The organism is Priestia koreensis, assembly GCF_001274935.1.
Taxonomy (GTDB): Bacteria; Bacillota; Bacilli; order Bacillales; family Bacillaceae_H; genus Bacillus_AG; species Bacillus_AG koreensis.
Genome location: NZ_LILC01000019.1, coordinates 114,376 through 172,046, shown reverse-complemented (window position 1 = coordinate 172,046; position 57,671 = coordinate 114,376). Strand labels below are relative to the sequence as shown.

The following is a 57,671-nucleotide window of genomic DNA, read 5'->3' as shown; positions in this document are numbered from 1 at the left end:
TTTTGTTAACTTACTGTCTTTTGGAAATGCAATTGCAGATCCTGCTTCATCTTCTTTATCATCACTGATGACAATACCTGTTAAATCTTTTTCTTTATCTAAATAGCCCTTCGCTACTGTATCTTCAATAATCGCTGCGTCAAAACGATCTGACTTAATTTCTTGAATAATATCTGGAATACGGTTGCGGTTTTCAATTTTGAACTTCGTTGTTTTGTTTAACTCTTTTGCTTTGTCTTCTTGAATAGAAGAAGCTTGTACGCCAATGGTTTTTCCTTTTAAATCATCCACGGATTTAATTCCACTGTTTTTTGGTGTAATGATTACATCTTTTGCTGTGTAATAAACGTCTGTGAAATCAACGTTCTTTTTACGCTTTTCAGTTGGTGTCATTCCTGCCATAACAAAATCAACTTGATCTGCTTGAATAGCTGGAATTAATCCGCCGAAATCCATATCTTGCACTTCTACTTTATAGCCTAGCTTTTTCGCGATTGCATTCGCTAAATCAATATCAAATCCGATTGGATCTTCTCCATTTTTTGTATCAACGTATTCAAACGGCTTGTAATCTGCTGATGTCCCCATCGTTAGGACCTTTTTTCCGTCTCCTGACGTTTTTTCATCTTTTGTTCCACATGCTGCAAGAATTCCCACTACTAACATGCTCACTACTGCAAGCGATAACCACTTTTTCATTTTATGTCCCCCTCAATATTGTATAAACCTATTAATATACCAAAATATAGTCATCACGATGACACGTGACGAAAACGCAACGTAATCAGTCGGTCTATGTACACAAGAAGAATCCCTTCTTCTCCCGACTCTTGAACCTTCACGAGCCACCTTCCTTTGTCGGAAGTAGCAACGTGAATTTATATCTATTCAATAAAATGTATTTTAACAGATTTAAATAAATATGCAATATATTTTTTGAATATAAATTTATTGTTTTTTGTTATCATTTAATGTTATCTCAGAAAAACTTCTTTTAAATCACTGTTTAACAATGTTTTAATTACTATTTTAAAATTCTTTTTCTTCTTTAATCCTCTATTATTTTATACATATTCTTTGTATAAATAAGCATAAAAAAAGACGAGAGACATTAAAGCCTCTCGTCTTTTTTCTCTTTTTAATTACACTTCTTCACAGTGTGCGTCAAATGCAGACTGTAGTTTGGATACAACAGCCATTGGATCGTGTCCTTCAATTTCATGACGTTCAACCATCGTAATGATTTTCCCATCTTTTAATAGAGCAAAAGATGGTGAAGACGGTGGGTAGCCTTCAAAAAATTCACGCGCACGTGCTGTCGCTTCTTTATCCTGACCAGCAAATACCGTTACAAGCTGATCTGGACGTTTATCATAATGAATCGCGTGTGATGCTGCTGGACGAGCAATGCCTCCCGCACATCCGCACACAGAGTTCACCATTACAAGTGTTGTACCTTTTTGTGCAAACGCATCTTCTACATCTGTAGCCGTTGTTAGTTCTGTATATCCTGCTGCCGTAATTTCTTGGCGCGCTTGTTTAACTACATCATTCATGAACAAATTAAAATCTAAGTTAAAGCCCATGTTTTTTGCCTCCTTCTCATACCGTAGCTTAATGATACATTTGTTAGGTTTTCTTTTCAAATGAAAATGTTTAAAGGAAAATGCTTACGGTCATACTATCAATACATCTAGAACCATACCCCTAAACTCCCTAGATGGAAGGATTATGTGATCATAATCCTTCTTTTTTATATTTTAGCACAATATTCGCTTCGTACTGTCCTATCAAGTCTTCTAATGCCTCAGCCACCGTCACATTCCCTGCTGTTAGCTCCTTCTCTGTATGAGCGAGCGAAGCCTTAGAGACGGGATGCTGATAAAAGGAAGCAAGAAGCTGGTCATTAATCAGCGTGCGGACCCACTGTTTTAACTGCTCGCTTCGCTTTTGCTCAAAACGGCCGATGCTTTTCATATGCAACACGTACTGCTGAATCACGCTCCATACGTCTGCAACCTGCTCCTCGTAAAGAGCTGAGCATGTCATCACCTTCGTCGCCCATTCCTGATCATTCGGTGCTAACACGTGAAGAAGCGTTTCTAGTTCTCCCTTCGCAATTCTGGCCCGCTCCCGATTATCTCCGTCCGCTTTGTTAATGCAGATCAGCTGGACAAGCTCCATAATGCCTTTTTTCATTCCTTGAAGCTCGTCTCCTGCTCCTGTTAACGTAAGCAGGAAAAAGAAATCCACCATATCCTTCACTAAAAATTCGCTTTGACCGACTCCTACGGTTTCAATGATGATGACATCGTACCCGCCTGCTTCACATAGCAGCATCGTTTCCCGCGTTTTTCGGTGTACTCCTCCTAGCGTTCCTTGTGATGGAGACGGGCGTATAAATGCTCTCGGATGCTTTGATAACTCTTCCATCCTTGTCTTATCCCCTAAAATACTGCCTCCTGTCACAGAGCTACTCGGATCAATGGCCAGAACCGCTACTTTATATCCTTGCTCACATAGATACAAACCAAACTTTTCAATAAACGTGCTTTTCCCTGCTCCCGGGACTCCTGTAATCCCAACGCGAATAGCGGCACCTGTTGAGGAATAAAGCTCCTTTAACACTTCCTGGGCTTGATCCTTATGCTTTGCGGCATTGCTTTCAATCAGCGTAATGGTCTTTGCAAGCCAAGCACGACTTCCTTCCTTCACGCCTTCTACATACTGATTAGTCGAGTGGCGACGCTTCATCGTCTTGCTCCGTCTCGTCATTTAATCGTTTTTTTATTTCTTCTACTACCTTTTCTGCCGCATTCGGAATGACTGTTCCAGGACCAAATACCGCTGATGCACCGTTCTCATACAAAAACTCATAGTCTTTATGAGGAATAACGCCTCCTAAAATAACTACAATGTCCTCTCGTCCATGCTTTTTAAGCTCTTCAACAAGCTTTGGCAGGAGTGTTTTATGCCCAGCAGCTAGCGAGCTGAATCCTACGACGTGCACGTCATTTTCAACCGCTTGCAGTGCGGTCTCTTCCGGTGTTTGGAAAAGTGGACCGATATCAACGTCAAACCCCAAGTCGGCAAAAGCAGTCGCAATGACTTTAGCACCTCGGTCATGACCATCCTGACCCATTTTTGCAACTAGTATACGAGGTCGTCTTCCTTCTTCCTCTAAGAAATCTTCCGTAAGAGAGCGAACGTGCTCAATTTGCTCTTTTTGCGCGAACTCTTGGCTGTAGACGCCGCTAATGGAGCGAATTGTCGCTTTATGGCGTTTCGCCACTTTTTCGACCGCATCTGAAATTTCACCAAGTGAGGCACGGTATCTTGCCGCTTCAACCGCTAAAGCAAGTAGATTTCCTTCTCCTGTTTCCGTTGCTTTTGTAATGGCATCTAGCGCCCGCTGTACGTTCCCTTCATCGCGTGTACGACGAAGCTCTTCAAGACGCTCAATTTGCTTTAACCTTACGGACGTATTGTCAATGTCCAAAATCTCAAGTGGTTCAGTGGACTCCTGACGATATTTATTAACTCCGATAATGGTTTCCGCTCCAGAATCGATTTTTGCCTGACGTCTCGCCGCAGCTTCTTCGATTCGCATTTTCGGAAGACCTGTTTCAATCGCTTTTGCCATTCCACCAAGCTCTTCAATTTCCTTCAAATGCTCTTCTGCGCGCTCAATTAGCGATTGCGTGAGAGATTCCACGTAATACGATCCACCCCAAGGGTCAATCACGCTACAAATCCCCGTTTCATTTTGCAAATAGAGCTGTGTATTTCGCGCAATACGCGCTGAAAAGTCCGTCGGCAGTGCTATGGCTTCATCAAGTGCATTCGTATGAAGAGATTGCGTATGTCCCATCGTAGCAGCTAGTGCCTCTACGCACGTTCGAACGACGTTGTTATATGGATCTTGCTCCGTTAAGCTCCATCCCGATGTTTGTGAATGTGTACGAAGCGCCAGTGATTTTGAATTTTTAGGCCCGAACGGCTCGATCATTCGTGACCACAGTACTCGTGCCGCTCTCATTTTGGCGACTTCCATAAAATAATTCATGCCAATCGCCCAGAAAAACGAAAGCCTCGGCGCAAAGGAATCAATATCAATTCCCGCTTTTAACCCCGTTCGCACGTATTCCAATCCATCTGCAAGCGTATAAGCAAGCTCAAGATCAGCAGGTGCTCCCGCTTCTTGCATATGATAGCCAGAAATACTAATGCTATTAAATTTCGGCATGTGCTGAGACGTAAATGCAAAAATATCGGCAATGATACGCATGGACGTCTCAGGAGGATAAATATACGTATTACGAACCATGTATTCTTTTAAAATATCATTTTGAATCGTTCCTGATAGCTTCTCCAGTGAAACACCTTGTTCTTCCGCTGCAACGATATAAAAAGCCATAATCGGCAATACAGCCCCGTTCATCGTCATTGATACGGACATTTGATCAAGCGGAATACCGTCAAATAGTACGTTCATATCTAGAATAGAATCTACTGCTACTCCCGCCTTCCCAACGTCTCCAACGACACGCGGGTGATCAGAATCGTAGCCTCGGTGTGTAGCCAAATCAAATGCGATGGAAAGACCTTTTTGACCCGCTGCTAAATTACGACGGTAAAAGGCGTTGCTTTCTTCTGCTGTCGAATAGCCTGCGTATTGTCTGATCGTCCACGGTCGATTCACATACATCGTCGCATAGGGTCCTCGTAAAAACGGTGCAAGCCCTGGAAAAGAAGGAAGAAAATTCACATCCTGACAATCTTCTTTTGTATAGAAAGACTGAAGCGTAATGTTTTCGTTTGTCTGAAAAACAGCTTCCGCTTTTACAGGTGAAGATGGTGCTTTTGTAGAAGAAGCATTGCTTGAAAAAGTCGGTCGTTTATACATGTTTGGCCACCTCCAAAAGGGTGAATAGCTTTTGCAATTGCTCGAGCTGTTTCCCTCTAACGTTGATAAATGGACGTTCGTCCACTTCCTCTGTCTCTATTACAACACGCTGTGGGCTGCTTTCAAGAAGGCGCTGATTCAACGTTTTTTTAAGATCGTGTTCCCCACATAAAATGATCACAGCTTTATCATGCGTCTCCATCCATAGTAGAGCTTCTTCAACAGATAAACACAGCGGACTTACCGTAACAGGCAGACCCGTCATTTGCACGAAATTCTTTGTTCGATCTCCTTCTCTATACGCTTCCTTCGTATCTCCTAACACGATAACCGAGAACGAGACGTCCTCTAGACGTACAAATTGTGTTCGCAAATCTTCGAGTTCAGCGATCGGCTGGAACTTTGGTAGCGGAGCCACCCGTTCTCCCGTTTCAGTTGATTTCATCTGTTCCGTAATAAACGCTCCTGCCTTATACGCTTCTATCCATTCTGCTATTGATGCTGACGTATGCGTTTCTGTGGATGCGTAAGCGTTTAAGCGATTCTCTTGCTCCTCACCAAACTGCACAATGTCTGAATACGAAGCATCTTTTAAGCGATCCATCGTATTGACATAGTGAGTGACACCTACCGCGACTGGCGGTTTGGCACCTCTTTTTGCCACCGCTTCTTCGATTTGCTTGTGAATCAATCCGCTTTTAATGGATGACGTCATGCCTCCATTTTCCTCAATGGTTAAAAAGAGATTCCATGCTTCATCAATGAGTGATTGCGTCATGAATTCAACGTAATAAGATCCACCTGCAGGATCTGTTACTTTCGTTAAATAAGATTCCTGTTCTAAAATGAACAGCGTATTACGAGCCATTCGAAATGAAAAATCTGTTCCCTTTGAAAAGCGTTGATCAAATGGCAATATCGTTAGACCATCGACTCCACCAACGAGAGCAGAGAATGCCTCCGTTGTGACACGTAGCATATTGTTGTACGCATCATAGCTTGTTTTCGTCTGTGCAGACGTCTCTCCATGAAGATAAATGGCAGGTTCATAGTTTTCATCAAAGCTTGCCATCATTCTCGTAAACAAGGAGCGAAAAGCACGAAGCTTTGCCATTTCCATAAACGTCTCTGATCCAACTGAAAACGAACAGACAAGCTGCTTCCCAATTTGATCGAGGCTGATCCCTCTTGTTCTTCCTTCATGGACATAATCGGCAGCAGTTGCAAGCGCATAAGCGAGCTCTTGAACGATCGTTGCTCCTGCGGCGTGATAAGGCTGACTTCGAATCATCATCGTTTTTAGCTCAATTCCTGAAGCCTCCTGCCATTGAATGAGCTGATGCCATTGGTTATATATATCCGTCAAAGGTAAGGAACTTTCGCCCACCTCAACGAACGCACCGATTGGGTCCATTGCAATAATTCCCTTTAACTTCTTAAGATCATCGTTTTCTCGCTCACAGTAGGCTGCAATCAGATTAATAAGCGGTGTTGCTGATAGACCTGCATAAACGAAGAATGGTCGCTCGGATAAATCGATACCATGCAACAAGTTTGCCACGTCTTCTATTGAAAGAATGGACACCCCGTCTGTCAGATTTTCTTTTTCACTCTTACCTAACGTTACGAGGGAATGTGGCGTGAACGCAATGACATTTTGTCCCTGCTTGAGAAAGCTTCTTAACTGTTTGTTGCTCTCTACCGGGTTTGGGTGTGAAACAGGCTGACAGCAATCGACTTGCTTCGCTGATTGCAGACGGTAACCACGAACATTTTCTCCTTGTCCCGGATATTGATCGAGCGCTAGCTCATTTGTATCACTCTCAGAATAAAGCGTTTTCAAAATAATGTTCTCGACAGTGGATTGGTGAAGTGTATGCTCCTGTTTCCCCTTCAGCGTACGCTCTACTTCCTCTAGCCACTTTTCTCTCATCGACTGCTCGGAATGCTTGATCGTGCTCCCCTTATCGTTCATGTCTTTTCCCCTCTGTCAAAAAGAATTTTGTACCCCTTTGTAGTCTCTATTAAATTAAAATTCAGTCTTCTCTCTTTATCTTAATATATTCCACTTCTGGTATCAATTATATAAAAAGGACCGCCTACTACCGATTGGCAGCAGGCGGTGAACTTTTTAATAAACGGACGTATTATCCGCTGAAATGTTTTCAACAATTTCTTTTACACGAGCAAGGAAACGCCCGCATACAAGACCATCAAGTACGCGATGATCAAGCGATAAACATAGATTTACCATGTCACGTACGGCAATCATTCCATTGTCCATCACAACTGGACGCTTAACGATTGACTCTACTTGTAAAATCGCGGCTTGCGGATAGTTAATAATCCCCATTGATTGAACTGAGCCAAATGATCCCGTGTTGTTTACGGTAAACGTTCCGCCCTTCATTTCTTCTGCTGAAAGCTTACCTGTACGAACCTTAACGGCTAGCTCTGATACTTCGCGACCGATGCCTTTAATTGTTTTTTCATCCGCCTGCTTAATAACAGGAACAAATAGTGCATCATCAGTTGCAACGGCAATTGAGATATTAATATCTTTCTTTTGAATAATTTTATCTCCCGCCCACATTGAATTCATTTCCGGGAATTCTTTGAGCGCCTGAGCAACAGCTTTTACGAAGAACGCAAAATACGTTAAGTTAAAGCCTTCTTTTTGCTTAAATGAGGCTTTTAATTGATCGCGGTATGCCACTAAATTTGTTGCATCCACTTCAACCATCATCCATGCATGAGGTGCTTCATGCTTACTACGCAGCATGTTTGAAGCAATAGCTTTACGCACGCCTGTAACAGGAATCTCGACGTCGCCTGGTTGAAGGTCAACTGCCGGTGCTGCTGTTTCTTTCTTAGGAGCCACAGCTGGTGCTGATGAAGGTGCTGCTTTTGGTTCCGGTGCTTTTGGTGCTTCAGGTGCTGCTGATGCAGACGGAATGTTTCCACCTTCAATTAGCTTCAGAAGATCCTTGCGCGTAATACGTCCACCTGCTCCTGTTCCGTTCACTTGCTCAAGGTCAATATCATGCTCTTGAGACAAACGTAACACGGCTGGAGAGTAGCGTTTTTTGTTCGACTGATCGCCTGCTGGCGCCTCTGCTTGAACACGTTCTTCTTTTGGTGCTTCTTTAGAAGGTGCACTTTCGCCTGCACCTTCTACTTCAATTAAGCACACGACTTCACCAACTGGAATAGTATCGTCTTCGTTTGCTACAAGCTCTTTGATCACTCCTGTAAATGAAGAAGGTACTTCAGCATTTACTTTGTCAGTTGTCACTTCTGCAATCGGGTCGTACTTGTTGACTTTATCTCCAACAGATACAAACCACTTGCTGATCGTTCCTTCTGTCACGCTCTCACCTAATTGTGGCATCGTAATTTTTTCGATGGGCATTTGTTTGACCTCCCTTAAAATTCAGCTAGTTCTCGCATCGCTTTTTCTACTTTATCTGGATTCACCATAAAATGTTTTTCCATTGTTGGGGCATATGGCATAGCAGGTACGTCTGGACCTGCTAGACGTTTGATCGGTGCATCTAGATCAAATAAGCAGTTTTCACTGATGATGGCTGCTACTTCACCAATAATACTTCCTTCTTTGTTATCCTCTGTGATTAAAAGCACCTTGCCCGTTTTAGACGCTGCTTCGATAATCGCCTCTTTATCAAGTGGATATACCGTACGTAAATCTAAAATGTGAGCAGAAATACCGTCCGCTGCTAATTTTTCTGCTGCTTGTAGCGCAAAATGAACGCAAAGGCCGTATGTAATAACCGTAATGTCATCGCCTTCTCGTTTGACATCCGCTTTTCCAATTGGAAGCACATAGTCATCCTCTGGAACTTCTCCTTTGATTAAGCGATACGCACGCTTATGCTCAAAGAATAAGACCGGATCATCATCACGAATAGCCGCTTTTAACAACCCTTTTACATCGTAAGGAGTAGAAGGCATTACAATTTTTAATCCTGGTGTGTTGGCAAACATCGCTTCAACCGATTGTGAATGATACAACGCACCATGAACTCCACCGCCGTAAGGAGCACGAATCGTAATTGGACACGTCCAATCATTATTGGAACGATAGCGTGTTTTGGCTGCTTCAGATACGATTTGGTTGACCGCTGGCATGATGAAATCAGCAAACTGCATCTCAGCAATTGGACGCATTCCGTACATGGCCGCCCCAATACCTACCCCTGCAATTGCAGACTCTGCTAATGGTGTGTCAATGACACGTTCCTCACCGAACATTTCGTAAAGGCCGTTCGTTGCTTTGAACACGCCACCTTTTTTCCCAACGTCTTCTCCTAATACGAACACCTTCGGATCACGTTGCATTTCTTCTCTCATCGCCATTGTTACTGCATCAATATAAGAAATTACTGGCATAATTGTCCCTCCTTACTCAGCATATACATGCTTCATCGCATGTTCCGGATCAGCATATGGTGCACTTTCTGCATAATCTGTTGCTTCGTTTACTGTATTCATAATATCATCTAGCATTTCTTGTTCCTTCGCTTCATCTAGAAGTCCCACTTCTCGTAAATACGCGCCAAACGTCACGATTGGATCTTTCTTTTTCGCTTCGGATACTTCGTCCTGTTCACGATAGCTGCGATCGTCATCATCACTTGAATGTGGTGTTAAGCGATATGAAATTGTCTCAACAAGCGTTGGTCCTTTTCCTTCACGCGCACGGTCTGCCGCTTCTTTTACGACTTTGTATACTTCAAGTGGATCATTTCCGTCTACTGTGTAACCAGGCATTCCATAACCGATTGCACGATCAGACACGTTCTCACACGCTAATTGTTTTTCAATCGGTACAGAAATTGCGTATTTGTTGTTTTCACACATGAAGATGACAGGAAGTTTGTGTACACCTGCAAAGTTTGCTCCTTCATGAAAATCTCCTTGGTTTGATGATCCTTCACCAAACGTTACGAACGTAACAAGATCTTTTCCTTCCATTTTCCCTGCTAGAGCTACACCTACTGCGTGTGGTACTTGAGTCGTTACAGGTGAAGAACCAGTTACAATGCGGTTTTTCTTACTGCCGAAATGCCCTGGCATTTGACGGCCGCCTGAGTTTGGATCCTCTGCTTTCGCAAAGCCTGATAGCATCAAGTCTTGTGCTGTCATTCCAAATGTAAGCACCACGCCCATATCACGATAATACGGCAGTACGTAGTCCTTTTCATTATCAAGCGCAAAAGCCGCTCCAACCTGTGCTGCTTCTTGTCCTTGACAAGAGATAACAAACGGAATTTTACCCGCACGGTTTAGAAGCCACATACGCTCGTCAATTTTACGAGCTAAGAGCATCGTTTTATACATTTCCATTACCTTTTCATCACTTAAACCTAACGCTGCATGGCGGTTTTCAGTCATTAATACACCCTCCTAATCAATCATACCTTTTACTATTAAAAGTGAATGGCTTTTCCTTCTACGGCTAAGGCCGCCTCCCCAATTGCCTCTGACAAACTTGGATGCGGATGGATCGTATGCGCAATTTCCCAAGGCGTTGCATCTAACAGTTTCGCAAGACCTGCTTCTGAGATCATATTCGTTACGTCTGGACCAATCATGTGTACGCCAAGTAGATCATTCGTTTTCGCATCGGCAATAATTTTCACAAATCCGTCTGATTCGCCGTGAACAAGGGCCTTCCCAACCGCTTTGAACGGGAATTTGCCGATCTTCAATTCAAAACCTTTTTCCTTTGCCTGATCCTCTGTGAAGCCGACGCTTGCAATCTCGGGATGACTATAAATACACTTCGAGATTTGCGTGTAATCAATTTTTAATGGACGTTGGTCTGCAAGATGCTCGACCGCTACAATTCCTTCATGTGAAGCAACGTGAGCAAGCTGAAGACCGCCGATCACATCACCAATCGCATAAATATGTGATTCCTTCGTTTGATAATAATCATTTGTATCAATAAAGCCATTTTTCACTTCGATTGATGTGTTTTCAAGACCAATTCCTTCTACGTTCGCCTGTCTACCTACTGAAAGAAGTACTTTATCTGCTGTAAACTCTTCTACAGTATCGCCAACTTTCGCGCGGATACGAACCGTTTCCTCAATCTTTGTTTCTTCTCCAAGCACTTGTGCACTTGTGACGATTTTAATGCCTTTACTTTTTAAAATTTTCGTCATTTCTTTGGCAATTTCTTTGTCCTCTGTCGGAAGAATTTGCGCACTATATTCGACCACCGTTACATCTACTCCGAAATCTGCAAGCATGGACGCCCACTCGATTCCGATTACGCCACCGCCAATAATCATGATTGAAGATGGCAGTTCATTCATTTGTAACGCTTCGTCAGACGTAATGATGTGCGTTCCGTCTACCGTTAGCCCCGGAAGCGTTCGCGGACGTGATCCTGTGGCAACCACCACGTTTTTCGGGATGAGCATTTCGTTCTCAGACCCATCATTCTGTTCTACAGAAATCGTTCCTGGCATTGGAGAAAAAATAGATGGACCTAAAATACGGCCGATTCCTTCATAAACATCAACCTTGCCTTTTTTCATCAAATGCTGTACGCCTTGATATAGCTGATCGACGATCTTTTGCTTGCGCTCTTGCACTTTTAAAAAGTTCAAGTGAACGTTCTCAGTCGTAACGCCAAACTCTTCTGACTTTTTTGCCAAAGCAAATACTTCGGCACTACGAAGAAGGGCTTTACTTGGAATACAGCCTGCATGAAGGCACGTACCACCAAGCTTGTTCTTCTCTACCACGGCCACTTTTAACCCAAGCTGAGATGCACGAATAGCCGCTACATATCCCCCAGTTCCTCCGCCGAGTACTACTACATCATATTCTGTCGACATTTTACCTTCACACCTTTCTAATTAAGCACCTGGATAGTCTTTCGCTTTCTCTTCGCCACGTAACACGCGAAGAGCCCCTTCTGTTAACGCTTGAAGCTCGTTCTCGCCTGGATGGACAATCACATCAGCAATCCAATTGACCCGACTCATAATGAACTCGGTAAAACTTTGCGAGTATGCTAGACCACCGGTCAAAATAATACCATCTACTTTTCCAGATAAGACGCTGCTTGCTGCTCCAATCTCTTTCGATACTTGATAAGCCATCGCGTCAAAAACAAGCTTTGTTTGCTGATCGCCTTTTTCAATCATCTTCTGCACCTTCACCGCATCAGATGTACCGACATAACCAGCTAATCCACCTTTTCCAACGAGCATTTTCATAACTTCATCGCGGTAATAACGCCCTGAAAAACAGAGATTGATGAGGTCCCCCGCCGGTACCGTTCCTGCTCTCTCAGGACTAAACGGACCGTCTCCGTGCAGACCATTATTCACATCAATGACCTTGCCATGTTTGTGCACCCCAACGGTGATTCCACCGCCCATATGGACAACGATAAGATTGAGCTCTTCGTACGTACTCCCAAGCTCTTTCGCTACTCGTCTAGCGACCGCCTTTTGATTAAGCGCATGAAAAATACTTTTTCGTTCAATTAACGGGAATCCTGATACTCTCGCTATATCTTCTAATTCATCTACGACCACTGGATCTACGATAAACGCTGGGATGTTAAGCCCTGTCGCAATTTCATGAGCCAGTATTCCACCTAAATTTGAAGCATGTTGCCCTGCATATCCTTTACGTAAGTCAGCGAGCATCGCTTCATTTACTTTGTATGTACCGCCTTGAATAGGGCGTAGCAATCCACCTCTTCCACAGACAGCACTCATTTTCGATAAGTTAATCCCCTCTTCATGGAGAGATTCTAAAATAGATTGTCTGCGAAAAGCGTATTGATCACTAATCGTTTTATATTGATTGATTTCATCGACATCGTAGCGAATTGACTTTTCAAAAATAAGCGTTTCATTATGAAACACGCCGATTTTTGTGGAGGTAGACCCAGGGTTGATAACTAACACGCGATATTCTTGAGCTTGCAACGTTCCATCCTCCTACTTGATGTTTAAGATACAGATGGCTCAAAAAGGATTCATCCCCTTGAGCCATCTCTTCTGGTGTCTTGTATCATCGCGCTTTGATTAGCGACGACGACTTAAAATGTGATGTTCATTTTGTAAAAACTGACTGCGAGAATTTCTCATACGCTCAATGCGCTCTTCGGCTAAACGATCTGCCGCTGCATAAGTGGCAATGCGATCACGGTTTGCGATCTCAATAACACGCTCGATGTTTTGGTAGATGCCTTCTACTTTTTTCAGTGCACGCTCACGGTTGTAACCGTAAAGCTCATCTGCTACGTTGATTACTCCACCTGCATTGATTACATAGTCCGGTGCGTATACGATACCCATCTCGTGAATCATATCCCCGTGACGAGATTCTTTTAATTGGTTGTTAGCCGCTCCTGCGATAACTTTTGCTTTGATTTGTGGAATGGTTTGATCATTGATCGTTGCACCAAGGGCACAAGGAGCATAGATGTCACATTCAACTCCGTAAATTTCATCTGGCTCAACTGCTTTTGCACCAAATTCTTCAACCGCACGTTTCACAGATTCTTTGTTGATGTCCGTTACGATTAGCTGTGCCCCTTCTTCATGTAAGTGGCGGCATAAGTTATATGCTACGTTTCCGACACCTTGAACCGCAATAACTTTTCCTTCAAGTGAATCACTTCCGAACGCTGCCTTTGCTGCTGCTTTCATCCCTTGATACACACCGAATGCTGTTACAGGTGATGGGTTTCCTGAAGAACCAAATGCAGGAGAGATTCCTGTTACGTAGTCCGTTTCTTGGTAGATAAGATCCATGTCTTCTACTGTTGTACCAACATCCTCAGCTGTAATGTAGCGCCCGTTAAGACCTTGAATATAGCGTCCAAACGCACGGAATAGCTCTTCGCTTTTATGTTTTTTCGGATCGCCGATAATAACCGTTTTACCGCCGCCTAAGTTCAAACCAGCTGCAGCATTTTTATACGTCATTCCTTTTGCAAGGCGTAGCGCATCTTCAATAGCTGCTTCTTCTGATTCGTACGTCCACATTCTTGTACCGCCTAGCGCTGGCCCTAGCGTTGTATCATGAATCGCAATAATTGCTTTAAGACCTGATTGTTTGTCCTGACAGAATACTAATTGCTCATAGTCATATTGTTCCATATATTTAAAGATTTCCATTTTACGTTTCCTCCCAGAATTATTCGCCTCGTGCTACTAAAGCAGCTACAGCAAGCGAATGTAGTTTACTTTCGGCTGAATCTGCCCGAGATGTTAAAATGATTGGCGCAGTCGCACCCGCAATAACGGCGCCAACTTTTGCACCAGCAAAATACATCAATGATTTGTAAAGGGCATTTCCAACCTCAATTGTTGGTGTAACTAAAATATCTGCTTCTCCTGCGACATCGCTTTGTATGTTTTTATGCTTCGCCGCTTTTATTGAAATAGCGTTATCGAGCGCAAGCGGGCCGTCTACGACACACCCTGTAATCGTTCCTTCACGGTTTAAGGTCGCTAAAGCCGCCGCGTCGATCGTTGCCTGCATGTTAGGATTCACGGTTTCGATGGCTGCTAGTGCCGCCACCTTTGGGTACGTTACCCCCAATTTTTTCGCTACGCCTACCGCATTTTCAATAATTTGTGCTTTTTGCTCAAGTGAAGGGGCAATATTCATCGCTGCGTCTGTCAGATAGATCAGACGTTCATAGCCCGGCACCTCAAACAGCGCAACGTGTGAAAGCACGTTTCCTGTTCGTAAACCCCATTCTTTATTAAGGACAGCCTTTAAAATTGTAGAAGTAGGTAAATTACCTTTCATGACAATATTTGCTTCGCCTTGATGAACAGCTTTTACGGCCATCATGGCAGCTGTTTGTTCATTCCCGGCATTGATCACTTTTACTTCACTGGCTGATTTCAATGAATGGTCAACCATCATGCTTTTTATTTTGTCCTCATCCCCAAATAAAATAAATTGTGCTAGGTTTTTGGAGATGGCTAATCGCACGGATTCAATTACTTCTGGATCCTCTGCTACTGCAACAGCAACAGTTAAAGAGGGCATGTTTGCTGTTTTTTCAAGTACCTGCTCGAAATTCTTCATCTTATCTACCTCACTTTTCTGTCCGTTTTTATATCTTGCAAGAATCGTGCCAACTTTTATCATCCGCACAAAAAAACGTACTTCGTAAGGCGCAGACTACTTGTGGAAAACATGCACCCTCATAAATTATACATAAAAAATAGGTATATGCGCAATTATTTGCATAGTGCGCCATCTATTGCACGCTATTTTTTGCAAGATTATACTTTTCCATCTTGTAGTAAAGAGTCCGCACTGAAATTCCTAGCTGCTTTGCTGTTTTGGTTTTGTTGTAGTTGTATTTTTCAAGCACTTGTTTCATTACCTGCGCTTCGTAAACCTCCACAAGATCATTTAACGTTTCCTCATGATTACTGCCTACAACTGGAGCAAGAACCGTCTTTTTAGGCTCAGACACGGACTGTAGCTCTGGAATATGATGAACATCAATGAACTGCTCATTGTAGTGCATATAAATAACCGCACGCCCCAAAATATTCTCAAGTTCACGAACGTTTCCTGGCCATTCATACTGTTTCAAATAGACCAATGCCGCAGGCGTAAGTCCCTCCACGTTCCGCCCATAATCTTGATTGATTTTTTGAATTAAATGCTGTGAAAGCAATTCAATGTCTTCTTTTCGTTGTCTGAGAGGAGTAATGTGAATCGGAATTTTATTCAACCGGTAATACAAATCTTCTCGAATTTTTCCGTTTGCTATCCCTTTTTCCAAATGAACATTTGTTGCCGCAATTACTCGGACATTGATTGGAACAGCTTTTGTGCCTCCTACTCGCACAATTTCTTTTTCTTGGAGCACCCGAAGAAGCTTTGCCTGCATTTGAGCAGACAGTTCGCCAATTTCATCTAAAAAAATACTTCCGTTATTCGCTTCTTCAAACAATCCTCTTTTACCGCCTCGCTTTGCGCCTGAAAAAGCGCCCTCTTCATACCCGAACATTTCGCTTTCAAGAAGCGTTTCTGAGATTGCCGCACAGTTCACACGAATGAACTTGTTGTATTTTCGATCACTTGCATTATGGATGGCATGGGCAAAAAGTTCTTTTCCTGTCCCGGATTCACCGCGTAATAAAACGGTCGCAGGCGTTTTGGCCGCGAGCTTTGCTTGCTCAATCGCTAGCTTAAATTCTTCTGAACTGCCTATAATATCATCAAATGAATATTTAGCTTCTAAGGTGCGAATAATTTGCCTTGCACGATTTAATTCATTTGTTAGCTGCTTAATCTCGGACACGTCATGAATGACCCCAACGCTTCCTTTTAATTTGCCGTCGACAATAACAGGTGCTACGTTCACAAGCACATCTTTTTTATGAGCCCCAACCTTCATCCGTACGCTACGCACCGGACGTCTCGTTTGGAGCACTTTCATATGCATGCTTTCTCCTTCAGAAATATCAGCGGTAGCCGGCTTTCCAAGCACGTCCTCTTCTTTTAGTCCTGTCAGCCTCGTATAAGCTGGATTAATCAGCAACCCCGTTCCATCCTCATCTACGACTGAAATTGCTTCTTCCGATGATTGAATAATCGCCTCGAGCATCGTTTGAATTTCTTTTAAATTGGTTACTTCCTTCGCTAAATCGACAACTTCTGTAATGTCTTTAAAGAGCGCAAAAGCTCCAAACAGTTCCCCCTGATCATTTAAGATTGGAATACGCGTTGTGATGATTTTTTTTCCGTTCTCAAACGTAAACTCATGGTTTCGCTCTACTTTTTTCGTTTGCAGTATGTAAGGAAGATGACTGGCTGGAATAACCTCTAACACAGGATGACCTAGCACATCTTCTCGCTTAAATCCCGTAATTTTTTCTGCGCTTTTATTAAATAACGTAATTCGTTCCTCATTATCAATGACAATCATACCGTCATGAGCCGTATTAAAAATCAAATCATGCTTGTAGGATTCTGTTTTCCATTTGAATACAAGCTCTTCTTTTTCCTCCATTAGCTCTGATATGATATGCGCAACCGAACCTGGAATTACGACCGTATGACGATTTCGCCAAACATTTTTTAGCTCTTCATATACCTCTTCATCTCCTGTGGCATCAATAATAATATCAATGGAAGCATCCTTAAATTGTTCCCATGAGGAGGACGTCATCAGCCCTAATTTTTTTGCCTCCTCCATCCCCAATGCATTCTGGTTAATATCGACCATTCCAATTACTCGTAGCATGTCGCTTGCGATAACCATTTGTAAAATGGCTCGTCCACCTTTTCCCGCTCCAACAATTAATACGTTTTGCATACATCATCCACCTTGTATGTTCTTTATGTTCTTGTTTCATTATCCGCTAAAAAATGTGCAATTCTTTGCATACCTCTATAATAGCGTTTTCAAATCCCTCTTGACAATTTTCTGTATTTTTATATGATTCAGATAAGTAATCTTTTATGAGAGGATTTTTCCATGATACGTATCATTGCGTTACTTATTTTACTTATTCCTGGTTTTCTGGCGGGATACGGCATTAAATTAATGAGGGATATGTTCTTTGGCATCCTTCAGCCACCCTTTCATTCTTTATTCCTTCAGTTCTCAATGGGACTTGTTCTTTTTTTAGGTGGATTAGGATTCGTCGCTGGCTTTATCCTTCACCGTGACAGAAAAAGAAATAAAGTACAGCAGCGATTTCAAAAAAATAATCTCGATTCCAAATGAATAGACACGGAATCGAGATTATGATTTTTTTCAGATTGTGAAGCATCTTAAGAAAACAACGCCCTCATTTTTTCTGGGTAATCGGTGATGATCGCGTCACAGCCCATTTGAAACAGCTCCGTCGCTTTGTCCGCATTATTTACCGTATACGGGCGAACGGCGAGACGATCGTGCTGTGCCGCTGACACAATCACGTCATTTAGCGTGCGGAAATTAGGATGAAGCGCATCCGCTCCTACACTTTGCGCATACGTCCACGGCTCAAACAGCTGATATGAATACAAAATAGCCGTTGGAATCGTCGAGTCAAAGCTCTTCGCCCGCACAAGGCTATTATGATTGAACGAAGATAATATGACGCGATCTTTTAGCCCATAATGGTAAAGCATATTCAGAACGACAAGCTCCAAATTTCGATATTCAAACACATTGTTTTTCAATTCAATATTGACGAGAAGCGGTGTGGTTGCGATCCATTCAAGCACTTCGGCAAGAGACGGGATCGGACACGCTCCGTATTTCTTTTTAAATTTATAACTCGCATCTAATTTTCGGATTTGTGCGTACGTCATGTCTTTTATGTAGCCTTTCTGTCCCGTCGTGCGATCTACCTTTTCATCATGTATCACCATCAGTTCACCGTCCTTTGACATGTGAACATCTAACTCAATGCCAATTGCGCCTACACGCGCCGCTTCTTGAAACGAAATCATTGTATTTTCAGGATGTGTTCCTGCAGAACCTCGATGTCCATAAATCTCCATCTGTATCAACTCCTTTTATACACTATACCCAATTCTAAAATTCAATTCAAAAATGAGCGTAATTTTGCTATACTTACACATACATTTTACATAAAAAAGGAGCTGGTTATGAATGCGTCCGCTACAAATTTCACCTGAAACAGCTGTAAAGCTTGCCGAAAAGCTTAATATTCCGCTTGAACAGCTTATGCATATGCCACAGCACATTTTAATTCAAAAGCTTGCTGAATTAGATAAAGAAGAAAAGTAACAAAAAAAAGACACCTTCTTTTACTGGTAAATGATCTACCAATAAAAGAGGATGTCTTTTTTATCGAACATAAAAAAAGTTTGTCGGTCTAAAAAACATGTTTGTTGATAAACGTACATTGGGTAAATGTCAGTAAGCTAAACCCCTGTCGTATGAAGAGGTCTAACGGTCTCAGCTAACTTTGTGTTCAAGGCGTAGCTTATCTGCTACCATCGCAATGAATTCGCTGTTCGTTGGCTTCGCTTTGGTCATGCTGACGGTGTATCCGAATAGCGAAGAAATTGAATCAATGTTTCCTCTGCTCCAAGCTACTTCAATGGCATGACGAATAGCGCGCTCAACGCGGCTTGCTGTCGTGTTATATTTTTTTGCGATATCCGGATAAAGCACTTTCGTAATCGATCCTAATAATTCAATATCCTTGTAAACCATTGAAATGGCTTCACGTAAGTATAAATAACCTTTAATGTGCGCTGGCACTCCAATTTCATGAATAATACTCGTAATATTAGCATCTAAGTTATTTGAACGGTGATCTCGATTGTTTTTCAAGGATGAAGTGGGACGTTTTAACACGGCTGAGGACTTTCCACTAACTTGGCGAATGTGATTTACTAAGTTTTCCATATCAAATGGCTTTAGAATAAAATAAGATGCGCCTAAATCGACGGCTTTTTTCGTAACATCTTCTTGACCGAATGCCGTTAACATAATGACATTTGGATATGTTCCTTTGTTCATATCGCGCAACTGACTTAAAACAGCCAATCCATCTAGATGTGGCATAATGATATCTAGAATAAGTACGTCTGGGTCGTTTTCTTTCAGCATATGCAAACATTCCTGTCCGTTATATGCTACGCCAATGACTTCCATATCATCTTGCTCTGAAATATAGTCTTCCAATAGCCCAATTAATTCTCTGTTGTCATCGACCAAACATACTTTAATTTTTTTCACAACAGATTCCTCCTCAATCCCTTATAATCCTTAAACCCCATAAACGGTACAAAGCATTCCTATATTTATTCTAAATCATCAATTCGACAATGCAACAAGTTTTCCTTTATTTTTTGAAAAAAAAGCAAAAATAGTGGAGCTTTGCACCTATTATTGTTTAGATATGGAGTTTTTAGCGTAAAAAAGACGAACTATGATTAGCTCGCCTTTTTCTGAACGCCCTTATAAATATTAATTCCTGCCTCATTTAGCATCCACTCAATATGAACACCGTATCCAGAAGTCGGATCGTTTACGAATACATGTGTGACAGCACCAATAACCTTCCCGTTTTGAATAATTGGACTTCCACTCATTCCTTGGACGATACCGCCTGTTTTCTTTAAGAGGACAGGGTCTGTAATTTTAATGACCATTCCTTTTGTTGCGGGAAACTTTTGCGGAATGGTGCTAATGACTTCTACGTCAAACTCTTCCACTTTGTCATTGTCAATGACAGTTAAAATTTTAGCAGGTCCCTCTTTCACTTCGTTTGATAGAGCAATTGGGAGAGGTTTATCTGCGATGCCATTTTCAATCGAATCATGAAGTTTGCCAAAGATTCCAAAAGGACTATTTCGATTAATATTCCCCATGATATGGCGATCCTCAGAAAAGCGCGCTAATTTCTCACCCGGAACACCGTGTGCCCCTTTTTCGATAGACGTCACCGTTGATCGTACAATTTGTCCATCTTCAACCACGATCGGCTTTTTTGTATCCATGTCAGAAATAACATGACCAAGCGCTCCGTATTTTTTGGACTTCGGATCATAAAACGTCATCGTTCCAATTCCAGCCGCTGAATCACGAATATAAAGACCAATTCGATAAGCATAGTTGTTTTTATCTTTCACAGGAATAAGCTTTGTTTGAAAATGCTCTTTATCACGTAGCACTTCTAAATCAAGAGGTTTTCCTGTTTTACCAGCGGATTGAATAAACGGTGTAATATCACTCATTTTTTCAATCGTCGTACCGTTAATTTTCGTAATCATGTCTCCTACTTGAATACCTGCCTTTTCACCAGGAGATTTCTTTCCGTCTTTTGCCTCAATCTGGTGATATCCTACTACAAGCACACCACGTGCATTCAGCTTAACACCAATTGATTGACCGCCGGGAATAACCTTAAAATCTGAGAGCACCTTCACATCTACCTTCTTTACAGGAATCCCTGCTACGGCTAATGTTAGCGGTTCTTCACCAATTTCTTTCCCTTTGATAACGACTTCATGATGATCGGCCGTTTCACTTTTAAACACGTTTTGAGCAGTTGAAGTAGCTGGTAATGCTGTATGAATAGAAGCTTCTTGATGTTCAAAGACCGTTACTTGCGTTGGAATGTTGATATAATTACGTAGTTCCGGAAAAAATCCTAATCCTATCATCGCAACAAGGAGAATAGTTCCTATGAACTTTCTGTATTTAATTTTCACGCTGTCATTCACTCTCCTCGCTTCCGATGCCCACACCATTTTTTTAGTTGGCTACAGTTTTAATGTAGCCTTCTTGCGCCCCATTTATAACTGAACGGTCAATAAAAAACATCTTAATTTTCAAAAGAAACGTGTATAATGCTCTTTCTTAAACGTTCCGAATCATTCCTATGTCTAAAAGTAGTTTGCCACAGGTGAAAACGAAAAAAACATGGATCTCCAGTTCGAGATCCATGTTTTTTAATGTTTAAAACGATCTGCTAAATCAAGCAGCTCTTTTGCGTGCTCTTTTGTTAAATCCGTAATTTCAGCACCGGCAATCATTCGTCCGATTTCTTTTACTTTTTCAGACTGACTTAGCGGTTCTACAGCCGTAGATGTGCGGTTGTCTTTCACCTTTTTTGAAATAAATAAGTGGGTGTTTGCCATCGCCGCAACCTGTGGCAAATGGGAAATACACAGCACCTGTGAACCTGTCGAGATGCGGTAAATTTTCTCCCCAATCGCCTGGGCTACGCGCCCACTTACACCTGTATCCACTTCATCAAAGATAATCGACGTGACGCCCTGATGCTTTGAGAAAATGCTTTTTAACGCGATCATAATCCGGGACAGTTCTCCACCAGAAGCGATTTTCGCCAGCGGTTTCAGCGGCTCCCCTGGATTCGTTGATAAATAAAATTCGACGTGATCAATTCCACTTCTGGTGAATTTTACGTGCTCCCCGTCTAGTTCAATATCTTGAAGAGACGGCGTCACTTTCGTAAATTTCACTTCAAAGATGGTTTTGGCCATGTAGAGTTCCTTTAGCTCCTGATGAATACTCGATGTTAGCTTTTCACCTAGCTTGTGACGAAGAGCTGAGACATTTTTAGCTTCAACCAATAGATCCTTTGCGACCGCTTTAAGTTCTCCTTGAATGTTTGAGAGATGGGTGTCTCGATTTTCAATTTGATCCATTTCGTCTTCGATCGTAGCGGCGTATTCCAAAATTTCCGCTACGCTTTGACCATATTTACGCTTCAATTGATTAATCTCGCTAATGCGTGATTCAATATAATCTAAGCGTTTCGGATCGTACTCAAGCATGTCAAGCTGCTGACGAATTTTAAAAGACGCATCCTCAAGCTGATAAAAAGAACTCGATACGGCTTCAGAAATTTCCACATAGGCATCATCAAGCTCTTGGATATCCTCTGCATTTCCCATGGCAAGACCGACCCAGTCTAGTCCTCTTTGTTCTCCATGCAAAGCATTATAAGCATCATTCAGCGCATTATAAATCTTTTCGAAGTTTGAAATTTTCATTCGTTCTTCCATCAGATCATTGTCTTCGTTTGGCTGCAAGTTTGCTGATTTAATTTCCTCTAGCTGAAATTGAATTAAATCCAAGCGGTGGGCTCGTTTCTGCTCGTTTTCTGAGAGCTTGTTTAATTGCTTCTTCAAATCCATGTAGCGCTCGTATACCTGCTGATACTCTTCAAGCGCTTTGGTAATTTTCTCTCCTCCATATTGATCAAGCATAGCCAAATGACGATCTTGATTCATTAAATCCTGATGCTCGTGCTGACCATGTATATCAATAAGAGTTTGTCCAATTTCCCGTAAAATGCCTAACGTTACAAGCTTTCCGTTAATGCGGCAAATGCTTTTTCCGTTTGTCGTAATATCTCTACGAAGTACAAGCATATCATCCTGAACATCAATTCCAACCTCTGATGCCTTTTCATAGCACGGGTGATCTTCCCCAATTAGAAATAGTCCTTCAATTTCCGCTCGATTTGTTCCATGACGCACAAATTCTGAGGAACCTCTTCCGCCAACAAGAAGCTGAATGGCATCAATAATAATCGATTTCCCAGCACCTGTTTCTCCGGTCAAGACCGTCAGACCTTTTTCAAAGGAAGTCGTCAATGCATCGATAATCGCGAAATTTTTAATGGATAGCTCTGCTAACAAATTTACTCACACCTTTATCTCGATTGGCTAGAAGAACAAAGAAAGAGGGTTTTCTCCCTCTTCATCTCCTAAGCCTTATTCACGGACAACTGATATGACGTTCACTGTCCTGTCATTTAATCCAAAAATGACGTATTAAAGCATTTCTACTAAGCGATCTGCAATCACTTTTGTATCTTCCGGAGTACGACAAATGATTAAACACGTATCATCTCCACAAATCGTTCCTAAAATTTCTTCCCAATCTAAATGATCTAGCAGTACCCCTACTGCATTCCCATTACCCGGTAACGTTTTCATCACAAGCATATGACCAGCAGAATCGATTTTAACGAATGCATCCATGAGCGCACGCTTTAACTTTTGCAACGGATTAAAGCGTTGATCTGCAGGCAGACTGTATTTATATCGACCATCCATGAGCGGTACCTTCACTAAGTGTAGCTCTTTAATGTCACGTGAAACCGTTGCTTGTGTAACATTAAAACCTTGATTCTTTAAAATATCTACTAATTCATCTTGTGTTTCAATATCGTTCGTCGTAATAATTTCACGAATTTTAATATGACGTTGACCTTTATTCATTACGCACCTCGTCGTTAATCAGTAATTTACTTACATCGTAGTCGATTTTTATCGTTTTATGCAATCTTTTTTCACTTTATTTTTTAAAGTCATGAGGATTTTCAATCATTTTCTTCACGGGCGTGTCTATTTCTCCCAACCTCTTCCTCATCTGACAAATAAAAAGCTGACCCATGAGAGAACTCTCCTCTACGAGTCAGCTTTAATTATTGCCCTGTTCGTTTGTAAGGAGCTGTGAGAATACGCCAGCAGGCTTTATTGCTCTTTATCCTTTTTCTCTTTCAGCGTCGAGTGTGCTTCTGATACAAGCGTCTCTACGTCCATTTGAAGTTGGTTTTCTCCGTCTTCTTGTCCGTCTTCTTGTCCTTCTCCAGGCCATTTTAAATGAAGAAGAAATTCAATGTTGCCCTCTCCACCTGTAATAGGAGAATAAGATAAATCTGCAATCGTATAGCCTTGCTTTTGCGAAAACTCAATCATATGTTCCAGCACTTGCTGATGTACTTTCGGGTCTCGTACAATTCCTTTTTTACCCACTTGCTCTCTTCCTGCTTCAAACTGTGGCTTCACAAGCGCTACAACGTCACTGTTTGGTACAAGCAGTGTTTTTAAAACCGGCAAGATGAGCGTAAGCGAAATAAACGAAACATCAATAGATGCAAATTCTGGCATCCCTTCTTGCAAGTCAGCAGGCGTTACATAACGGAAATTCGTGCGTTCCATTACGACCACACGCTCATCCTGACGAATTTTCCATGCAAGCTGATTGTACCCTACATCAATTGCGTACGACATTTTTACGCCGTTTTGGAGCGCACAGTCCGTAAATCCGCCTGTGGAAGATCCAATGTCAATCATAATCTTGTCTTGGATTTCGAGCGCAAATTCCTTCAATGCTTTTTCAAGCTTTAAACCGCCTCGACTAACATAAGGGATGACGGCTCCCTTTACGATAAGAGGTAAGTCCCGGGAAATCTTCTCCCCGGGCTTATCTAGTCTTGTTTCATTCGAGTAGACGAGCCCTGCCATAACAGAGCGTTTTGCTTTTTCTCTTGTTTCTACTAAACCACGTTCTACGAGTAAGACATCTACTCTTTCTTTTTTTGTCAAAGCACCTCAAGCCCTTTTTTGTTAAATTGTAATAGTTTTTGAATGTTTTTCACGACTTCTTCCGTTGTTAAACCAATCTCCTCAAGCAATTTTGTTACGCTACCGTGCTCAACGAATTGATCTGGAATTCCCATGCGGTTAATTTTTGTTTGATAGTAGCCGTGATCAATTGCAAATTCTGCTACTGCACTACCAAATCCACCTTGCAGCATGGATTCCTCTAGCGTTAAAATTGGATGTTTTTCACCGAAAATGGAGTGAAGCATGTCTTCGTCCATTGGCTTAATAAAGCGGGCATTCACAACACGAACCGAAACATTTGCTTTTTCTAGCTGTGCTGCTGCTTCCATTGCCATTGGAATTGTTGTACCAAACGTTAAAATGGTCGCATCAGTTCCTTCTTTTAACACTTCCCATGAACCGATCGGAATTTCTTTCAGTTCATCATCCATCGAAACGCCCACACCGTTACCACGTGCATAGCGCATAGCGATCGGACCATCATTATATTTTAGCGCCGTATTAACAAGGTGCTGTCCTTCATTTTCATCCTTTGCCATCATTAGTACCATGTTTGGCATGTGACGCAGGAATGAAATATCAAATACGCCCTGGTGCGTCTCGCCGTCTGCCCCAACTAGCCCGGAACGGTCAATTCCAATGAACACATTCAGGTTTTGGCGACAAATATCGTGAAGCACTTGGTCATACGCACGCTGTAAGAATGTAGAATAAATTGCTAAGAACGGCTTCATCCCTTGCGTAGCAAGACCTGCTGCCATTGTTGTGGCGTGCTGCTCTGCAATCCCCACGTCGTACATGCGGTCTGGCAACTCCTTAGCAAATTGCTCAAGCTTTGAACCGACCGGCATTGCTGGTGTGATTGCAACAATTCGTTTGTCTTCATGAGCAAGTCTCAATACCGTATCACTCACGAGCTTGCTCCAGCCGATTGGCGGCGCTTTGTCTGGTTTGATGAACGCACCCGACTCAATTTTATAGGGACCTGTTCCGTGCCATGTGCCGACCGTGTCTTCTTCAGCTGGCAAGTAGCCTTTCCCTTTTTTTGTAATGACGTGAACAAGCACTGGACCTTTTGTTTTCTTTGCATAGCGAAGCGTTTCAAAAAGGTCATCAAAATCATGCCCGTCTACTGGTCCAAGGTACGTAAATCCTAAGTCCTCAAAGAACATTCCCGACACGACCATGTATTTTAGGCCATCTTTTACTCGTTCAACAGTCGATGCTAATTTTCCGCCTACTGCTGGAATTTTACGAAGGAGTACTTCCATTTCGTCCTTCACCCAGTTGTATTTACCAGCGGTGCGAAGCTTACCAAGCACGTTGTTAAGCGCCCCGACATTCGGAGCAATCGACATTTCATTGTCGTTCAGGATAACCGTCATATCAGTTTGTTCATGCCCAATGTGATTTAAAGCCTCAAGCGCCATTCCGCCTGTTAATGCTCCGTCTCCGATGATGGGAATGACGTGCGCTCCTGTTTTGTTTAGATCACGTGCCGCTGCCATTCCCATTGCGCCTGATAGAGAGGTTGAACTATGGCCTGTTTCCCATACGTCATGTTCACTTTCGTTTCGTTTCGGAAAACCGCACAGACCTTTGTATTGACGCAGTGTTTCAAACTCACATGCGCGTCCTGTCAAAATTTTGTGAACGTACGATTGATGCCCTACGTCCCATAGAAACTTATCTTTTGGGCTGTCATAAATCTTGTGAAGCGCGAGTGTTAGCTCCACTACCCCAAGATTCGGCCCGATGTGACCGCCAGTTGCAGACAGTTGCGTAATTAAAAACTTTCGTATTTCTTCGCTCAATTCAGTGAGCTGTTCTTTTGACATCTTTTTTAGAAATTGAGGATTCTTTATAGCTGTTAGATCCAATTTGGATCACTCACTTTCATACTTGTTATAAAATTACCTTAATACATTGTGAAATATTTTATACATGTTAGTCAAATTTTAGTAGTTTTTGTCTATCATTTTTTAGATAATTGTTTCTGCTTCACAGCTTGATTCATTACTCATTACCTGCGAGTAAGGTTCGCAAGTTAAAAGGTAATTGAACATACACACTATGTATGAACATGCCATTCCTTAATTCAAGTGGACTTATATACTATACCTTTGATTGCGAAAACTAAACGCTGATTCGATCAAGACGTATTTTATCCATCTTGTTTTTAATGAAAAAAGAGCCGCTAACACAGATGTGATAACGGCATTGAATATAAAAAACCTATGCACTAGATTTTTACATAACAGTAGCGTAATTATAACATATTTCTTTTGATCACTCAAACCTATTTTCTTAGGAACTGCTAATTTTGTCGTTTTCCGACGTATAAACAAAGTTCTTTTAACCGATCTGAATAAATTCCAGATGCTTCTAACGCTTGAAGCGCGTGATCGATATGGTCATCTAGCTTCTGTTTTGCCGCTTCCATACCTAAAAGAGATGGATAAGTTGTTTTATTATTATCCGTATCACTACCAATGGGCTTACCAAGCGTTGCTTCATCGCCCTCAATATCTAATATGTCATCCCGAATTTGGAAAGCAAGTCCTAAATTCGAACTGAATTCCTGTAGCTTTTCAATTTGAAAAGCGGTCGCACCTGCTAAAATAGCGCCTGCTGTGACACAAAAAGATAGTAGTTTCCCTGTTTTATGATGATGAATGTACTCAAGTTCTGAAAGTGTAAGAGGCTGTCCCTCGCCTTCCATATCAGCGACCTGTCCTCCTACCATTCCTTCTGCTCCTGCACACGTTGCCAGTGTCGAAACAAGCCTTACCTTCATCGCATCCGTCACGTCTGGATGAGTGGATGAGACGAGGACGTCGAAGCTGTTCGTTAGCAGGGCATCACCTGCTAAGATCGCCATTGCTTCACCAAATACTTTATGATTGGTTGGCTTTCCTCTGCGTAAATCATCGTTGTCCATACTTGGTAAATCATCGTGAATTAATGAATATGTATGAATCATCTCAACCGCACAGGCTGCTTCTATCCCCATCATCTTATCTTTTTCAAATGCTTCTAGCGTTGAAAAAATAAGCAATGGGCGAAGTCGCTTTCCACCTGCCGTTAACGAATACATCATGGAATCTTTAAGTGTTGCTGGAGATGCAAGCGGCTGAACAACAGTTGGTAGAAGTGCCTCGATTTGTACGCGTAGCTCTTTTAAGTAGGTATCAAAGTCTAGCTCTCTCACAATCATTCTTCCTCCTGCACCACAAACGCCTCTAGCTGACCATCTTCACGAAGAATTTGCTCCATTTGTTTTTCAATTTTCTGCAGTCGCTCATGACAAAACTTTGAAAGTTCCATTCCCTGTTGAAAGTGCTCAATGGCTTGTTCAAGAGGTACATCGCCTTCTTCAAGCTTCGTTACAATCGTTTCTAGATCTTCCATCGCTTCTTCAAATGTACGTTCTTCTTTTTTGCTCATATTATCGCTCCTCCACTTTTGCCACTTCACATTCGATTTGTCCATCGGTTAGACGGATGTTGACTTTGTCACCAGTCGTGATGTTTTTTGTGCTTTTTACTAGTTCCTTCTCTTCATTATAAACTAAGCTATAGCCACGCTCCATCGTCTTTAACGGACTTAGCGCATCAAGCTTAGATGCAAGGGAACCGAAAAGAAGTTGCTTTTGCTTTAGCAGGTTTTGCATTTCTTTTGATAGGCTTTTCGTTAGCATCTCTGTCTGTTCATGAGCCTGCTTGATTTTTTCTTGAGGATGATTTCGCTTAAGACGTTGTGTCAATGCCTCTTTGGCATCGATTTTTGCTTGAAGCGTTCTCCCCATTTCTTTATGTAAACGATCCATCATGCGATCTAAATCTTGTTCCTTCTGCTCTAACAGCCGCTGTGGGTAACGGAATGCGTATGACTTTTGGGCATTTTTTAATCGTTCTTTCGACGCGGTCATACGCTCACGAACGGCTCGCATCATTCGAATATTTCGCTGTTTGAGGCGTTCCATGACTTCAGTCAAATGAGGAACGGCAAGCTCTGCTGCCCCCGTTGGAGTAGGAGCTCGCAAATCAGCCACAAAGTCAGCAATGGTAAAATCCGTTTCATGGCCGACTGCTGAAATAACGGGAATGTGAGACTCAAAAATCGCTCTCGCCACCGCTTCTTCGTTAAACGCCCAGAGCTCTTCAATGGACCCGCCCCCGCGTCCAACGATTAGCGTATCAATCGTGTCCATCTCATTTGCCTTTTGAATAGCCTCAATGATAGAAGGTCCTGCTTTTACACCTTGAACAAGAGCAGGTATTAAGATAACTCGTGCGACCGGATAGCGCCTTCTGAGCGTCGTCATAATATCACGAACCGCGGCACCTGTTGGAGAGGTAATGACACCTATACAAGTCGGATAGGCAGGAATGCTTTTTTTATGCCTTGGACTAAATAGTCCTTCTTTCTCAAGACGTTCTTTTAGCTGCTCATACGCTAAATACAAGCTTCCAATTCCATCGGGCTGCATTTCTTTTATGTACACTTGATAATTTCCGCTTGGCTCGTAGACGGCTACCTCACCGCGAACCATAACCTTCATTCCTTCTTGTGGTTGAAAAGCTAGAGAACGATTATTCGCTGCAAACATAACCGACTGCATACGGGCACTCTCATCTTTTAACGTAAAATACATATGACCACGGCTGTGACGCTTGAAGTTAGAAATTTCCCCTTTAATCCATATATCACGAAGATGAGGATCTACATCGAACTTCCGTTTAATATACCGTGTTAGAGCGGTTACCGTTACATATTGAACTTCACTCACCTACATCTTCTCCTTTACCAAAAACACCTGTATAAACCTTTGAAAGGTTGCTTCACAAGGAATCGCAGCTGTTTGCACCCCTATAAAAAGCAACCTTTTTTTCATTTTCTTATGATAAAGACGTTAGCACTCTAGATAGTACACCGTTGATGAAACGGCTCGATTGTTCGTCACTAAAGTTTTTTGCTAATTCCAACGCTTCGTTCATTGTCACGTTTACAGGAATATCTTCTTTATATTTGATTTCGAATACGGCTAAGCGTAGAATTGCACGGTCTACGGCTGCTACACGCTCTAACGTCCATTTTTCTAAATTGTTGCGCAGTAGCTCATCAATTTCTTGCTGATTTTCCATCGTTCCTAATACGAGTAGCTCTAAAAATTCGTCTACTTTGTCTGTCTTAATTACGTTTTGAATAGCCTCCGCTGGCTCCATTTTCCCTAAATCACATTGAAACAAAGCTTGAAGCGCTTTTTCACGTGCTGTACGTCTTTTCATTCCATTTTTCTCCTTTATTTTACCTTATCAAAAATTCCATAACATGATAATAGCATAGTTTCTATTCATGAGTACACCTTGTCCGGCTTTAATGTAATATACAGACTATTTCGGCTTTTTTATTTCACCCGTTGTTTCATCATAACAGTCTCGTTCTTATTTTACGTTTCGACCGCCTTCATTTCAACAGGAACTCTTTTCTTTTCTTTTCTTCCCAAAGAAAAAAGACTGTCACTAACAGACAGTCTTTTTCTGTGCGCAAGCTAACGGTGCTTACGATTCTACGACTTCTTCTTGCTTTGAGGTTTCAAATTGAACGCCAACAATATGAATGTTCACTTCGTCTAAATTAATAGCGGTCATCGTTTGTAACGCTTGACGAACATTATCTTGCACTTTTTGAGCAACCACTGGAATGGATACGCCAAATTTCATTGAACAATATACATCGACTTTGATGCTTGCTTCATTCAATTCAACCTTTACACCTTTACCGTGATTTTTCTTTCCAAGTCGTTCAACCACACCGCTTGCAAAGTTACCACGCATTGATGTTACACCTTCTACCTCTGAAGCAGCGATGCCGGCAATAACCTCAATAACTTCGGGAGCAATTTCAACTCTCCCTAAAGATTGTTGGTTTTCTTCCATTTCTAAAACATGATTTTCGTTCATAAGAACACCTCCTATAATCTATACTATACTACGAATTCATCACGTCATGTAACTCAAGAAATTTCGTATTGAATTCTCCTGATACAAACTTTTCGTGATTAAGTAATTTTAAGTGGAATGGAATGGTTGTTGAAATTCCTTCTACCGCAAACTCACTTAGTGCACGCTTCATTTTTGCAATCGCCTCTTCACGCGTATCAGCATGAACGATTAGCTTCGCAATCATGGAATCGTAGAATGGTGGAATTGAATAGCCTGGGTATACAGCAGAATCGATCCGAACTCCATATCCACCTGGGGCTAGGTACATGTTAATCTTACCTGCTGATGGCATGAAATTCTTTTCTGGGTTTTCTGCGTTAATACGGCACTCAATCGCCCAACCAGAGAACGTAACATCTTCTTGCTTGTAGCTAAGCTTTTCGCCATTGGCTACTTTGATTTGTTCTTTGATTAAGTCAATTCCCGTTACCATTTCCGTTACCGGATGCTCTACTTGAATACGAGTATTCATTTCCATGAAGTAGAATTTCTTTTCACGATAATCATAGATAAACTCGACTGTTCCTGCACCCGTATAGTTTACAGCTTCTGCTGCTTTTACAGCAGCTGTTCCCATTTTCTCGCGCATGTCTGCATCAAGAGCTGGTGATGGAGATTCCTCAATCAGCTTTTGAAGACGACGCTGGATCGAACAATCACGTTCACCTAGGTGAATCGTATTACCAAATGAATCGGCTAATACTTGAATTTCGACGTGACGGAAGTCTTCAATGTACTTTTCAATGTAGACGCCAGGATTACCGAAAGCGGTAGCAGCTTCTTGCTGAGTGATCGAAATACCTTTGATCAACTCTTCTTCGCTTTTCGCTACGCGGATTCCTTTTCCTCCGCCCCCTGCTGTTGCTTTAATAATAACAGGATAGCCCATATCGTTTGCTAAAGATACACCGTCTTCTGGCGTTTCAATAATTCCCTTCGATCCAGGAACGACAGGAACACCAGCGTCACGCATTGTTTCTCTCGCTACGTCTTTTGTACCCATTTTATTAATTGCTTCAGGGCTTGGCCCAACAAAGGTAATGTTACACTCGCGGCATAATTCAGCAAAGTCTGCGTTCTCTGCTAGGAATCCATAGCCCGGGTGAATCGCGTCACAGCCCGTAAGCGTTGCAACGCTCATAATGTTTGTAAAATTTAAGTAACTATCTTTAGAGGCAGTTGGTCCGATACAGTAAGCTTCATCAGCTAACTGTACGTGTAGTGACTCACGATCTGCTTCAGAATAAACGGCAACAGCTTCAATTCCCAATTCTTTACACGCACGGATAATACGGACAGCAATTTCTCCACGATTGGCAACTAATAGCTTTTTAATCATAGCCATTCTCCTTTAGTCAGCTTTCACTAAGAAAAGTGGTTGTCCGTATTCTACAAGCTGTCCATTTTCTGCAAGAATCTCCACTATTTCTCCATTTACCTCTGCTTCGATCTCGTTAAACAATTTCATTGCTTCAACGATACATACTACGCTCTCTTTTTTCACTTTGTCGCCTACGGACACATATGCCCCTGATTCTGGTGAAGAAGACGCATAGAACGTTCCTACCATTGGTGACGTAATTTTATGTAGGTTTGCATCACTTGCTGGCGCTTTTGGCGCTTCCTCAGCAGGTTGAGCTGCTGGTGCAGCTGGAGCCGGTGCAGCAACTGCTTGTGGCTGAGCTACTTCTGGTGCTGGTGCTGATGCAACCACTACAGGCGCTTGCTTAGAAAGGATTGCATCCTTTTTCTTCATTTTAATTTTTGATCCTTCATGCTCGTACGTAAATTCCTCGATGGATGATTGATCAACTAATTTAATAATTTCACGAATTTCTTGAATCTTGAGCATATTTGACACTCCTATCTCTTCACTATTTCTTAGGTATCTCTCTTATCATACGATATATCGAACAATAAATTCAACGAAACACCTGCGGTTGTGATTTTATAGTTATTATCTAGTACTAATATAAGATTTTAAAACCTATTTCCAACCTTATTTTAGCACATCCCCCTTTTAGAATGAAGAGGTGTTTTCTCCTAAAGCGTTTGTTGCATAAAAAAAGCCGCCTGCCCCTCCTCTAGTGAGAGAGGTGCAGACGACCTTCTTCTTATTTGCTGCTTGCCGGTTGAAACTCTACAGATACGAGTTTATTTCCTAGCTCTTTTCCGACAAGCTGCATAATTTTATTCGCTTGCTCAGGCGATTTTTTCTTCGAGCTTACCGTTACTTTTACTTGCCCACCTTCTGTGCGAACTAGCGCATCTTTATAGCCATTTGACTTGATCATATCTTCTAAAAATCCTTCTTTCTCTGAAAGCTTCGCAAGCTCTTCAAGCTGGTCTTTTGCTTTGCTTTTTTCTTCTGGCGTGTAGTCACTTGACGCTACAACATCATTGTATTGCTCAATTAATTTGCTGCGCTCGTCTTCAATATTTAAGCGAAGAGCCGTAAACATGTCATTTGTGTCGACTGTTGATACTTCAGCCGTTGCTTTTTCTTTTTTATCAGACGCTTTTGCGGATTTTTCCTTCGCATTCTTTTGCTCTTCCTTCTTGTCGACAAATGCTACGTTGTCCTTTGGATTTTCTGGCGACGTAATGTAATAAACCGATAATACAACCACTAAACTCAGCATTGTTAATAACCAAACCGTTTGTTTTTTTAACAACATTTTTTAATCCCCCTTAGGTTTTTTCGGTAAAACTGCTACTCTATAGCTTGGTACATCAAGTACTCTTGTTACCGCATCAATAATCCATTTTTTCACTTCTATATTTTCAGCACCTCGGGCGACGACTAGTACGCCACGAACTTTTGGTTTTTCTGTTTTGATCATAACGGCTGCTTCCCCGTCTCCTTTGCGAAGAATGACGAGTTTTTCATCAGTTGTCGTTTCGCCAATGACTCGTTTTCCACCTTGTTCATCAGACTCTTCTGTTTTTTGGACTTTATTTGTATGGTTGGTCTTGAACACCTTTTCTCCTGTTCCGTCTAGGTTGATAACCACTTCTACATCATCTACGCCAAGAACGCTATCAAGGGCATCCTTGAGCTGGGTCTCGTAATGATCTTCGTAATCACTCACCTTGCTTTTTCCTTTACTTTGACCAAATACAGGCGTCTCTTTCACCGTACTACTGACTTCAGCTGCTTTTTCAGATGAAGGCTGCAGTGCTTTTTGAATATTTCCTACTAGCATAATGGCAATTCCTACTCCCAGAAGTAAAAGAATATAGAGCGATTTTGAAGATTTTTTTCCTGATGACCCTTTCATAAAGCTACCGAATATCTTCGCTAAAAAAGAGCGATCATTATTGGGTTCCTTGCTCATTCTCCTTTTGTTCCCCTCCCGTAACCACGATTTGACTTTTTTGTATGCCCCAATGAGTTGCTAAAAACGAAATAATTTGTTTTGTATGCTTAGTCTGCTTTTGATCTGGCTGCGACTTGGAGGTATCGATAGAGACGATTTCCACATTAGCGATTTCCTTTGAATTCGTACCGGCTTTTAAAGTCACTTGCACGGATTCAATATGCTTACCAATGGTTTCAATCGTTGGCTCTTCGGTGGTTTGTTTCGGTTGAATTTGAATGTGGTCTATCGCTACACCATACTGCTTCATCAACTCCTCTTTTACCTCTGTCTTCATTTGGACAGCCATTTGTTCTAAAATATATGCACGTTGTGATGCTTGTATTTCTTTTTTCTTAAAATCCACTAAATTTTCTACACTTTTTTGTTCTGTTAAGGAAGACAGCCGCATTGAAGACCACAGTTTGTCCACATCTACGTTTAAAAGTTTGAAAACAGGTGTCACGATGATCAAAATGAGTAAAAGGCCAACGACCATTTTTGTGTATTTTTGAAAGTTTGAGTTTGGTAACAGGAGGTCAATGATGGTCGCAAGCAGGATAAACAAGATAATATTCGTAATCCATTCCGTTAAAGCCGACACAGAGATCCTCCTTTCTTTACCTCACCATCATCGTGATATTACTTGCTGTAATAATGACGGTTAGCGCTAGGAAAAACATAAGAGATACAACAGCTAGAGCAGCGAAAATATAGATGACGCTTTTACTAATAACACTTAAACAAGTAATGACAGGCCCTCCCCCAATGGGTTGGAGAAGTGCGGCGGCTAATTTATAAATAATCGCGATGGATAGCACCTTCATCGCAGGAAACGCGACGATCATGAGTAAAATCCCTACCCCCGCAATGCCAATCGTATTTTTTAATAGTAGTGAAGCACCTAACACGGTGTCAGTAGCATCTGTGAAGACTCGTCCCACAACCGGAATAAAATTCCCCGTAATAAATTTAGCTGTTCGGATCGTAATGCCATCTGCCACAGCAGACGTTGTTCCTTGTACAGATATGACGCCTAGAAAGACGGTTAAAAAGATTCCGAGTAAGCCAATGCTGATGTTGCGAAGGAGCTGTGCAAGCTGTGTTACTTTGTATTGCTCGGATATAATGCTGACGATGCTGAGCAGTGCGGATAAAAAGAGCAGTGGCATGATGATGTATTGGATAAGCAATCCGCTTGTATTCATAAGGAAGATGATGACTGGGTGAAAGAACGCGGCTGAAATAATTCCTCCTGAAGTGGTCATAAGCGCAAGAAGAAGCGGAATGAGCGCTAAAATAAAGTGAATCATTGTATCGATGGCTTCTTTTGTATACGAAATGGCAATATGAAAGCTATTCAATGCAATAATGATGAGGACCATGTAGATAAGCGCATACGCGACTTTGCTTACGGCCTTTTGTTCAAAAGCATTTTGCAGGTTTTGGAGAAATACGCTAAAGATGGTGAGCATGATGAGCGTACCGAGCAATTTGCCGTTTGCGATGACTTCATGAAAGAAAAACTTTATGAACCCCGTCATCCACTCTTTAAACGAAAACTTCTTCTCCCCTTTTAAAAAATCCACGAGGCTGCCTTTTTGACTTTCAGGAAGGAAGCCTCCGTACTCCGTTAAAATATCGTCCCAATATTGTTTAATCTCGTTGACCCCTAAGCGATCGAGCTGTGTATTCACGATCTCTTGCTGGGGGTCAGCTGCTTGTACAGGTTCAGCGCTTATAAAAAAGAAAATACACGCCCCTATTACGATACTAAGGAGCCATTTCATAGAGTCACCCCTCATTGTGTTTCACCTTTCTTTAGGACGGGAGCATGGAGATGATCGTTTCAATGATGACGGTTAAAATTGGAATGGCCATGGAGAGAATTAGAATTTTTCCTCCAAGCTCAATTTTAGAAGCAATGGCTCCCTGCCCCGCGTCCTTCGTTACTTGTGCACCAAATTCTGCAATATAGGCGATGCCAATAATTTTTAGGATGGTTTCTACGTAAACCATATTGACATGTGCATTTGCAGACAGTCGTTCAATCATATGAATAATGTCGGAAATTTGATCAACTAAAAATAGAAAAATAACGCAGCCTACAAATACAACAAGCAGAAAAGCAATCGACGATTTATGCTCTTTTAAAATAATGGCCAAAAATGTTGTGACAAGGCCCAGCCCTACGATTTGAATCATATCCACCGTGATTCACCTACTTTAACCTTGAAATAGGAAGACAGCCTTAATTTTCTTAAACAAATCATCCACGATGGACGCCACCATAAATAAGATGTAAATAAATCCGATTAAGGTAACCCAATTTGCGTAATCCTTCTTCCCCATTTGCTCGAGGACCGTGACGAGAAACGCCACGACGATTCCCACCCCTGCAATTTGGAAAATTGTATTCATATCTACTCCCATGAACCCTTTCCTCCTGCCCTTTACATGAGTAAAATGATAAGTAATAACCCTGCTAAAAAGCCGACGCTCTTCATCATGCGTTCATAGCGGTTTTGCTGATCAACGGCATCTGCTTCTTCTCGCTCGAGGTGATTAAGCGCGAGTAAAATATGCTTTTGCTGGGAATAACGATCATGCTGTCCGAGCGTTTCCCCAAACTGCTTCAAAATTTCAATCTCCGGCTTTTTTAGTGCCGTTTTCCCCCACGACTCTTCAACACTTGCGAACCAAGCGCTTTTTACACTTACTTCCTCGTCTTCTAGCTTGTCAGCAAACAGCGTGAATAGCATGGAGAGGGGCTTTGGAATTTGTGCAGCAATTGTCGCAGAAGCTTCGCCTACCGAACGATGACTGTACATAATTTCAGCTTCTAGAGACCGAAGTGCTGCTTTTAGCTGACGGAGCTGACGCGTACGTTCGCTAAGCCGTTTGGCAAATTCGAACCCGACGAGCGTACAAGCAACAAGAACCATGACGGCACCAATAAGCTTCATCGTCTACCTCCTTCGAGAACCGAAAGTGGAAGAGACGTAAAATCATGGTCATATATTCCTTGAATCGTTCCGGCACCGTTTTTAGCCGTAAGAACGAGAAAACGCTCAAACACACCCGCCTTCATCAGCGAAGACAAAGAAGGTCGTTTTAACAAATCGTCTAGCTGTGTACCATGAACAGTCATAATAACTTTCACACCCGCGTTCATTGCCTCTAATACGGCCTCACAGTCTTCCATACGCCCGACTTCATCCACAACTAAGACGTCTGGACTCATAGACCGAATCATCATCATCATGCCTTCTGCTTTTGGGCATGCATCAAGCACATCTAGACGAGATCCAAAGGTGTGTTGCGGAACACCTTTTACACTTCCGGCAATTTCAGAACGTTCATCCACAATGCCTACCTTCATCGGTTCGATGTCGTCTATTCCTGTACTAATGACGCGCGCCAAATCCCGAATCATCGTCGTTTTTCCCGACTGTGGAGGACCAATGATCGCCGTATGTGCCCATGAGGAGCTTCCTTTCGCGTGCAAATGCGGCACCAATCGCTCCGCAATTCCGAGCTTTTCCTTCGCAATTCGAATATTAAATGACGTCACGTCTCGGATGACCTTCACGACCCCGTTCTCTGTCACTACTTTCCCCGCTAGCCCGACCCGATGTCCACCTTCAATGGTGACGTAGCCTTTCTTTAATTCCTCCTCAATCATATAGATGGAGAAATGACTCAGCTTATTTAAAATAAACCCCGCATCTTCCGTTGTTAAAAAATAAGGTTGAAAAATGGGCCTTCCTCGCACAATCAGCTCCAGCGGCCGATTTACCCGTAACCGTATTTCTTCTAAATAATCCGAGGCAAGGTGTGCCTCAATGATCCCTACAACGTGTTTTGGCAGCATTTTAGAGACGGATTCGATCACGTTTTACACATCCCTTTGCTTGTTCATTATTCATTTCAATGTATGCACGCTCGTACACAATATGCCTGACCGCGTGCTTTTCTTCTTCACTTAAATACACCGACTAAAATCATAATGACGCCTATCGCAATAAGTGCTATTTTTCCAAATGACAGCTGATCTGCAACAGCAACAAGTCCAATCGTGAACGAAGAGACCATGACGAGCGGTCCGACTAAAGCTAGTAAACTATTAATCATGAGCGCCTTTTTCACATCGTTACTCGTGAAGATTAAAATCGCTGCGACAAATTCAATAAATGAGGATACAAAGCGTAAACAAGCCATAGTTAGTACAGAACTATTCATTCCTGCTAGTAAATGTTTCATTCTTTCCTCCTAAACGATCTTTTAATAGACGACTGGATACTTTGTACAATTTATGCGGGAAGCCCGGTATGTATGATAGAGGATTTTATGTAGGGGCATAAAAAAAGAGAAAAATGATAGAGTTGCGAGAAATAAAAAAACAGCCCGATCTAGTGGGACTAGATCGGGCTGTTTGAATTAATTATGCACGAGAAACGTAGCTTGCATCTGTTGTGTTAATGATTAACACATCTTCTTGGTTAATGAAGAATGGAACTTGTACAGATAAACCTGTTTCAAGAATAGCTGGTTTTGTACCGCCTGAAGCTGTATCACCTTTAATTCCTGGTTCAGTTTCTGCTACTTTTAGTTCTACTGTGTTCGGAAGCTCAACACCTAGTGTTTCGCCTTGGAACATCATAATGTGAACAGACATGTTCGCAAGTAAGAATTTGAGTTCATACTCAATTTGGTTACCTGGTAATTCAAGTTGTTCATAAGATTCTGTATCCATGAATACGTGTTGATCACCGTTTGCATATAGGTACTGCATTTGACGGTTTTCAATTTGAGCTTTCGCTACTTTTTCACCAGCACGGAACGTTTTTTCTTGAATCGCTCCTGTACGAAGGTTACGAAGCTTTGAGCGAACAAACGCTGCCCCTTTACCCGGTTTTACATGTTGGAATTCAACTACGCGCCAAATTCCGTTGTCAACTTCAATTGTTAAGCCTGTACGAAAATCGTTTACTGAAATCATGAAGTAAATCCTCCTACACTATTATAAAATAATTAACTCTTTCGACGAATGAGTCAATGATTCATTACCAGTTTGTGTAACGATCGTATCATCTTCAATACGAACTCCACCAAGTTTCGGAATATAGATTCCTGGCTCTACGGTTACAATCATTCCTGGCTCTAACACATTATCAGATCGGAAAGATAAAGCAGGTCCTTCGTGAACTTCTAAGCCAATGCCATGACCTGTCGAGTGACCGAAGTATTCGCCGTACCCTTTCTCCGCTATGTAATCACGAGTTAAAGCGTCTGCTTGCTTTCCTGTTAAACCAGGCTTAATACCATTCATTCCACGTAACTGCGCTTCTAATACTACATCATAAATTGTACGAAGCTCATCGCTTACTTCTCCTACTGCTACTGTACGAGTCACATCAGACACATAGCCTTGATATAATGCACCGTAGTCCATTGTCACAAACTCACCTTTTTCGATGACCTTTTCAGAGGCAACACCGTGTGGTAGAGCTGAACGATAGCCTGAAGCCACGATTGTATCAAAAGAAGATGATGTAGCGCCTTGTTTACGCATAAAGAATTCAAGCTCATTGCATACTTCTAACTCAGTGACTCCAGGTCGAATCACTGTCAAAATGTGTTCGAATGCCGCATCAGCAATTTTTGCAGCTTCCTTTAATATCTTAATCTCTGCTTCGCTCTTAATCAAGCGTAACTTTTCTACGGCGTTTGAAACCGGTACAAGTTCAGCCTCTACTGCCTTGTCATACGTCTGGAAGCTTGAGTACGTAAGATGATCTTGTTCAAATCCAAGACGCTTGATTCCCATCTTTTTCGCCACTTCTGCTACTTCGTCCGTGATCGGTCCTTTATGCTGAACGATCTCAAATCCGACCGCTTGCTTTGTTGCCTGCTCGACATAGCGAAAATCTGTAATAAACGCTGCTGCATCCTCAGAAATAAGGACAACGCCTGCAGATCCAGTGAAATTGGCTACGTAACGACGGTTGAACTCACTCGTGATAAGCATTCCGTCGACATTAAGATCTTTAAACATTTCGCGAAGCTTCGTTAATTTACTCATTTTCTTTCCCCCTTAAATGTTGAAGCATAGCTAAAAGCCCTAGCTCATAGCCATAAAAGCCCAATCCTACGATTTGTCCAATTGAAACCGGAGCCGTGACCGAATGATGACGGAACTCTTCCCTCGCATGAACGTTTGAAATATGTACTTCAAGAACAGGTGTCGAAATACCTGCTATGGCATCTCGAATCGCATAGCTGTAGTGAGTAAAAGCACCAGGATTAATGATCACACCATCATAATCCGTATCAGCCGCATGAAGCTGGTCAATAATTGCTCCTTCATGGTTTGACTGAAACGTCTCTAAGTTGATGCCCTCGCGTTCCGCCACAAGTTGCAAGCCACTCTCTAGCGTTGCGAGCGTTTCACCACCGTAAATACCTGGCTCTCTTACCCCTAAACGATTAAGATTCGGGCCATTGATAACGAGTAATCTTTTCACTCTATGACCTCCTCCGCTTCCACCTTTTTTCCGATGAAAAAAGAATGTTCATTACCTAGAACATTCTACCATAGAAATGAACAGAACTCACTCTTCATTGACTGTAGCTTGGTCAGAGTCTTTTAGATTTAAGGCCGATGCTTCAAAGGAAATCGAGTAGCCAACGAATACGCCGTACAAAATGTAAAAGCAGATGCTCGTAATAATCGTATTTTTATCCAGCTCGCTAACGGTTTTGATATCTGGAAAGAGGGGATTTAACACATAAAAGACCAACACCCATAAAACAAGCCCGAACAGCATGCCAATCCAAACTCTCATATAATTCTTCAGCGTGACCTGATATAAAATAGCGACAACGATGGAGATAACCCCCAGGATAATCATGCTCACAAAGTTCCCCATCGCCTTCTCTTTCCATTCACCAAGGGCCCATGGCTGTAAAATGACGTTTGGGCTAATTTCTGTAAAATGGAATAGATATGCAATATAATTAAGAAAACTCCAAAACACACCACCGACAAATCCAATGGACACTGTTTTTAGCATATAGGATGTTTCTTTGCTATTTTGACTTTGATGTTCTTGTTCTTCTGTCACTTTTCTTCACCTCTGTTTCTTAGTATGAACCGAAACAAAAATTCTATTTCTATACGCAACCAAAATTGTTCATTTTTTCGGTTACGTGTCAGCTCATTCATCGAACATAACGACTCCATAACACAGCATGTAGCATCTTGTTTTCAGACGGAATAGAATTTTCTAGAAAACAAAGGGGATTTACTGGTGTATGTTTGGATTTTCTTGGCTAAAATAGAGAATATACATCGACCTAGAGGTTTATTTCAAATTCCTGTAGAATATAAAATACAAATAAGATATTTTACGAAGTTAGGTTGGTGACTTACATGTCAGACGCACAAAAACCCATCTATGGTGGTCAAGCCGTAATGGAGGGAGTCATGTTCGGAGGTAAACGTTCTCTTGTAACCGCGATTCGGCGCAAGGATCAAACGATTGAATACTTTCATTCAAAGCGAAAATCTTCTCCCTTTCTTACAAAACTCAAAAAAATACCCTTTCTAAGAGGAATTGCTGCGATTATTGAGGCAAGTGCAAATGGAACGATGCACTTGAACTTCTCTTCTGAACGATATGATCTTGATCCTTCTGAAGATGCTACATTAGCTGAAAAAAAGGAATCAAGGTTATCGCTTGTTCTAGGTGTGGCAACGCTCGGTGTTCTCTCTTTTCTTTTTGGCAAAGTGTTATTTACGTTAATTCCGGTTTTTCTCGCTCAGCTAACAAGACCTATTTTCTCTTCGGATCTTTCGCAGATTTTAATAGAAGGTTTGTTCAAGCTCATTTTACTGCTCGTGTATATTTACGTCATTTCACAAACACCGCTCATTAAGCGTGTTTTCCAATATCACGGGGCGGAGCATAAAGTGATTAATGCGTACGAAAATCAGCTTCCGCTAACGGTCGAAAACGTGCAAAAAAGTTCGCGACTTCATTACCGATGCGGCAGTAGCTTTATTTTATTTACAGTAATTGTTGGGGTATTTGTCTATATGCTCGTCCCGCTTGATCCGTTATGGCTTCGAATTGTGGACCGCCTGCTTTTAATTCCTGTAGTACTCGGCATTGCTTTTGAAGTATTGCAGCTAACGAATAAAGTTCGCGACATTCCAGTTCTTCGTTTCTTAGGATACCCTGGGCTATGGCTTCAATTGTTAACAACAAAAGAACCAAGCGATGATCAAGTAGAAGTAGCCATTGCTTCATTTAATGAATTATTACGTATTGAATCTGAGGACATTCAAACCGAAGATAAAATTGTATAACCCTTCTTTTTACTGTTTGAACATAATGTGGAGGTGACCTTCTTATGAGACGTTCTGCTAAACCTATTGTTTATGTATTAATTACGCTTGGAATTTTCGGTTTGTTGGCCAGTGTGATAACCCATCCAGCTCAATTGATGAGACAGCTTTTATATATGGGGATTTTTGCGGGGATTATTTATGTACTGTACCGCTTTGTGTTCCGGTCGCCTCAGTCAACGACGCAGGATCGTCAATATTTACGCGCGGTAAAACAATCGAAGCATCGTTCAAAGACGAAAAGTCCAGCAAAAGGGAAACCGTCAGCGCGTATTCATTCAGTCTCTGGCTCATCAAAAGGGCAAAGTTCAAGCAAAACTTTAAAGAAAAAACGATCCAATACCCACCTTACCGTCATAGAAGGGAAAAAGGGCAAAAAGAAAAACCGTGCCTTTTTCTAATGGAAAAATCATCGCTCCTGTGGGCGATGATTTTTTTTGATTAATAGGACCATTGCTGAAGAAAAGCCTCAGCTCTTAGTTTCCCAAGCAAGACAAGCTGCTGCTTTCGCTCTTCCGTCAGCTGAAAATCGATAATGCCTTGTTGATCGACGGGAATAAAAATAATGTTTTGAGCATGACGCTTAGAAATATACCGCGCATCATGTGCATCCTTCATCGTTTCAAACAGAGCACCAAACAACCCAATTGCATTATGAATTTCCTTTTTACTCGGTTCACATTCTTCTGCCGTCACAAGGTTTACTCCTAATACGGGCCGTACCTTCGGCTTACGCTCGTCATCAAACAGCCAAATGGGGAAATTACTTAGTACTCCCCCGTCTACAATAAGCGACGTCTGCCTAACGCTTTTTAAGCGAACCGGTTCGAAAAAGTATGGAAGGCTACAGCTCATTCTTACGGCTTTTGAAATAAAAAAAGTAGCAGGATCAATGCCGTATTGGGGCAAATCATCTGGGAGCACAAGAATACGCCCATTCGTTAAGTCAGAAGCGACAATACGCAGCGAATGCTCCGGAATGTCACCGAATGTAATAATTCCTCTTTGCTTTAATTTATTGTATAACCATCTTTCTAATTTATCACCTTTATATAGCCCCATCTTCCAATATAATGACAGCCATTTTGTTAAGGAAAAGGGAATAAATCGCGAACGACGGTCTAATAGATTATCAGCATTTAATTCTTCAAGCATGGATACAAGTTCCTTACTAGAATAACCAGCTACGATGAACGAAGAAAGGATAGCCCCTGCGCTTGTGCCAGCTACCCGTCGAAACACAAATCCCTTTTCTTCTATAGCTTGAAGAGCGCCTATTAAAGCTAATCCTTTAATTCCACCACCTGAAAACACACCGTCAATGTACATAAATGACCTCCAACAATCATTTGTACATCTTTAATCGAAAACGTAGGGAAATATGCGTAAAAAAAATCATTTTCTCTCATCACCTACATTCGTAGGTAGAAAGGAGAAAATGATTTTTTTAGGACGGCTGATCTTCTTCGTTTTTCTTTTGTACGAGTCGAAGCTCGTCTACACGCTCTTGACCCTCTTCAAAGTATTGAACCAAATCACCGATTCGGTCGATGGAATTCCAGCTTAAGTGATGCTCGATTCCTTCAACGTCTTCATAAATATTTTCCTCATCGACGCCAATGATACGAAGAAATTGCTCCAATAGCTCATGGCGATAGACAAGACGTTTTCCAATCTTTTTCCCTTTGGTTGTCAGCACTAGGCCACGGTATTTTTCATACACCAAATATTCGTCTTTATCGAGTTTTTGCACCATTTTTGTTACAGAGGAAGGATGCACTGCTAACGCTTCTGCAATGTCCGAAACCCTTGCATATCCCTTATCTTCAATTAACATATAAATTTGCTCAATATAATCTTCCATACTTGGGGTAGGCATGGCTTCTCCTCCAATACTTCTCTTATTATGTATTCGTTCATACCCGGATTGTTTCATATATAGAATTTCTCATCAGCGAGGATTTTATGGCCTGTGTTTGTTGGATAATTGCTGAGGCTGCTGCTGAAATGTAAAGCGTTACCAATACTTTTCAAATAAGAAAGTCAACGTAAATTTTACTATAAAAGAGTACCATTTACAAGCACAGAGGGTGAGCCAGACAGGTTTGTCCCCTGCTAGCTCACCCCTCCTACTTGTATAATCAATCTGTATTTAGATGTAACTTATAGTCCACATCTTAACTGTGCATTACAGTTTGTACACGTGTTACAGCCACCAATTTCTTCGACTGTTCCTTGACGGCAAACTGGGCATGTATCGCCAACATCAGAGCCGATTTTGCTTTCATCGTATGAAATGCTTAGTGATACGTGCTCTTCTGTTACCGCTTCTTGCTCTTGAACGTCTTCTTCGAACGTGTTTTCTTCCGCTTTTAGCGTTAGAACCTGTGCATCACGGCTACCGTCTACGTATACAGTACCGCCTTTTGCACCGCCTTTATATAGACGCTCGTATACTTTCTTCACTTGGTCAACCGTATAGCCACGAGGTGCGTTAACGGTTTTACTGATGGAGCTATCTACCCAGCGCTGAATGATGCATTGTACGTCAGCATGTGCTTCTGGAGCTAGTTCCATCGCAGAAATGAACCACTCTGGTAATTGATTTGGATCTGCTTCTGGATGCTGATCTAAATACTCTTGAACGATATCTGCTTTTACTTCAATGAACTTTCCAAGACGTCCACTACGGAAGTAAGAGAAGGAGAAGTATGGCTCAAGACCTGTTGATACGCCAACCATCGTACCTGTGCTTCCTGTTGGTGCAACCGTTAGAAGGTGAGAGTTACGAATTCCGTATGCAGCAATTCCTTCACGAACATCTTCAGGCATTTTCTCTAAGAACCCTGTTTCAGTGAACGCTTGGCGAAGACGCGCTGTCTCTTCCTCTGTTTCACCAACTAGGAACGGGAAGCTTCCTTTTTCTTTTGCTAATTCAATTGATGCACGGTAAGCCGTTGTCGCGATTGTTTCAAATACGCGATCAACCATTTCGTTTCCTGCTTCAGAACCGTACTCTGTTTCACAGTAAATAAGAAGATCATGCAGACCCATTACACCAAGACCAACACGACGCTCGCCTAATGCCTGCTTTTTGTTTTCTTCTAGGAAGTAAGGTGTTGCGTCAATTACGTTATCCTGCATGCGCACGCCTACTTCTACCGTTTGTTTTAATTTATCAAAATCAACTGTTTTTGTTTCTTTGTTCACCATTTGTGCTAAGTTCACCGCTGCAAGGTTACAAACGGAATATGGTGCAAGTGGCTGTTCTCCACACGGATTTGTTGCGACTACCTTTTGACCGTATGCTTTCGCATTTGTCATGTCGTTCGCATTGTCGATGAAGAAAATGCCAGGCTCTGCTGAGTACGTTGCACAAACGTTAATTAAGTTCCAAAGCTCTTTTGCTTTGATTGTGCGATACGTACGTACGCGGAAACCTAGTTTTTCCCACTCACGAACATCGCCTACTTCATGCCATTTTTCATTGTAGGCTTTCATTTCTTCTTCCGTATATGTTTCAACGTCTGGGAAGCGAAGCTCGTAGTCACCGTCGTTCTCAACAGCTTCCATAAAGTCATTTGTTAGACAAACTGAAATGTTTGCACCTGTTAAGAAATCAGGATTATGAACGCTGAACGTGCCGCCAATACGAAGCTTTTCTTCTGCGTCTTTAATAATTTTATCGTTAAATCCACCCATACCTGGAATTTGCTTGTAGTTCACAATTCCTTGGTACATCGCAATTTCTTGCTCTGTAAGCGGCGTAAACTTCAGCTTGTCTTCCGCTGCTTTTTTAATTTGTGGATCGTTTGTGTTTTCAATTAAGAAACGTAAAATACGTGGATTTTGCATTTTTGAAATGATGAATTCCACGATATCCGGATGGAAATCTGCAAGCATGATCATTTGCGCGCCGCGTCTTGATCCACCTTGCTCGACTAAATGTGTAAGCTTCGCAATATCGTCTAACCATGAAACGGAACCAGATGATTTACCGTTCACGCCTCTTGCTAGGGCATTACGCGGGCGAAGGGTTGTACCATTTGTTCCAACACCACCACCGCGGCTCATGATTTCCATTACTTGCTTACGATGCTCTGAGATGCCTTCACGTGAATCTTGTACGAACGGCATTACGTAGCAGTTAAAGTACGTTACGTCCGTTTCTGCACCAGCTCCGTATAGAACGCGTCCTGCTGGAACGAAGTTCAGGTTCACAAGCTCATGATAGAACTTTTGGAACCATTCTTGACGTTTTTCTTCTGTTGTTTCAGAAGAAGCAAGTCCAGTTGCATTACGCTTTGCAATTTGCTCATAGTAAATTTCAAGGGGCTTTTCAATCACGTCTAGTGAACGAACAACTAATCCGCTCTCTGCTTCTGTCGCATCTAGCGCGCCGCGTGATTCTTCCTCTACTAAAACAGTAGCTGTTTTATGCTCCCAATTAATTTCTTTAATATAACCTAATCCTCTTGCTGGGAATTTAGGATCTTCTTTTACCGTTAGGACAACGAAGTCCCCTTCTGAGAGAGTTGTTTTCTCTGTGTCTTTGAATGCATAGCGATCTAGCATTACGAGGCGAGATACCCCTTTATGAGTTAATTTCATATCAGGTGTAACGGGGTGTACTTGGGTAAATTTCTCAATATCTTGATTCAACTTTTCAATATTCATTACGGGCTTTTCGTTAATTAAAACTGCCATCTTCACAACTCCCTTGTTTCCTTACTCTATCTAAGTGTCTCAGCCGATTATCTTTCCATAATATAGAAAAATCATTTCGAGCGATAAACTTAAGTTATCATAATTCAAAGACCAATTCAATATATAGTATCTACCAAAATAAAACTAATACCACATATTGAAAAGTCAAGCTAAAAATTTAAAACTCGAACGAAAAAACAGTTGACTTTTGTATCGTTAATGGGGGAACGTACATTCACCTTTTTGTGAAATAATTTCGTTTTTTCGCAACTATTTCGCATTTTGGTGAAGTGAAAAAAGATTCCACTAGGTGTTCTATGTTCTATACCCGTTCTCAAAAAGATATCGCCCATTGCCATTAGCTCGATGTGCTCGAACGATACAAGGCATTGGGCGATATCACTATCTACTTATCATCTACAACTAAACAATTAGCGTCGGAAATTCCATTCATCTGACGCATATTTGCTTTTCGCAATTTCTTGAACGTACGCTTCTTCTTCTGCACTAAGCGTATAAGGCTCTAAATTGATATCTAATCCCTTCATGAACCCCTTATAAAACGCTTCCTTCGCCTCGTCAATTCCAATTGAACGGTTGGCAATATCATTCATCGCTACCGCCTTTTTACGAAATGCACGCTGCATGCGCTCCTTCACACGGTCATTTGTGTACTTGAAGACGCTGAATAGCTTATCTTCATCTAGATCTAGTAGGATGGAGCCGTGCTGCAGGATGACACCTTTTTGACGCGTCTGAGCGCTTCCTGCTACCTTTCTCCCCTCTACTACTAGCTCGTACCAAGACGGCGCATCAAAACAAACAGAGGAACGCGGATTTTTCAGGCTGTTTCGTTCTTCTTCTGTACGAGGAACCGCAAAATACGCCTCGAGTCCTAGTGAACGGAATCCTTCTAAAATCCCCTCTGAAATAACGCGGTACGCTTCGGTAACCGTGTTAGGCATATTCGGATGCTCTTCCGTTACGATTACGCTATATGTAAGCTCATGCTCATGCAATACGCCTCTTCCGCCGGTCGGACGTCGCACAAAACCTAATCCTAATTCTTTTACTTTTTCCAAATCAATTTCTTTTTCAGCTTTTTGGAAATAACCAATTGATAGAGTAGCCGGGTCCCATCCGTAAAAACGAATCGTTGGAGGAATTTCCCCCTTACTATGCCACTCTAACAATGCCTCGTCTAATGCCATATTGTAATAGGGTGAACAATTACCTGAATCTATGAATCGCCATGTTTCTTTCATTTACCTCAACCTCAACTTTGTCGTAGAAATAAAATCACACTTTTTATAGTCTATCAAAAGTTTGAAAGGAGTAAAAGAAATACGTTATATTTCCAAACACTTACGTGAACATTTAACGATTCACCCACTGCATGAAAGGACTTTTTCACAAAGTCATCACAGTTTGTTTCATAGAACTTACATATTCTCTTTACTTCTAAAAACATTCGCTTATATAATAGGAATATGGATTTAGTTGAAGAAGGGAACGATTTGCATGTGGTATACAATATTAATCATCTTAGCTGCTTTCATCGTATACTCTGTCGTTATGTTTGTTTATCAGCGTAAAATTATGAAAGCATTGACAGAAGAAGAATTTCGCAATGGATATCGTAAAGCACAACTAATCGATATTCGTGAGCCGAACGAATTTGAAGGCGGCCACATTTTAGGAGCTCGAAACATTCCGATTTCGCAGTTCCGTATGCGTACAAAAGAACTACGCAAAGACCAGCCGATTTATTTATATTGCCAAAACGGTGTACGTGTAGGCCGTGCGGCACAAATGCTTCGTCGTCAAGGCTATCGTGATATTTATCAGCTAAAAGGCGGCTTCAAGCAATGGACTGGGAAAATCAAATCAAAAAAGTAAACGGTTCGTTTTATTCATAAAAAATCCCGCTCACCTTAGGAGAGCGGGATTTTTTGATTACTGTTCTTTTTGGTAACGTAACACTGGCTTTCTTGCTGCAAGCGTTTCGTCTAAGCGTTTCACAACCGTTGTATGTGGTGCTTCTTGAACGATTTCTGGATTTTCTTCTGCTTCTTTTGCAATTTGAATCATTACGTCGATAAATGCATCGAGCGTTTCTTTTGACTCTGTCTCAGTCGGCTCAATCATCATGCTTTCTTCTACGATCAGCGGGAAGTAGATCGTTGGCGGATGATAACCAAAGTCTAAAAGACGCTTCGCAATATCAAGCGTACGAACGCCGAGTTTCTTTTGACGTTTTCCAGATAGGACGAACTCGTGCTTACAATGACGATCAAACGGAAGGTCATAGTGCTCAGCGAGGCGACGCATCATGTAGTTTGCATTTAATACCGCATTTTCGGTTACCGCTTTTAAACCATCTGGGCCCATTGAGCGAATGTACGTATAAGCACGAACGTTAATGCCGAAGTTTCCGTAGAACGGCTTTACGCGGCCAATCGCTTGTGGTCGGTCATATTCTAAGTGGTAACGATCCTCTACCTTCACTAGTACTGGCTTCGGTAGGAACGGAATAAGATCCGCTTTTACCCCTACAGGACCTGAACCTGGACCACCACCACCGTGAGGACCCGTGAACGTTTTATGAAGATTTAAATGAACGACATCAAATCCCATGTCCCCTGGGCGTGCCTTACTTAATACAGCATTTAAATTCGCACCGTCATAGTAAAGCTTTCCGCCAGCTCCGTGAACGATTTCAGCCATTTCTAAAATATTTTCTTCAAATAGACCCAGCGTATTTGGATTTGTCAGCATAAGGGCAGCCGTGTCCTCTCCGACAACGCGACGTAAATCCTCTAAATCAACTAATCCTTGGTCATTGGATTTTACCGTCACTGTTTCAAGTCCTGCAACCGTTGCAGATGCTGGATTTGTTCCGTGAGCAGAGTCAGGTACGATTACTTTTGTACGGTGATGGTCACCGTTCGTTTCGTGGAACGCACGAATGAGCATGAGTCCTGTCCATTCACCATGAGCTCCTGCTGCTGGTTGAAGCGTCACTTCATCCATGCCCGTAATTTCTTTTAAATGCTCTTGAAGGTCATACATTAACCCTAGTGCACCTTGTACCGTGTTTTCTTCTTGAAGCGGGTGAATATGAGCGAACCCAGCCATACGCGCTGCCTGTTCGTTCACTTTCGGATTGTATTTCATCGTACAAGAACCTAGTGGGTAAAAACCAGAGTCAACCCCGTGATTACGCTTAGAGAGCGCTGTGTAATGACGCATAATATCAAGCTCCGATACTTCTGGAAGCTCAGCTTCTTCTGTTCGAATGTATTCGGAAGGAATCACTTCTGCAACGTTGACTTCCGGCACGTCCAATTCAGGAAGTGAATAACCAATACGACCTTCTTTGCTCAGTTCAAAAATAAGCGGTTGATGTTCATTAAGCATGGATATCCCCCAATTCCTTCACAAGATTATCGATTTCTTCTTTTGTACGAAGCTCGGTTACAGCAATCAGCATATGATGAGCAAGCTCCTCGTAATCACGGCCAAGATCGTATCCGCCAATCATTCCTTTTTCAAGCAATTTCGCGTTTACTTCCGACACCGGTGACCCAACGGTTACGACAAACTCGTTAAAGAACGCACCGCCAAACACAACGTCCATGCCCGCCTCTTTGAACGCACTTGCCGCGTAATGTGCTTTTGAGATATTTTGAAGAGCAATTTCTTTTGCTCCTTGTTTTCCGAGAGCCGTCATCGCAACAGAAGCAGCTAAGGCATTTAGCGCCTGGTTTGAACAAATGTTAGACGTCGCCTTATCACGACGAATGTGCTGCTCACGTGCTTGAAGCGTAAGAACAAATCCGCGTTTTCCGTCTTCATCAACCGTTTGACCAACAAGACGACCTGGAATTTTACGCATTAATTTTGTCGTTGTCGCAAAATAGCCACAGTGAGGGCCACCAAACTGGGTTGGGATACCAAATGGCTGTGCATCCCCAATAACAATATCTGCTCCGAATTTCCCAGGAGGTGTTAACGCTCCTAGTGAAAGTGGATTTGAAGAAACCACGAACATTCCTTTTTCACTGTGCGCGATTTGTTCAATTTCTTTCAGCGGTTCAATTTGACCGAAGAAATTTGGGTATTGAACGATAACACACGCAACGTCTGCATTCATCTCATTTTGAAGCGCCTCAACATCTGTTACGCCATCTTTTAACGGAATCTCCGTTACGTCCAGGTATTGCCCTTTTGCGTATGTTTGCAATACGGCACGGGATTCTGGGTGAACAGCTGCCGATACAAGAATACGTTTCTTTCTCGTTTGGCCTGCACTTAGCATCGCTGCTTCAGCTAAAGCTGTTCCACCGTCATACATGGATGAGTTCGCAACGTCCATTCCTGTTAATTCGCAGATCATCGTCTGGAATTCGAAAATAGCCTGTAGCTCTCCCTGTGAGATTTCTGGCTGATATGGTGTATAAGCCGTATAAAATTCAGATCGTGAAATAACATGGTCAACAATCGTTGGTGCATAGTGATCGTATACACCTGCTCCTAAAAAGGATGCATATTCCTTTAAATTTGCATTTTGTGAAGCAAGACGAGTAAGTTCTTTTAACAACTGAGGCTCTGATGCCGCCTTTTTAATGTTGTATAATCCTTTGAATCGAACGCTTTCTGGAATATCTGCAAACAGTTCATCAACTGATTGCACACCTACTGCTTCTAACATTTGACGCTGATCTTCTTCTGTCATGGGCAAATAACGATGTACCATAGTTCCTGCTCCTCTCCCACATTCCTACATTATTTTGAACGTTTATAAAAAGGCGTTGCGACTACTTTCGCTTTTACACGCTTATTGCGAATTTCCACTTCTACTTCTTGATCAAGCTCGCTATATGAAACATCTACTAACGCAAGGCCAATGTTACGCTTTGTTAGCGGAGACTGCGTGCCTGTTGTCACTTCTCCAATACGCTCATCCCCAACAAACACTTCGTAGCCGTGACGAGGAATACCGCGATCGATCATTTCAATTCCCACTAATTTTCGGGAAAGTCCTTCTTCTTTTTGACGCTTCAGCGTTTCTTGACCAATAAAGAAATCTTTATTAACCTTCACCGCAAAGCCAATTCCTGCTTCAACTGGTGTAATGTCCTTTGATAGCTCTTGGCCATATAAAGGAAGAATGGCTTCAAAACGAAGCGTATCACGTGCACCAAGTCCACATGGGACAACACCGTCTTCTTTTCCTGCTTCTAAAATCGCATTCCAAAGTGCCGGAGCATCATCAGAAGGACAATAAATTTCAAAGCCGTCCTCGCCTGTGTAACCTGTACGAGACACTAGAGAAGGTACGCCGCTGATGCTTACATTCTCTTTAAAAGCGAAGAAGCCAATCGACGCTAAGTCTTCATCTGTTAACTTTTGAAGTACTTTTTCAGCTACTGGACCTTGCAGGGCAAGCTGAGCAATTTCATTGGACTGATTATGTAACGTCACGTCACCCTCAACATGAGATTGCAACCAATCGTAATCTTTCTCGATGTTTGCGGCATTTACGACTAATAGATACACATTATCGGATTTTTTGTAGATCAGAAGATCGTCTACTGTTCCCCCATCTTCATAACACATTGCGGTGTACTGTGCTTTCCCGTCCTTTAGCTTTGACACATCATTCGTCATGACACGCTGTAAAAAAGCAAGACTGTCTGCACCTGTTACTTCAATTTCTCCCATATGAGATACGTCGAATAATCCTGCTTTCGTACGAACAGCTTCATGCTCTTCTTTAATAGAAGAAAACTGCACAGGAAGCGCCCATCCACCAAAATCAATCGTCTTAGCTCCATACTCTTTATAGGTTAAAAACAAAGGCGTTTGTTTTAACTCAGCCATTTTGATTCCCCCTCAACCACGTTTTTGTCAAAAAATAAGCATATAAAAAGACAGAGAACTCCTTATAAAAAGAAGTCTCTGTCCGGTTACCTGAAAGTTTCCCGTTGCATTTGATCAGCGGTTTCCTCGTGGGTGGTTCGTATGGAACGCTCTCCAGAGTTGCGTCCAACAAGAGTCTTTTTGCCTGAGAGATTCACTTCTTCAGTTGCTCCTTCGGCGCCATTTGCATGGTCTCTCCCCTTGTTATCATTCGCTTCTATAAAATTAAACAAGATTGGCTATACTATACTGAATGAAGATGACAAAAAAGTAAATATAGTAGCAATCCACTTTCTTTTTAAAATTTTCTAACACATTTTTATCCTACAGGAATTTTCACACTACTTCAATAAAAATTTGCGAAAGGAGTCGACAAAGAATGAACGTTGAAATTCAGTTTGATGAACAATGGGAAAAAGAGTTTATGCAGCGTCTACAAAATGATGGTCCATGGTCACATCAGCATCTTTATAAACTTGCCTATAATACTGAAAAGCAGCTCGCGATTCCTGATTTCCTAGGCTTGCAGTGTCCAAAATTTTTGCCTGACTTAATTCCGCTTCCTCATCAGTTAGAGGTCGCAAAGCAGGTTATTGAAAACATGAACGGAAAAGCTATTTTAGCGGATGAGGTAGGCCTTGGAAAAACGATTGAAGCAGGGCTTATTTTGAAAGAATATATGATTCGTGGACTCGTAAAAAAGGTGCTCATTTTAGTTCCTGCATCCCTCGTTTCACAGTGGACGATGGAACTCAATCAAAAATTTTATATTCCAGCGGTCGCACAGCGAAAGTCTTATGCGTGGGATCAGTGTGATGTGATCGTGTCGTCGATCGATACGGCGAAGCGTCCACCACACCGTGATCTCGTGCTCAGTCAGGATTATGATTTAGTCATTATTGATGAAGCTCATAAACTGAAAAATAACAAAACGAAAAACTACGAATTTGTGCAGAGCTTAAAGAAAAAGTTTTGTCTTCTTTTAACCGCGACGCCTATTCAAAATCGCGTGGAGGAAATTTTCAACCTTGTGTCGCTCTTAAAGCCTGGTCATCTCGGAAATCAAACTTATTTCGACGAGCTTTTCTCGGCGAAAAAGCGCGATGTCCAAAATGATCATCACCTTCGTGAGCTCATCAGCAAAGTTATGATTCGCAACCGCAGGGGCGATACCGGAATCGAGTGGACGAAGCGAATTGTAGAAACCGTTCCAATTGAATTCTCTCCTGAAGAACGCGAGCTGTACGATGAGATTATGACCTTTAAGCATGCAGGGGGCAACAAGAGCGCGTTCTCCATTCTAACCCTTCAGCGTGAAGCGTGTAGCAGTCGAGAAGCCGTCTACATTACGATTAAAAACATGCTGAAAAAACAAGAAGATCCGAGCTCACTAGAAGTTCTCACAGAGCCGATTATGGATAAAATTCATAACATCCCAGCCAATTCTAAGGCTGAAAAAGTGCTTGAGCTTATTAAAAACATTGATGATAAAGTGATTATCTTCACAGAATATCGCGCTACACAGCTCTATTTACAATGGTTTTTAAAGCAGCATGGCATTAGCTCTGTTCCATTTAGGGGCGGATTTAAACGCGGGAAAAAGGATTGGATGAAGCAGCTGTTTCAAACACATGCACAAGTACTAATCGCCACAGAAGCGGGCGGTGAAGGAATTAACCTTCAGTTCTGTCACCATATTATTAACTATGACCTTCCGTGGAATCCAATGCGCCTTGAACAACGAATTGGACGTATCCATCGCCTTGGTCAGCAGGAAGACGTTCGGATTTATAATTTCGCCGTATCAAACACGGTTGAAGAGCATATTTTAAAGCTTTTATACGAAAAAATTCACTTATTCGAGCGCGTCATCGGTGATTTAGATGAAATTTTAACACGAATGGAAATTACAAATATCGAAGAGCATATTCAAGACATTTTGCTTCATTCTAAAACAGACGGTGAAATTCGCATTAAAATGAATAACCTTACGTCTGTCATGGAATACGTACAGGAAGAAATAACGGAAGGCGAGGATCAGCATGCAGCAAACTGACATTCATCAATTCCTAAAGCAGTACTTCACTGCAAATGATTGTGAAATCTCAGAAAACCACCCCGGCTATTTTACCGTGCAGCTAAACGTGGATATGGATAAAGAGCTGATGAACAGACCGTTTTATTGGCATTACTTAGAGGCAACGGGCGGTGAGCCAAACCCAATGTCCATTACCTTCATTACTGATCCAAACGTTGATCCGTCAGAGGTAAAAGGAGAACGAATTCACTTCGGCTCCCCTCGCCTACATCAAATTTTTGAGTCTACAAAAAAATTTGGTCGTTTTATTCGCCTGTACGAGCAAGTTCACGTACAGCATAATACAGCGCTACACCCGTGGCTCGGGCTAAACGTTCGTATCTCCTATCAGTGTGACCGAAAACGAGACGAACTGTTGTCACTTGGTCTTCATCTGATTAGTGGAAAAATCGTGGAAGGCTTTCACGAAAAAGCGGAGCAAATGACGTTGTCACCAGGCATTTCAGATTATTGCTTTACGCTCTCACCGCTCATTAAGCCACAAAGCGGTCTGTTCCGATTAAAGCAATTTGTACAGCACCAAATTGAGCAACAAGACCATATGTGGGCAGCAGAGGCACGAGAGCGCTGGAACAGTGACCTTGCGCTTTTAGACCACTTTTACGAAGAATTAGACGAAAAACCAGAGAGCTATCTCACGGAGAAAACCGCGCTGCAAGAGCAGTACGAACCGAATATTCATGTTGGGATTGTGAACGGCGGGTTATTTTATCTATCAGAAAGCACCATGCAACGACTCTAATCATACAAAGGATGAGACATCATGAGAAAAACGATTTTGATGGTGATTTGTTTATGCACGCTAATCGTTCCCATCAGCAGTACGACCTTTTTACACACGGCACATGCTGCTCCGCAGGTGAAGCCTACTCCTTCCTATGCAAAATGGAGTCGTATCGCCATTAAAGAAACGAAAAAACGATACCCGATGGGACAAGTGACAGACTTTCTGTACCTTGGAAAAGCAAAAGAAAATGGTGATAAGGTCGAACGCTTCAAGTTAATCGTCCGTGACCGAGGAAAAGAACTAGGCGTTCTTGTCTACGTACACGTCGATCCAAAAACAGATACACTAAAAAACATTGCCTTTATGGAAACGAGACCGTAACGATAAAAGGACTGCCCAAAGCGGACAGTCCTTTTCTTCATATTCCGTAGTGATACAAATAGTAATCTCCTGCTTCTAACTGATCGAGTATGGCTAACATCTTTTTTGCTGAAATATAGAAGAAAGATATGGATAATTATAAAATCGTTTAGGCTTTTTCAGCAAAACAAAAACCGCCTGACAAGCTATGTTGTCAGACGGTTCCCATTAACCACCAATATAAGACATTTCAATTTTAGAACGCTCAGACACCTTATCCGGATTACGTTCTTCTGAATAACGATCATCTCGTTTGTTCCATAGCATACGCAAATGCTCAGAAAGCTCTTCGTCTGTGTGATCATCTCTCAGCAGTGAACGAACGTCATGCCCTTTTGTCGCAAACAAACACGTATAAAGCTGACCGTCTGCTGAAATGCGCGCGCGAGAGCAGTCGCTACAAAATGCATCTGAAATTGAGCTAATAAACCCAATCTCTGCTGAACCGTCCTCATACACGTAGCGCTTCGCTACTTCACCTACATAATGAGGATCAACAGCTTTGACGGGCATTTCCGCACCAATCATCTCAAGCATCTCCTGCTTAGTCAGAACGTCCTTCATGCTCCAGCCGTTTGTTGCACCCACATCCATAAACTCAATGAAGCGTAGCGTAATGCCCTTTTCTTTGAAGAAACGAGCCATTGGAAGTACTTGGTGATCATTCACACCTTTTTGAACGACCATGTTCATTTTAATTTGTAGACCTGCTTTCTCAGCAGCTTCAATCCCTTTTAAAACGGGATGAATGCCGACGCCGCGGCCGTTCATCTTTTTGAACATCTCTTCGTCAATCGCATCGAGGCTAATGTTCACACGACTAAGTCCCGCTTCTTTTAGCTTCTCCGCATACTTTGGCAAAAAGATGCCGTTGGTCGTAAGCGCAATATCTTCAATGCCGTTCACTTTCGTTAAACGGCGTATTAATTCATCTAGTTGTTTACGTAAAAGCGGTTCCCCGCCGGTTAATCGAATTTTTCGCACGCCCATGTCCGCAAACAATGTAGCCACACGAACAATTTCATCAAATGTTAGTAACTGTTCTCCTTTTAAAAAGGCGTAATCTTTCCCAAAGATCTCTGCTGGCATGCAATATGAACAGCGAAAATTACACTGATCAATGACCGAAATACGCAAATCATGGAGACTACGATTATAAGCATCACGTACTATATCTTGCTCTTTCATAACGAAAGTAGTCACTCCTAAAGTTAA

At 42.0% G+C, this 57,671-nt stretch carries 56 protein-coding genes and 2 riboswitches (1 of these 58 running past the window's edge); of the genes, 8 read left to right on the top strand and 48 right to left on the bottom strand.

The genetic code is table 11. The features are described 5' to 3' along the window. From AMD01_RS14790 to AMD01_RS14730, 13 genes are all read right to left on the bottom strand, one after another. Positions 1-699: the 5' portion of a transporter substrate-binding domain-containing protein gene (locus tag AMD01_RS14790; protein ID WP_053402198.1), read on the bottom strand. Its footprint begins 84 nt before the window's first position; 699 of the gene's 783 nt are visible here — the first part of the coding sequence; the start codon lies at positions 697-699; its stop codon lies off the left edge, out of view. 443 nt (positions 700-1,142) lie between these two features. Continuing rightward, complete coding sequence (locus AMD01_RS14785) at positions 1,143-1,586, bottom strand: BrxA/BrxB family bacilliredoxin (RefSeq protein ID WP_053402197.1); 444 nt, start codon at positions 1,584-1,586, stop codon at positions 1,143-1,145. A gap of 151 nt (positions 1,587-1,737) precedes the next feature. After that, positions 1,738-2,775 carry a methylmalonyl Co-A mutase-associated GTPase MeaB gene (gene meaB / locus AMD01_RS14780; protein WP_083446564.1) on the bottom strand — a complete coding sequence of 346 codons (1,038 nt, stop codon included), beginning with the start codon at positions 2,773-2,775 and terminating at the stop codon, positions 1,738-1,740. After that, positions 2,732-4,906: a methylmalonyl-CoA mutase gene (scpA, locus tag AMD01_RS14775; RefSeq protein ID WP_053402195.1), complete on the bottom strand. Its 2,175-nt coding sequence runs from the start codon at positions 4,904-4,906 to the stop codon at positions 2,732-2,734. Before scpA ends, meaB begins: the two co-directional genes overlap by 44 nt. Continuing rightward, positions 4,899-6,881, bottom strand: a complete 1,983-nt coding sequence (locus tag AMD01_RS14770; protein ID WP_053402194.1) for a methylmalonyl-CoA mutase family protein — start codon at positions 6,879-6,881, stop codon at positions 4,899-4,901. The genes scpA and AMD01_RS14770 overlap by 8 nt, the downstream gene beginning before the upstream one ends. A gap of 156 nt (positions 6,882-7,037) precedes the next feature. After that, on the bottom strand, positions 7,038-8,318 hold the full coding sequence (locus tag AMD01_RS14765; protein WP_053402193.1) for a dihydrolipoamide acetyltransferase family protein: 1,281 nt from the start codon (positions 8,316-8,318) through the stop codon (positions 7,038-7,040). A gap of 14 nt (positions 8,319-8,332) precedes the next feature. Continuing rightward, positions 8,333-9,316 (bottom strand): alpha-ketoacid dehydrogenase subunit beta, encoded by a 984-nt coding sequence (locus AMD01_RS14760; RefSeq protein ID WP_053402192.1) that lies wholly within the window; start codon positions 9,314-9,316, stop codon positions 8,333-8,335. Positions 9,317-9,328: 12 nt separating this feature from the next. Beyond that, the gene (locus AMD01_RS14755; protein WP_053402191.1) at positions 9,329-10,321 is read right to left on the bottom strand and encodes a thiamine pyrophosphate-dependent dehydrogenase E1 component subunit alpha; all 993 of its coding nucleotides are present in this window, start codon (positions 10,319-10,321) and stop codon (positions 9,329-9,331) included. A 35-nt stretch (positions 10,322-10,356) separates the two neighbouring features. After that, positions 10,357-11,778, bottom strand: coding sequence for a dihydrolipoyl dehydrogenase (gene lpdA / locus AMD01_RS14750; RefSeq protein ID WP_053402190.1), 1,422 nt, complete (start codon positions 11,776-11,778; stop codon positions 10,357-10,359). 21 nt (positions 11,779-11,799) lie between these two features. Next, positions 11,800-12,885 carry a butyrate kinase gene (gene buk, locus AMD01_RS14745; RefSeq protein WP_053402189.1) on the bottom strand — a complete coding sequence of 362 codons (1,086 nt, stop codon included), beginning with the start codon at positions 12,883-12,885 and terminating at the stop codon, positions 11,800-11,802. Positions 12,886-12,984: 99 nt separating this feature from the next. Beyond that, positions 12,985-14,082, bottom strand: coding sequence for a branched-chain amino acid dehydrogenase (gene bcd, locus AMD01_RS14740; protein WP_053402188.1), 1,098 nt, complete (start codon positions 14,080-14,082; stop codon positions 12,985-12,987). A gap of 19 nt (positions 14,083-14,101) precedes the next feature. After that, positions 14,102-15,007: a phosphate butyryltransferase gene (gene yqiS, locus AMD01_RS14735; RefSeq protein ID WP_053402187.1), complete on the bottom strand. Its 906-nt coding sequence runs from the start codon at positions 15,005-15,007 to the stop codon at positions 14,102-14,104. Positions 15,008-15,182: 175 nt separating this feature from the next. Continuing rightward, positions 15,183-17,258: a sigma-54-dependent Fis family transcriptional regulator gene (locus AMD01_RS14730; RefSeq protein WP_053402186.1), complete on the bottom strand. Its 2,076-nt coding sequence runs from the start codon at positions 17,256-17,258 to the stop codon at positions 15,183-15,185. Between the two features lie 162 nt (positions 17,259-17,420). On the opposite strand from AMD01_RS14730, the gene AMD01_RS14725 reads away from it, so the two are divergent. Beyond that, positions 17,421-17,672: a DUF2627 domain-containing protein gene (locus tag AMD01_RS14725; protein WP_053402185.1), complete on the top strand. Its 252-nt coding sequence runs from the start codon at positions 17,421-17,423 to the stop codon at positions 17,670-17,672. A 47-nt stretch (positions 17,673-17,719) separates the two neighbouring features. Here the strand turns inward: AMD01_RS14725 and AMD01_RS14720 are convergent, their stop codons facing one another. After that, positions 17,720-18,436 (bottom strand): glycerophosphodiester phosphodiesterase, encoded by a 717-nt coding sequence (locus AMD01_RS14720; RefSeq protein ID WP_053402184.1) that lies wholly within the window; start codon positions 18,434-18,436, stop codon positions 17,720-17,722. Between the two features lie 112 nt (positions 18,437-18,548). Here AMD01_RS14720 and AMD01_RS23570 point away from each other — a divergent pair, with 112 nt between their 5' ends. Further along, positions 18,549-18,686, top strand: coding sequence for a YycC family protein (locus AMD01_RS23570; protein ID WP_083446562.1), 138 nt, complete (start codon positions 18,549-18,551; stop codon positions 18,684-18,686). A gap of 171 nt (positions 18,687-18,857) precedes the next feature. On the opposite strand, the gene spo0A is transcribed toward AMD01_RS23570, so the two are convergent. The 26 genes from spo0A to AMD01_RS14590 form a co-directional block, all read right to left on the bottom strand. Continuing rightward, complete coding sequence (gene spo0A / locus AMD01_RS14715; protein WP_053402183.1) at positions 18,858-19,646, bottom strand: sporulation transcription factor Spo0A; 789 nt, start codon at positions 19,644-19,646, stop codon at positions 18,858-18,860. A gap of 197 nt (positions 19,647-19,843) precedes the next feature. Continuing rightward, a complete protein-coding gene (gene spoIVB, locus AMD01_RS14710) occupies positions 19,844-21,163 on the bottom strand; it encodes a SpoIVB peptidase (protein ID WP_053402182.1) in 1,320 nt (439 codons plus the stop codon). Positions 21,164-21,364: 201 nt separating this feature from the next. After that, positions 21,365-23,083: a DNA repair protein RecN gene (recN, locus tag AMD01_RS14705; RefSeq protein ID WP_053402181.1), complete on the bottom strand. Its 1,719-nt coding sequence runs from the start codon at positions 23,081-23,083 to the stop codon at positions 21,365-21,367. A gap of 135 nt (positions 23,084-23,218) precedes the next feature. Then, the gene (ahrC, locus tag AMD01_RS14700; RefSeq protein ID WP_053402180.1) at positions 23,219-23,668 is read right to left on the bottom strand and encodes a transcriptional regulator AhrC/ArgR; all 450 of its coding nucleotides are present in this window, start codon (positions 23,666-23,668) and stop codon (positions 23,219-23,221) included. A 255-nt stretch (positions 23,669-23,923) separates the two neighbouring features. Beyond that, the gene (locus AMD01_RS14695) at positions 23,924-24,778 is read right to left on the bottom strand and encodes a TlyA family RNA methyltransferase (protein ID WP_053402179.1); all 855 of its coding nucleotides are present in this window, start codon (positions 24,776-24,778) and stop codon (positions 23,924-23,926) included. After that, a complete protein-coding gene (gene dxs / locus AMD01_RS14690) occupies positions 24,775-26,679 on the bottom strand; it encodes a 1-deoxy-D-xylulose-5-phosphate synthase (protein WP_053402178.1) in 1,905 nt (634 codons plus the stop codon). The genes AMD01_RS14695 and dxs overlap by 4 nt, the downstream gene beginning before the upstream one ends. Positions 26,680-27,116: 437 nt before the next feature. Continuing rightward, on the bottom strand, positions 27,117-28,013 hold the full coding sequence (locus AMD01_RS14685; RefSeq protein WP_053402332.1) for a polyprenyl synthetase family protein: 897 nt from the start codon (positions 28,011-28,013) through the stop codon (positions 27,117-27,119). Beyond that, entirely contained in the window at positions 28,013-28,246 is a 234-nt protein-coding gene (locus tag AMD01_RS14680; RefSeq protein WP_053402177.1) for an exodeoxyribonuclease VII small subunit, read from the bottom strand. Before AMD01_RS14680 ends, AMD01_RS14685 begins: the two co-directional genes overlap by 1 nt. A gap of 1 nt (position 28,247) precedes the next feature. Continuing rightward, positions 28,248-29,591 carry an exodeoxyribonuclease VII large subunit gene (gene xseA / locus AMD01_RS14675; RefSeq protein ID WP_053402176.1) on the bottom strand — a complete coding sequence of 448 codons (1,344 nt, stop codon included), beginning with the start codon at positions 29,589-29,591 and terminating at the stop codon, positions 28,248-28,250. A gap of 109 nt (positions 29,592-29,700) precedes the next feature. Next, the gene (gene nusB, locus AMD01_RS14670; protein WP_053402175.1) at positions 29,701-30,090 is read right to left on the bottom strand and encodes a transcription antitermination factor NusB; all 390 of its coding nucleotides are present in this window, start codon (positions 30,088-30,090) and stop codon (positions 29,701-29,703) included. 273 nt (positions 30,091-30,363) lie between these two features. Continuing rightward, on the bottom strand, positions 30,364-30,765 hold the full coding sequence (locus AMD01_RS14665) for an Asp23/Gls24 family envelope stress response protein (RefSeq protein WP_053402174.1): 402 nt from the start codon (positions 30,763-30,765) through the stop codon (positions 30,364-30,366). Positions 30,766-30,793: 28 nt separating this feature from the next. Beyond that, positions 30,794-32,146, bottom strand: a complete 1,353-nt coding sequence (gene accC, locus AMD01_RS14660; protein WP_053402173.1) for an acetyl-CoA carboxylase biotin carboxylase subunit — start codon at positions 32,144-32,146, stop codon at positions 30,794-30,796. A gap of 12 nt (positions 32,147-32,158) precedes the next feature. Further along, on the bottom strand, positions 32,159-32,659 hold the full coding sequence (gene accB, locus AMD01_RS14655) for an acetyl-CoA carboxylase biotin carboxyl carrier protein (protein ID WP_053402172.1): 501 nt from the start codon (positions 32,657-32,659) through the stop codon (positions 32,159-32,161). Between the two features lie 262 nt (positions 32,660-32,921). Next, entirely contained in the window at positions 32,922-33,485 is a 564-nt protein-coding gene (locus tag AMD01_RS14650) for a SpoIIIAH-like family protein (protein WP_053402171.1), read from the bottom strand. Between the two features lie 3 nt (positions 33,486-33,488). Then, the gene (gene spoIIIAG, locus AMD01_RS14645; protein WP_053402170.1) at positions 33,489-34,145 is read right to left on the bottom strand and encodes a stage III sporulation protein AG; all 657 of its coding nucleotides are present in this window, start codon (positions 34,143-34,145) and stop codon (positions 33,489-33,491) included. Then, positions 34,126-34,770 carry a stage III sporulation protein AF gene (gene spoIIIAF / locus AMD01_RS14640; protein ID WP_053402169.1) on the bottom strand — a complete coding sequence of 215 codons (645 nt, stop codon included), beginning with the start codon at positions 34,768-34,770 and terminating at the stop codon, positions 34,126-34,128. Before spoIIIAF ends, spoIIIAG begins: the two co-directional genes overlap by 20 nt. Positions 34,771-34,786: 16 nt before the next feature. Next, positions 34,787-35,956 (bottom strand): stage III sporulation protein AE, encoded by a 1,170-nt coding sequence (gene spoIIIAE / locus AMD01_RS14635; RefSeq protein WP_053402168.1) that lies wholly within the window; start codon positions 35,954-35,956, stop codon positions 34,787-34,789. Positions 35,957-35,987: 31 nt separating this feature from the next. Then, on the bottom strand, positions 35,988-36,371 hold the full coding sequence (gene spoIIIAD, locus AMD01_RS14630) for a stage III sporulation protein AD (RefSeq protein WP_053402331.1): 384 nt from the start codon (positions 36,369-36,371) through the stop codon (positions 35,988-35,990). 21 nt (positions 36,372-36,392) lie between these two features. Further along, on the bottom strand, positions 36,393-36,599 hold the full coding sequence (gene spoIIIAC, locus AMD01_RS14625) for a stage III sporulation protein AC (protein ID WP_053402167.1): 207 nt from the start codon (positions 36,597-36,599) through the stop codon (positions 36,393-36,395). A 20-nt stretch (positions 36,600-36,619) separates the two neighbouring features. After that, positions 36,620-37,132 carry a stage III sporulation protein SpoIIIAB gene (spoIIIAB, locus tag AMD01_RS14620; protein ID WP_053402166.1) on the bottom strand — a complete coding sequence of 171 codons (513 nt, stop codon included), beginning with the start codon at positions 37,130-37,132 and terminating at the stop codon, positions 36,620-36,622. After that, positions 37,129-38,058, bottom strand: a complete 930-nt coding sequence (gene spoIIIAA, locus AMD01_RS14615) for a stage III sporulation protein AA (protein ID WP_053402330.1) — start codon at positions 38,056-38,058, stop codon at positions 37,129-37,131. Before spoIIIAA ends, spoIIIAB begins: the two co-directional genes overlap by 4 nt. A gap of 89 nt (positions 38,059-38,147) precedes the next feature. Beyond that, positions 38,148-38,429: a YqhV family protein gene (locus AMD01_RS14610; RefSeq protein ID WP_053402165.1), complete on the bottom strand. Its 282-nt coding sequence runs from the start codon at positions 38,427-38,429 to the stop codon at positions 38,148-38,150. Positions 38,430-38,610: 181 nt separating this feature from the next. Next, entirely contained in the window at positions 38,611-39,168 is a 558-nt protein-coding gene (gene efp, locus AMD01_RS14605; protein WP_053402164.1) for an elongation factor P, read from the bottom strand. A 21-nt stretch (positions 39,169-39,189) separates the two neighbouring features. Beyond that, the gene (locus AMD01_RS14600) at positions 39,190-40,251 is read right to left on the bottom strand and encodes a M24 family metallopeptidase (protein WP_053402163.1); all 1,062 of its coding nucleotides are present in this window, start codon (positions 40,249-40,251) and stop codon (positions 39,190-39,192) included. After that, positions 40,244-40,693, bottom strand: coding sequence for a type II 3-dehydroquinate dehydratase (gene aroQ / locus AMD01_RS14595; RefSeq protein ID WP_053402162.1), 450 nt, complete (start codon positions 40,691-40,693; stop codon positions 40,244-40,246). The genes AMD01_RS14600 and aroQ overlap by 8 nt, the downstream gene beginning before the upstream one ends. Positions 40,694-40,780: 87 nt before the next feature. Then, on the bottom strand, positions 40,781-41,293 hold the full coding sequence (locus AMD01_RS14590) for a YqhR family membrane protein (protein WP_053402161.1): 513 nt from the start codon (positions 41,291-41,293) through the stop codon (positions 40,781-40,783). 308 nt (positions 41,294-41,601) lie between these two features. On the opposite strand from AMD01_RS14590, the gene AMD01_RS14585 reads away from it, so the two are divergent. Beyond that, positions 41,602-42,540, top strand: coding sequence for a DUF1385 domain-containing protein (locus AMD01_RS14585; RefSeq protein WP_053402160.1), 939 nt, complete (start codon positions 41,602-41,604; stop codon positions 42,538-42,540). A gap of 44 nt (positions 42,541-42,584) precedes the next feature. Beyond that, positions 42,585-42,980, top strand: a complete 396-nt coding sequence (locus tag AMD01_RS14580; RefSeq protein ID WP_053402159.1) for an SA1362 family protein — start codon at positions 42,585-42,587, stop codon at positions 42,978-42,980. 40 nt (positions 42,981-43,020) lie between these two features. On the opposite strand, the gene AMD01_RS14575 is transcribed toward AMD01_RS14580, so the two are convergent. The 4 genes from AMD01_RS14575 to AMD01_RS14560 form a co-directional block, all read right to left on the bottom strand. Next, positions 43,021-43,908 (bottom strand): patatin-like phospholipase family protein, encoded by an 888-nt coding sequence (locus AMD01_RS14575; protein WP_053402158.1) that lies wholly within the window; start codon positions 43,906-43,908, stop codon positions 43,021-43,023. A gap of 118 nt (positions 43,909-44,026) precedes the next feature. Beyond that, entirely contained in the window at positions 44,027-44,458 is a 432-nt protein-coding gene (mntR, locus tag AMD01_RS14570) for a transcriptional regulator MntR (RefSeq protein WP_053402157.1), read from the bottom strand. Positions 44,459-44,742: 284 nt separating this feature from the next. Beyond that, complete coding sequence (locus AMD01_RS14565; protein ID WP_053402156.1) at positions 44,743-47,286, bottom strand: vitamin B12-dependent ribonucleotide reductase; 2,544 nt, start codon at positions 47,284-47,286, stop codon at positions 44,743-44,745. A 431-nt stretch (positions 47,287-47,717) separates the two neighbouring features. Beyond that, the gene (locus tag AMD01_RS14560; RefSeq protein WP_053402155.1) at positions 47,718-48,551 is read right to left on the bottom strand and encodes a lipoate--protein ligase family protein; all 834 of its coding nucleotides are present in this window, start codon (positions 48,549-48,551) and stop codon (positions 47,718-47,720) included. Between the two features lie 256 nt (positions 48,552-48,807). Between AMD01_RS14560 and AMD01_RS14555 the strand changes: the two genes are divergently transcribed. Continuing rightward, positions 48,808-49,185 carry a rhodanese-like domain-containing protein gene (locus AMD01_RS14555; RefSeq protein ID WP_053402154.1) on the top strand — a complete coding sequence of 126 codons (378 nt, stop codon included), beginning with the start codon at positions 48,808-48,810 and terminating at the stop codon, positions 49,183-49,185. 57 nt (positions 49,186-49,242) lie between these two features. Here AMD01_RS14555 and gcvPB read toward each other — a convergent pair whose 3' ends face one another. Genes gcvPB through gcvT form a run of 3 tightly spaced genes read right to left on the bottom strand, consistent with a single transcriptional unit; the run spans position 49,243 to position 53,172 of the window. Continuing rightward, positions 49,243-50,706 (bottom strand): aminomethyl-transferring glycine dehydrogenase subunit GcvPB, encoded by a 1,464-nt coding sequence (gene gcvPB, locus AMD01_RS14550; protein ID WP_053402153.1) that lies wholly within the window; start codon positions 50,704-50,706, stop codon positions 49,243-49,245. Beyond that, positions 50,699-52,045: an aminomethyl-transferring glycine dehydrogenase subunit GcvPA gene (gene gcvPA / locus AMD01_RS14545; RefSeq protein WP_053402152.1), complete on the bottom strand. Its 1,347-nt coding sequence runs from the start codon at positions 52,043-52,045 to the stop codon at positions 50,699-50,701. The genes gcvPB and gcvPA overlap by 8 nt, the downstream gene beginning before the upstream one ends. Positions 52,046-52,074: 29 nt before the next feature. After that, positions 52,075-53,172 carry a glycine cleavage system aminomethyltransferase GcvT gene (gene gcvT / locus AMD01_RS14540; protein ID WP_053402151.1) on the bottom strand — a complete coding sequence of 366 codons (1,098 nt, stop codon included), beginning with the start codon at positions 53,170-53,172 and terminating at the stop codon, positions 52,075-52,077. A 76-nt stretch (positions 53,173-53,248) separates the two neighbouring features. Next, a riboswitch (glycine riboswitch) is annotated at positions 53,249-53,331 on the bottom strand. Positions 53,332-53,334: 3 nt separating this feature from the next. Continuing rightward, positions 53,335-53,422, bottom strand: a riboswitch (glycine riboswitch). A gap of 168 nt (positions 53,423-53,590) precedes the next feature. On the opposite strand from gcvT, the gene AMD01_RS14535 reads away from it, so the two are divergent. The 3 genes from AMD01_RS14535 to AMD01_RS14525 are packed head-to-tail and all read left to right on the top strand — an operon-like array spanning position 53,591 to position 56,417. Continuing rightward, on the top strand, positions 53,591-55,267 hold the full coding sequence (locus AMD01_RS14535) for a DEAD/DEAH box helicase (protein WP_053402150.1): 1,677 nt from the start codon (positions 53,591-53,593) through the stop codon (positions 55,265-55,267). Further along, a complete protein-coding gene (locus AMD01_RS14530; protein ID WP_053402149.1) occupies positions 55,254-56,051 on the top strand; it encodes a YqhG family protein in 798 nt (265 codons plus the stop codon). The genes AMD01_RS14535 and AMD01_RS14530 overlap by 14 nt, the downstream gene beginning before the upstream one ends. A 21-nt stretch (positions 56,052-56,072) precedes the next feature. Beyond that, a complete protein-coding gene (locus tag AMD01_RS14525) occupies positions 56,073-56,417 on the top strand; it encodes a DUF3889 domain-containing protein (protein WP_053402148.1) in 345 nt (114 codons plus the stop codon). 207 nt (positions 56,418-56,624) lie between these two features. Here AMD01_RS14525 and moaA read toward each other — a convergent pair whose 3' ends face one another. Further along, entirely contained in the window at positions 56,625-57,644 is a 1,020-nt protein-coding gene (moaA, locus tag AMD01_RS14520; RefSeq protein ID WP_053402147.1) for a GTP 3',8-cyclase MoaA, read from the bottom strand. Between the last annotated feature and the right edge of the window lie 27 nt (positions 57,645-57,671).

What these genes read in the sequence shown, in the direction of transcription:
- AMD01_RS14785 (WP_053402197.1), bottom strand. Translation starts at nt 1,586, where the DNA reads ATGGGCTTTAACTTAGATTTTAATTTGTTCATGAATGATGTAGTTAAA.
- meaB (WP_083446564.1), bottom strand. Translation starts at nt 2,775, where the DNA reads ATGACGAGACGGAGCAAGACGATGAAGCGTCGCCACTCGACTAATCAG.
- scpA (WP_053402195.1), bottom strand. Translation starts at nt 4,906, where the DNA reads ATGTATAAACGACCGACTTTTTCAAGCAATGCTTCTTCTACAAAAGCA.
- AMD01_RS14770 (WP_053402194.1), bottom strand. Translation starts at nt 6,881, where the DNA reads ATGAACGATAAGGGGAGCACGATCAAGCATTCCGAGCAGTCGATGAGA.
- AMD01_RS14765 (WP_053402193.1), bottom strand. Translation starts at nt 8,318, where the DNA reads ATGCCCATCGAAAAAATTACGATGCCACAATTAGGTGAGAGCGTGACA.
- AMD01_RS14760 (WP_053402192.1), bottom strand. Translation starts at nt 9,316, where the DNA reads ATGCCAGTAATTTCTTATATTGATGCAGTAACAATGGCGATGAGAGAA.
- AMD01_RS14755 (WP_053402191.1), bottom strand. Translation starts at nt 10,321, where the DNA reads ATGACTGAAAACCGCCATGCAGCGTTAGGTTTAAGTGATGAAAAGGTA.
- lpdA (WP_053402190.1), bottom strand. Translation starts at nt 11,778, where the DNA reads ATGTCGACAGAATATGATGTAGTAGTACTCGGCGGAGGAACTGGGGGA.
- bcd (WP_053402188.1), bottom strand. Translation starts at nt 14,082, where the DNA reads ATGGAAATCTTTAAATATATGGAACAATATGACTATGAGCAATTAGTA.
- yqiS (WP_053402187.1), bottom strand. Translation starts at nt 15,007, where the DNA reads ATGAAGAATTTCGAGCAGGTACTTGAAAAAACAGCAAACATGCCCTCT.
- AMD01_RS14730 (WP_053402186.1), bottom strand. Translation starts at nt 17,258, where the DNA reads ATGCAAAACGTATTAATTGTTGGAGCGGGAAAAGGTGGACGAGCCATT.
- AMD01_RS14725 (WP_053402185.1), top strand. Translation starts at nt 17,421, where the DNA reads ATGATACGTATCATTGCGTTACTTATTTTACTTATTCCTGGTTTTCTG.
- AMD01_RS14720 (WP_053402184.1), bottom strand. Translation starts at nt 18,436, where the DNA reads ATGGAGATTTATGGACATCGAGGTTCTGCAGGAACACATCCTGAAAAT.
- AMD01_RS23570 (WP_083446562.1), top strand. Translation starts at nt 18,549, where the DNA reads ATGCGTCCGCTACAAATTTCACCTGAAACAGCTGTAAAGCTTGCCGAA.
- spoIVB (WP_053402182.1), bottom strand. Translation starts at nt 21,163, where the DNA reads ATGGTGTGGGCATCGGAAGCGAGGAGAGTGAATGACAGCGTGAAAATT.
- ahrC (WP_053402180.1), bottom strand. Translation starts at nt 23,668, where the DNA reads ATGAATAAAGGTCAACGTCATATTAAAATTCGTGAAATTATTACGACG.
- AMD01_RS14680 (WP_053402177.1), bottom strand. Translation starts at nt 28,246, where the DNA reads ATGAGCAAAAAAGAAGAACGTACATTTGAAGAAGCGATGGAAGATCTA.
- nusB (WP_053402175.1), bottom strand. Translation starts at nt 30,090, where the DNA reads ATGAAAAGACGTACAGCACGTGAAAAAGCGCTTCAAGCTTTGTTTCAA.
- AMD01_RS14665 (WP_053402174.1), bottom strand. Translation starts at nt 30,765, where the DNA reads ATGAACGAAAATCATGTTTTAGAAATGGAAGAAAACCAACAATCTTTA.
- accC (WP_053402173.1), bottom strand. Translation starts at nt 32,146, where the DNA reads ATGATTAAAAAGCTATTAGTTGCCAATCGTGGAGAAATTGCTGTCCGT.
- accB (WP_053402172.1), bottom strand. Translation starts at nt 32,659, where the DNA reads ATGCTCAAGATTCAAGAAATTCGTGAAATTATTAAATTAGTTGATCAA.
- AMD01_RS14650 (WP_053402171.1), bottom strand. Translation starts at nt 33,485, where the DNA reads ATGTTGTTAAAAAAACAAACGGTTTGGTTATTAACAATGCTGAGTTTA.
- spoIIIAG (WP_053402170.1), bottom strand. Translation starts at nt 34,145, where the DNA reads ATGAGCAAGGAACCCAATAATGATCGCTCTTTTTTAGCGAAGATATTC.
- spoIIIAE (WP_053402168.1), bottom strand. Translation starts at nt 35,956, where the DNA reads ATGAAATGGCTCCTTAGTATCGTAATAGGGGCGTGTATTTTCTTTTTT.
- spoIIIAD (WP_053402331.1), bottom strand. Translation starts at nt 36,371, where the DNA reads ATGATTCAAATCGTAGGGCTGGGCCTTGTCACAACATTTTTGGCCATT.
- spoIIIAC (WP_053402167.1), bottom strand. Translation starts at nt 36,599, where the DNA reads ATGGGAGTAGATATGAATACAATTTTCCAAATTGCAGGGGTGGGAATC.
- spoIIIAB (WP_053402166.1), bottom strand. Translation starts at nt 37,132, where the DNA reads ATGAAGCTTATTGGTGCCGTCATGGTTCTTGTTGCTTGTACGCTCGTC.
- AMD01_RS14610 (WP_053402165.1), bottom strand. Translation starts at nt 38,429, where the DNA reads ATGAAACATTTACTAGCAGGAATGAATAGTTCTGTACTAACTATGGCT.
- efp (WP_053402164.1), bottom strand. Translation starts at nt 39,168, where the DNA reads ATGATTTCAGTAAACGATTTTCGTACAGGCTTAACAATTGAAGTTGAC.
- AMD01_RS14600 (WP_053402163.1), bottom strand. Translation starts at nt 40,251, where the DNA reads ATGAGTAAATTAACGAAGCTTCGCGAAATGTTTAAAGATCTTAATGTC.
- AMD01_RS14585 (WP_053402160.1), top strand. Translation starts at nt 41,602, where the DNA reads ATGTCAGACGCACAAAAACCCATCTATGGTGGTCAAGCCGTAATGGAG.
- AMD01_RS14580 (WP_053402159.1), top strand. Translation starts at nt 42,585, where the DNA reads ATGAGACGTTCTGCTAAACCTATTGTTTATGTATTAATTACGCTTGGA.
- AMD01_RS14575 (WP_053402158.1), bottom strand. Translation starts at nt 43,908, where the DNA reads ATGTACATTGACGGTGTGTTTTCAGGTGGTGGAATTAAAGGATTAGCT.
- mntR (WP_053402157.1), bottom strand. Translation starts at nt 44,458, where the DNA reads ATGCCTACCCCAAGTATGGAAGATTATATTGAGCAAATTTATATGTTA.
- AMD01_RS14565 (WP_053402156.1), bottom strand. Translation starts at nt 47,286, where the DNA reads ATGGCAGTTTTAATTAACGAAAAGCCCGTAATGAATATTGAAAAGTTG.
- AMD01_RS14560 (WP_053402155.1), bottom strand. Translation starts at nt 48,551, where the DNA reads ATGAAAGAAACATGGCGATTCATAGATTCAGGTAATTGTTCACCCTAT.
- AMD01_RS14555 (WP_053402154.1), top strand. Translation starts at nt 48,808, where the DNA reads ATGTGGTATACAATATTAATCATCTTAGCTGCTTTCATCGTATACTCT.
- gcvPB (WP_053402153.1), bottom strand. Translation starts at nt 50,706, where the DNA reads ATGCTTAATGAACATCAACCGCTTATTTTTGAACTGAGCAAAGAAGGT.
- gcvPA (WP_053402152.1), bottom strand. Translation starts at nt 52,045, where the DNA reads ATGGTACATCGTTATTTGCCCATGACAGAAGAAGATCAGCGTCAAATG.
- gcvT (WP_053402151.1), bottom strand. Translation starts at nt 53,172, where the DNA reads ATGGCTGAGTTAAAACAAACGCCTTTGTTTTTAACCTATAAAGAGTAT.
- AMD01_RS14535 (WP_053402150.1), top strand. Translation starts at nt 53,591, where the DNA reads ATGAACGTTGAAATTCAGTTTGATGAACAATGGGAAAAAGAGTTTATG.
- AMD01_RS14530 (WP_053402149.1), top strand. Translation starts at nt 55,254, where the DNA reads ATGCAGCAAACTGACATTCATCAATTCCTAAAGCAGTACTTCACTGCA.
- AMD01_RS14525 (WP_053402148.1), top strand. Translation starts at nt 56,073, where the DNA reads ATGAGAAAAACGATTTTGATGGTGATTTGTTTATGCACGCTAATCGTT.
- moaA (WP_053402147.1), bottom strand. Translation starts at nt 57,644, where the DNA reads ATGAAAGAGCAAGATATAGTACGTGATGCTTATAATCGTAGTCTCCAT.